Origin of the sequence: Leucobacter salsicius M1-8 (assembly GCF_000350525.1) — a bacterium.
Classification (GTDB): domain Bacteria; phylum Actinomycetota; class Actinomycetes; order Actinomycetales; family Microbacteriaceae; genus Leucobacter; species Leucobacter salsicius.
Genome location: NZ_AOCN01000019.1, coordinates 57,672 through 115,342, shown reverse-complemented (window position 1 = coordinate 115,342; position 57,671 = coordinate 57,672). Strand labels below are relative to the sequence as shown.

The window sequence follows — 57,671 nt, the reverse complement described above, 5'->3', positions numbered from 1 at the left end:
AGATCGAGCTGCAGGTCGGGCGAGACCTGCAGTTCATTCGCATCAACGGCACGGTCGTAGGCTCACTCGCGGGGCTCGCGATTTACACGATCGCGACCCTCGCGCTCAGCCCGCTCGCCGCGGGTTAACCCTCAGCGAACGCGATCGGGATGAAGAGGTCCTGCACCCGGTCGTTCAGCGCAGTGTGGTCAGCCCGGGTCGTGATCGCACAGCGCGTGACGGTGCAGTCGAGGCCTTCCATGACCGGGTCAGGGATCGTCAGCTTCGTGGTGAAGCTACCCTGCTCGGCACCGTTGTAGCCCTGCGTCGCAAAGGCCCTCCACGCCCAGGCATCCGTAATCCAGGCGCTCGTAAGTTGATCAGTATCGGCGGTGCCCTCGCGGGCCCCCTCGGGAATGCCCCCGAGGCACGGGCCAGGCTTAACGGTCGGATCGCTGGGAATGGCACACACCGCCACATATATGCCGATTGAGGCATCAAAGCCGGCACCGCTCACCGTCAGCGACTCGCCCGGACGCACGCTCGCGGGGTCAAATGCTTTTCCGTCAGTTTCGACAGCAGACAGCGTCCGGGTACGCCCATCCGCTCCTGTCGCGGACACCTCGCTCACGTACGCGTCGGGCAACTCCTGCCCCGAACCGCCCGCGCTTTGGTGCGTCAGGATAGGAATGAGCACAGCGATGACCGCCCCGAGCACGAGGACCGCGACCGCGAGCAACGCGATCAGAATAATTCGGGTGCGCCTCGTGCGTGAACTGGTCATGTATTCATCGTATCTGGCATCCCCGCGCACGAGCCGCATGGTCGCTCATGCTAGAATCGCACCCATACGTCTATTTTAATTGGTACCTGCTTCGCGACCATTTCGCGGGGCCCGAATGTGTAAGGGGGTCACGCATGGGGCGCGGCCGTCAGAAAGCAAAGCACACAAAGGTCGCCAGGGAGCTGAAGTATTTCAGTCCCGATACGAACTACAATGCGCTTGAACGTGAACTCGCGGCTAAAAAAGCCGAGGCTCAAAGCAACGAGGACCCCTGGGCGGAGTACTCAGACAAGTACAACGTCGAGGACGAAGACGAGCACTAGCTCCGACCCTCGGACTCCTGGTTCACCAGGTATCTCAACACACAAGTAAAGGGCCCCTCTTGCGAGGGGCCCTTTACTTGTTGCCTATGTACCCTGTGGCTACTTGCCCTGGGCAGCGACCGCGGCGGCGCCGGCGGCAGCGGCCTCGGGATCTAGATATGCACCCTTGCCCGCGGGCTGGCCGTCGGCGTCAAGCTCGTAGACAAGCGGCATACCGGTGGGAATGTTCAGTCCCGCGATATCAGCGTCCGAGATGCCCTCGATGTGCTTCACAAGCGCACGCAGCGAGTTGCCGTGGGCGGTGATCAGCACTGTCTTACCCGCGCGCAGGTCGGGCAGAATCTCGTTCTCCCAGTACGGGATGAGTCGCGTAACCACGTCTTGCAGGCACTCGGTCTGCGGCTGCTCGCCATCGATACCGGCGTAGCGGGCATCGCCCGCCTGCGACCACTCGCTCGCGTCATCAAGCGCGGGCGGGGGCGTATCGTACGAACGACGCCATTCCATGAACTGCTCTTCGCCGTACTTCTGCAGCGTCTCAGCCTTGTCGAGACCCTGCAGCGCGCCGTAGTGGCGCTCATTCAGACGCCAGGAGCGCTCGACCGGGATCCACATGCGATCCGCTGCCTCGAGTGCGAGGTTGGCCGTCTGAATAGCGCGGCTCAGCACCGAGGTGTGCAGCACGTCGGGCAGCACGCCCGACTGAGCGAGCAGTTCGCCCGCACGCGCGGCTTCGCCGCGACCCTGCTCGGTGAGTCGCACGTCGACCCATCCCGTGAACAGGTTCTTCTTGTTCCATTCGCTCTGGCCATGGCGCAGCAGGATCAGCTTGTTCGTCATAGTTCCAGCTTAGTTTGCGCACTGCCCGAAGAGCGAACCCGGTCGGCGCGGTGGCGCTAGAGCCGCTTCAAACGAGGGATGTCGCGTGCCGCACCGGCGTCGGCGGGCACAATGATCTCCTGTGATGCAGCGATAACCTCGCCAGCGGTCGACTTGGGATCGGCTCCCGCGTCGCCACCACGCAGTTCCAGCTCGGCATCCTCGGGCACCGATCGCTTGAGCAGCGCCAGCGCAATGCCACCCCATTCGTAGTGCAGCGCAGCTCGGGTGACACGACCTACCGGGCGGGCATCGGGGTTCTGTGACTGGTCGGCGAGGTACACCAGCGCACCCGCTACCGGCAGTTCACCTCCGAAGCCGTCGAGGTGCAACATGGTCAGCCGCCGAGGCGGGTGGCCCAGGTTGTGCACCTTCGCGATGGTCTCTTGCCCGCGGTAGCAGCCCTTTGTAAAGTGCACCGCCGTGCGCAACCAATCAAACTCGTGGGCGATCGAGCGATCGTCAACGTCGCTGTGCTGGGCCGGACGCCACGCGCGCACCTCGAGCGCGTCAAGCGCCATGAGCCCTGCCGCGCGCACGTCGTCGCCCATTCCCGCTACGATCTCTGCGAGCCGTTCGCGAGGGAAGACACACTGGACCGCGTGCCAGTGACCACCTGCGTGATCACCCCGGGCGTACTGCACTCCACCGCGCTGCACCCCAGCCCACGGGTCAACCCATTCAACGGTCGGCCCCAGTTCGCGCAGCAACCGCAGCGCGGTGCCGTCGCCGAACGCGCAGACTGCCGCGTACTCCTCGCTGCGATCAAACACCTCGACCCGCAGCGCGAAGCGCATGCGGTTGAGATAAGCAGTCAGCCCCGCTGCGAGCCCCTCATCCACGAGGAGCCAGCACTCGGTGCCGTCATCCACCACGCGCATTGCGTACTCGATGCGCCCGTTGGGGTCGAGCAGCAGAGTCTCGGTGCTCTCGCCAGCTGGCAACCCGGTGAGTTGCTGACTGGTCATCGAGTTGAGCCAGGAGAGCCGATCGGCTCCAGCGACAACGACGATGCCGCGATGGGACAGGTCAACGACCGCGGTGCCACTCTCGAGTGCGCGCTGCTCTCGCAGCGGCTCAGCGTAGTGGGCGGCTACCCCGGTTGATTCGTCAGCGATGGCGCCGGCCACAGACAGAAATGCGCTCATCGCCTCAGGCCGTTCCTGGATCCCCAGCGCTGTTAGCGCTGGCCCTTGAAGAGCTTGTAGATAACGGTGCCCGACACCCAGGCAATCGCGAGCGATGCGAGACCCAGCAGGCCGAGGAAGAAGAGTTCGAGTGCAAGCAGCATGTCGTCAGTCTACCAACACACGGCGTCAGCTACGAAAGCGCGCCTACGATCAGCCCCACGACATCAACGAGCGCAATGATCACGACAGAACCTGCAACGCTAAATGCGACGCGGGTAATGAAACCAACGCGTTCTGCGGTGCCAAGCTGCAGCGCAAAGGTGATCAGGGTAGAGACACCTACGGCGAGCACGAGCCACGAGAAGCGTTCTGGCCCACTCACCAACACCGTCACCAGAACACCCATGACGAGAGCGGCTGCCCATGCCGCAATGAGCCGGGGAATATGCCAGGCCTGCACAGTTGGCATTTCTGGCATCTCTTGCGCGGCTGGCTCGGTTGTCTCGTTCACCCCGCCATTGTCCCACAGCCGCCGCTCAACATCCCAGATCGATCCGGCCCAGTACTATAGGGGGCGACCCACCGGCCAAAGAAGGGACGCGCTCGTGCAGCTACTCTGTCTTACCGACCGCGCCCCGGCCGATGCGCTCCCGTCAATCGATCTACTGGCACACGAGATCAGGGTGTCGCCCCTCGGGGTACGGCTTCCCCCGGCGATGCGCACCCAGTACGACTGCATTCTCGTTGACGGTTCGCACAACGTTCGGCTCGCCCGCGAGGTGTGCCAGGACCTCACCCAGTCGGAGTGCGCCCCCCGCATCGCGGTACTACCTGAGTCGGCGCTTGGTGTTGTCCAGGCCGACTGGGGCCTCAGCGACGTGCTGCTCCCCGGTGCAGGCCCCGCCGAGATTGAATTCAGGCTGCGGCTGTTGCGCGGTGCGGCCGACGGCTCAGCGGGGGGCGGTGCCACCACCGAGGTCAACTCCGCAGGTGTCGTGATCGACGAGGCGAACTTCACCGCCCGGCTTCACGGCCGCCCACTCGGACTCACCTATAAGGAGTTCGAACTGCTCTACTTCCTCGTGGGTCACCCCGGTCGAGTATTCACCCGTGAACAGCTGCTTTCTGAAGTCTGGGGTACCGACTATTTTGGCGGCACCCGCACCGTCGACGTGCACGTTCGCCGACTGCGCGCGAAGCTCGGTGAACACGACGGCCTTATTAGCACGGTGCGCGGGGTGGGCTACGGGTTTGCTCGCGGCCGCGATGCGGGCCCCTGCGAATTCGACGCTTCCACCCTCTCGTAAGGAGCCATCATGCACATGCCGCACCTCGTCACTTCAGCCCCCTCGGCCGAGCTGCTCGACCAGGCACGGGCGGTGCTGGCCGAGATTGAGCGGGCCGACGGCGCATCCCCGGTCTCGGATCAGGCGATGCTCGCGGTCGCCCAGGGCGCTCGCGCCCTCTTTCTGGTGACGCTTGGTGGCGACTCCGGCGAGCTCGGCGACGAGCTCGCCGGCGTCAGCGTGGTCGGCGAGGGCGAGGTCGACCTTGCGATCTTGCCCGCGTTCCGAACGCCAGAATTCGAGGCGGCCACCCTGCGGCTGCTCCTCGAACAGGCCCCCGGCGAACTGCGTTCCTGGGTGCACGGCGAGCGACCCAGCACGGAGTCCGCGCTCGCGGCCGAGGGTTTTGCGCCCGCACGGTCGCTCTATCGCATGGCGCTTGATCCGGATCTCCTCCCGACCGATGGGGTTCGCGCGCTCGACCTCCCCACTCCCGTGGGCCTCACGCTCCGCGCATTTGGCACCGCCCCCGGCGATGACGAGGCGTGGGTGGCAGCGAACGCCGCGGCCTTCGCGACGCACCCCGAGCAGGGACGCATCACGGTCGCCGATTTCGCGACCATGCGCGAGGAGCCCTGGTTTGACCGCGAGGACCTGATCCTGCTTGACGCCGGTCACGAGCTCGCCGGATCCACCTGGGTGAAGACGCTGCGCGAGGCGGGAACCGTGGCCTGCGAGCTGTACGCCGTTGGGGTGCGACCGACGTACGCGGGCAAGGGGCTCGGTCGGCTGCTGCTGCAAGCCACGCTTGCACGCATGGCCGAGCACGCGCCCGCGTCGGTCACGCTGTATGTCGACGGCGACAACACGGCCGCCGTGGGGCTCTACGAGAGCGCAGGGTTCACGATTGATTCACGCAGCAAGCAGTGGCTCAGGCCCGATTCGAGCAGCCCTAATGCCAGAATGGACACATGAGCGAAGAAATCACCGTCGTGCCGGGCTACGAGGCTTTGCCGGCAGACCGCTACCTCGACCGTGAGCTGAGCTGGCTCGCGTTCAATCAGCGCGTGCTCGAACTCGCTGAGGACCCGACCGTGCCGCTGCTTGAGCGCGCAAACTATCTCGCGATCTTCGCGTCAAACCTCGACGAATTCTTTATGGTGCGCGTTGCCGGACTGAAGCGCCGCATTGTGACCGGACTCGCTGTGCCGACCAACGTGGGCCGCGCACCAACCGATGTGCTGGCCGACATCAACCGGGCCGCCTACGAGCTGCAGCTTCGCCACGCGGCCTGCTTCCGCGAGCAGATCATGCCGCAGCTGGCCGAGTCTGGGATCCGCATCGTCAGCTGGGATGATCTCGACACGGCAGACCGTGAGATCTTGCAGGACTACTACGAGCACAACATCTACCCGGTACTGATGCCGCTCGCGGTTGACCCGGCGCACCCGTTCCCATACATTTCGGGCCTCGCGCTGAACCTCTCAATCCGGGTCTTTAACCCCAATACCGAGAAGACCGAGTTCGCGCGCCTTAAAGTGCCGCAGATGATCCCCCGATACGTGCGCGTGGATCGCCGCGAGACCGAAGACGACGTGCGCTACATTCCGCTCGAGGGCCTCATCGCGAACCAGCTCGACGGGCTCTTCCCCGGCATGCAGGTCATCGACCATCACGTGTTTCGCGTCACCCGCAACGAGGACGTCGAGATCGAGGAGGACGAGACCGAGAACCTCATCCAGGCCCTCGAGAAGGAGCTGCTGCGCCGCCGCTTCGGCCCGCCCATTCGGCTTGAGATCTCTGACGACATGGACGCCGCGACGCTCGAACTGCTCGTGCGCGAGTTCGACATTGACGCCGAGCAGGTCTACACGCTGCCAGCGCCGCTCGATCTGAGCGGGCTGTTCGCGCTCACGCGCATTCCACGCCCCGACCTCAGGTTTGCGCCGCACATCCCCGTCACGCACCCCAAGTTTCGGACGAGCTCGCCGAGCGAGAAGCCCGACACCTTTGCCGCGATCGCGCGCCGCGAGGTGCTCGTGCATCACCCGTACGAGTCGTTCTCGACGAGCGTGCAGGCGTTTCTTGAGCAGGCGGCGACCGACCCCGACGTGCTCGCCATCAAGCAGACGCTCTACCGCACGTCGGGCGACAGCCCCATCGTCGCCTCGCTCATCAAAGCGGCCGAGGCTGGCAAGCAGGTGCTCGCGCTCGTCGAGGTGAAAGCCCGCTTCGACGAAGAAGCCAACATCACCTGGGCGCGCAAGCTCGAGCAGGCCGGCGTGCATGTCGTCTACGGCATCGTGGGTCTCAAGACCCACTGCAAGCTCGTACAGGTGATTCGCGATGAGGGCGACCGCCTCGCCCACTATTGCCACATCGGTACGGGCAACTACAACCCCAAGACGAGCCGCATCTACGAAGATTTCGGCCTGTTTACCTCGTCCCCCGAGATCGGCCGCGACGTCACCAAGCTGTTCAACGTACTCTCGGGTTACGCGATCGAGACGGACTACGATCGACTGCTCGTGGCTCCGCTGCAGTTGCGTCAGGGGCTGCTCGACCGCATCGCGCGCGAGGCCGAGAACGCCCGCGCCGGGCGCCCCAGCGGCATCAAGCTGAAGGCCAACTCGATGGTCGACGAGGCCATTATCGATGCGCTGTATCTGGCGAGCCAGGACGGGGTGCCGATCGAGGTGTGGGTGCGTGGCATCTGCACGATCCGGGCCGGTGTGCCCGGTCTCTCCGAGACCATTCAGGTGCGCTCGATTCTGGGCCGCTATCTCGAGCACTCCCGCATCTACGCATTTGAAAATTCCGGATCGAGGGAAGTTTTCATTGGCAGCGCCGACCTCATGCACCGCAATCTCGACCGCCGCATCGAGGTGCTCGTGCAACTGTCCGATCGCGAGCACCTGGCCCGCATTGACCGCTTCTTTGGGTTCGCCTTTAGCGACGAGGTCTCGTCGTGGCGCATGCTGCCCGACGGTACCTGGCAGCGTCGCATCGTGAACGAGGAGGGCGAACCGCTCGCGGATCTGCAGGATCTCGTGATGGTTGACCGCACTGAGGCGCGAGCGCGGTCGCGGAGACCTCGATGACGCGTGAGATCCTCGCCGCCGGCACCGTGTGCTGGCGGCGCGTGTCAGATGCAGGCAGCGACACGAATCAACTCATGGTGCTGCTCATCCATCGCACCAAGCAGGGCGACGTGTCCTTTCCCAAGGGAAAACTCGACCCCGGCGAGAGCATGCCGCAGGCGGCGGTACGCGAGACTCGGGAGGAAACCGGACTCAAGGTCTCGCTCGGCGTGAACCTCGGCACGATCCAGTACAGCATTGGCGACACCGCGACAAAAACGGTGCAGTACTGGGCCGCTGAGGTAACCCCCGAGCGTGCGCTCGCGTCAACGTTTACCCCCAACGGCGAGGTACAGGCACTCGAGTGGGTGGCGGCCAACGAGGCCCGCGCCCGGCTGAGCTACAAAGCCGACCGCAAGCTGTTTGACGTCTTCCTGCGCCTCGCCAGCCACGACCTCCTCGACACTTTTTCGGTAACCCTGCTACGCCACGCAAAGGCCGAGCCGCGCAGTCCCCTCTCGCCCGCCGACCACTTGCGGCCGCTCACCACCCTCGGTGACGAGCAGGCCGAAATGTTGGTGCCAACGCTTGCCGCATTCGGCCCGCGTCGACTGCATACCTCGACCGCGCTGCGCTGCGTGGAAACCATCACCCCGCTCGCGGAGCATCTGGGGCGCCGCGTGCGCGAGCACACCGCGCTGAGCCAGGATCATTGGGACGAAGGCGATCTCGCCGATATGCGCAGGCTCATCGGCAAGGTCGTCAAGCGGGGCAAGAGCACCATTCTGTGCAGCCATCGACCGGTGCTCCCCGATCTCGCCCGCGAGCTGGTACTCGCCACCGGCAGCGTACCCGGCCCGTACCTCGAGGAGGCGACCTCGCTGCCGCCCGCAGGGTTTTCAGTGTTTCACCTGTCGCGTTCGCGGCCCGGCGCCGGGATCCTCGGCGTCGAGACCTACCCGATCAAGCATTGAGCGCCAAGCAAGCCACCACACGCCCCTTCGCGCTTGTGGTGAATCCCAGCTCTGCCCTCGGCCGCGGCGCCAGAGTCGCAGTGCGTGTGAAGCGCGCGCTGCGCAAGGCCGGCGTCGCGTCGGTGATCATCTCTTCTCCCTCAGTTGCCCGCTGCCAGGTCGAAGTCGCGCAGGCCGCCGCCGAAGGCGTGCGTGGGCTCATTCTGGTAGGCGGCGACGGCCTGATCAGCACCGTGCTGCAGGTCAGTGCTGCGCGCGGGCTTCCAATGGCGCTCGTCCCCGCGGGCAGCGGCAACGACTTCGCCCGCCAGTTTGACCTCCCCCGCAACCCGGGGCGGGCGGTGCATGCACTGTTGCATGCCGCGCCGCGCCGCGTCGACCTGGGGGTCGTGCACTACCGAGGCCCCAGCGGCGACCCACGTGAAAAATGGTTCGCCGGCGGCCTCTCGCTCGGCTTCGATGCGGCCATCAACCGCCGCGCGAACGCGCTGCGTCTGCCCATCGGCCCGCTGCGCTATGTCGCGGGGCTGTTCGCTGAAATCATGGCCCTGCAGATGCGGGAGTTCTCGGTGTCGCGGGCAGGCGAGACCAGCCACCATCACTACACGGGGCTGCTGGCGACCGTGATGAACATTCGCACGCTCGGCGGCGGCATTCCGATCTCACCGCGATCACGCCCCGACGATGGGCTCCTCGAACTGGTCGAGGTGGCTCACGTGGGCAAGTTCAGGCTCCTGAGCGTGCTGGGGTTACTCGCGCGTGGACGACACGAAGCACTGCCCGAGGTGACCATCACGTCGGTGCAGTCCGTGTCGATCGAGGCGGGCACCGAGATCGCGTTTGCCGACGGAGACGAAGTGGGCGCGGGCCCGTTTGAGGTGCGCGTCGCACCTGGTGCGCTCACCCTGCTCGGGTAGGGCGCGCGGCTTCGTCATGGATGACGGCGGCGAGCTCGCGAGGCGTGCTCCACATGGGCCAGTGACCTGTCGGCAGGTCGACGATGTCGAGGTGTTCGAGGTGCGCGACCTCGGCGAACATGGGGTGGCCGGCTTGGGCGAGCTCCCGCACCTGCGCGCCGGGAATTGAGCAGCAGACCAGGGTGGTCGGCACGTTGCGGCGGGCATCATTGCTGAGCTCGACGGGCTGACGCAGCACGGGGGCGGGTTGCGACACCGCCCTCGTTCGAAACCGCTCGAGGGTCTCTGCGCTCAGGCCCTCGAGGCTCGCCTGCTGTGCGAGGAATTCAAACGGCGGCAGAGGAAGCTCGTGTACGTCCCTCGGAAGATCCGGCGCGAAGACGGTTCCCGCCGCCACCGGGCCGGAGTCGACCCACACGACCCGGAGAACCAGCTCGGGGTGCCGGTCGATCACGAGGCTAACGGGCGCGTTGGCCCCGCTGTGAGCGACGAGCACCGCGGGCTCGTTGCCGTGCTCGGCGATGACGCTCAGGATCGCTTCCGCCTGGTCGTCCAGGGTCCGTGTCGTACGCTCGGCGTCCTGCGCCTCAAGCCCGGGGAGCGTCATCGCGACGGCACGATCGGGGCCGACGTTCAAGTGTTCGAGAACTTCGTCCCAGGCCCAGGCCCCCAGCCAGTGGCCCGCGATGAGCATGATGGTCGGATTGCCCGTTTGATTCGTCATGTCCCCAGTCTCGCAGGCTCCCCGGACAACGGTATGTCACTATTTATGTCATGAATTGGGTTGGGGGTACGCGGTGAAACGAGCGGAACGGCTCCATGCACTGTCCGAGGTGTTGCGCCGCAGCGGCGCACGGGGTGTTTCGGCCGAACGACTGGCGGGCGAGTTCGAGGTATCGGTGCGCACCATCAAGCGGGATCTCGATGCCCTCGAGAACAGCGGTGCGCCGCTCTGGTCGCGCCCGGGGCCGGGCGGTGGCTACGGCCTGCTCTCCGGCGCATCCTTGCCGCCCATCAGCCTGTCTCCGGCGCAGGCGGTGGCGCTCATGGCCGCGGTGTCCGCAGCTCCCGATGCGCCCTACGCTGACTTGGCGACTGCCGGGGTCAAGAAGATTCTCGACGTTCTCGACCCAAGAACCCGGGCGCGAGCCGACGAGCTCGCTCACCGCATCTGGGTAAACAAAGCCCAGTCGTCGTCTCGCGCCATTCGATCGGCGCTCGAAGAGGCGATGGCCGAGCAGCGTGTGGTGCGCATTCGCTACACCTCAAAAACCGGGGCGACGACCACCCGCAGCGTCGAACCCGTACTCTTCGCTTCGAACAACGGCATCTGGTATTTCATTGGGTGGTGCCAGATGCGTGACGCAATACGATGGTTTATCGCGTCACGCATCGAGCAGGCGACCGTAACGACGACGGCCTGCAGCGGCCACACCGTGCAAGAGGTCGGCGAACCCCCAGCGAACGCCAGACCGGTGCACGGTCAGGCTGGTTAGCCGTCGGCCAGCAGCCACTGGTGGGCGCCAGCCTCTGCGGCACCCATCGCGTCGACCGTCGCGCGCGTGCGTTCGAGCACGCCTGCGTCAAACTCGGGTGACTGACACACGCCCTGAGGCTGATCCGGCATCACCGAGCACCACTTGTAGCCGCCCGCCTGCGTGTTCGTCGCGGCGTTCCATGCGACATCGTTCGTCACCCAGCTGCCGTCGGGCTGTTTCGCGAACTGCACGCGGGTCATGAGGAACTCGTTGTTTACCTGCTGCGCCGGCGGCGCCGACTCGCTGATCGTGTTGCCGGTGCCGTAGAGGATCCACTTGCCGTTGTAGTTCTCGAGCGGCTGCACTGCATGAGCGTGGTGCTGGTAGACGAAGTCGAATTCTCCGCTGTCGTGCAGTTGCATCGCGAGCTCGCGCTGGCCCGGCGTCGGCTCAGACCAGTACTCTTCGCCAATGTGCTGCACGCCGATGACGAGATCGGCGCCCATCTCGCGTGCCTTCTTCGCCTTTGCGATCATGCGCTCCGGGTCGACGCGGGGCTCCTCCATACGAAAGTCGACCTGCCAGTCGTGCTCGGCGTTCAGCCCGTTCAGCGAGAACGTCGAGGTCATGACCGCGACCTTGGCACCGTTGGCCTCAACAATGAGGGGCACGTCACGGTCGCCCTCGGCGCGGTACGAACCGGTATGCGCGATGCCTGCGGCGTCGAGTCCGTCGAGCGTGCGCAGCAGCCCCTCAGTGCCCTGGTCGACCGTATGGTTCGATGCGGTCGTGCAGACGTCGTAACCCACCGCCTTGGCGGCTGCCGCGACCTCGGGCGGCGTGCTGAACGCGGGGTAGCCCGCATACGGCCCACCCGCCGGGGCGAGGGGCGTCTCCATCTGACAGATCGCGAGGTCGGTCTGATCGAGGTACGCCTTCTGCCCCTCAAGCAGTGGCAGGAAATCAAAGTTCTGGCCGGCGTCATTCGTCGGAATCGCGAACGGACTCCATAGCCCCTCGTGGAACAGCAGGTCGCCACTCATGGCGACGCTCACACAGTGATCGGTCGGGCACGCGGGCCCAGCTCCCGGCTGCGGCTCGGGCTCGGGTGCAGGCTCAGGAGCCTTGGCGGGCTCGCTCGCCGGCGCCTTCTCCTTCGGAGCGGCCTCGGGTTCGGGAGCACAGCCCACAGAACCCAATACGAGCAGCGTTGCCGCCGTAGCCAGCGCATACTTCTTGATCCTGTTCATCTGATCCATGCTAGTCGTCGAAAGTAACGGCCCTGTTATCAGTACCCCCGTTCACCAAGTTCACCCGCTGTTCACCCTCTGGCGAGGCCTCGGACACCCAAGCTTTCTAGTGTTATTGCTGTGGCACCGGCCACGATCATCCGCTCTCAAGATTGGATCACCCCGAAGTGAAGCTCTCAGTTCTGACCAAGGCCGCGGCCATTGGTGGCCTCGCAGCACTCACCCTGACTTCCTGTGCAGCCAATGAAGCTGCCCCCGCTACCGGAGGCAGCGAGGGCGCCACTTCATCGCTCTCGGGCGAGCTCATCGGCGCGGGTGCCTCGTCGCAGGACGCCGCACAGAACGCCTGGGTGGCTGGCTTCCAGACCATCAACTCGGGCGTCACCGTGAACTACGACCCGACCGGTTCGGGCGCAGGCCGCGAGACCTTCCAGCAGGGCGCAAGCGCGTTCGCTGGCTCGGACCGCGCATTCAAGCTCGATGAGATCTCGGCCGGCCCCTTTGAGGCCTGCGCTGCAGACAGCGGCATTGTCGAGTTCCCCGCCTACATTTCACCCATCGCGTTGATCTTCAACGTTGAGGGAGTGGATAACCTCAAGCTTGACGCCCCCACCGTCGCTCAGATCTTCGAGGGCAAGATCGCCAAGTGGAATGACCCCGCGATCGCCGCACAGAATGAGGGCGCCAACCTCCCCGACCTCGCGATCACCGCAGTGCACCGCTCGGATGAGTCGGGCACCACCGGCAACTTCACCGACTACCTCGCAGCGGCTGCCCCCGCTGACTGGACCGCTGGTTCGATCGAGTCGTGGCCCGCAGAGTTCGGCGGCGAGGGCGCACAGGGCACCTCGGGTGTCGTTGCAGCAGTCACCTCGGGTGTCGGCACTATCGGCTACGCCGACGCGTCACAGGCCGGCGAGCTCGGCACCGTCGAGATCAAGGTGGGCGACGAATACGTCGCGTACTCGCCCGAGGCCGCAGCGGCAATCGTCGACGCCTCGCCCATCGAGGAAGGCCGCGGTGCAAATGACCTCGCGATCACCCTTGACCGCAGCTCGACCGAAAAGGGTGTCTACCCGATCGTGCTCGTCAGTTACCTCATCGGCTGCGAGGCGTACGCTGACCCGGCCAACGCCGAGCTCGTCAAGGCGTACTTCGGCTACATCGCCAGCGAAGAGGGCCAGCAGGCCGCAGCTGAGGCTGCAGGCAGCGCCCCCATCTCGGCCTCGCTGCGCGAGAAGATCACCCCCGCGATCGACGCAATCAGCTAGCCAGTGGCGGGTCGCAGGGATTACCGTTTGAGTAGTCCCTGCGGCCCGCACTTGCCGTTGAGCCAGTTCCCACACAGGAGCCCCGAGTGACCTACTCCCCCGCTGCGCCCACAGGCGCTACGCCCCCGAACGCCCCGCTTCCCGCGGCCAAGCGTTCGAAGCCGGTGCTCAGCATTGGCGACCGCGTGTTCTCACGCGCCGCAGTGTTCGCCGGCAGCATGATTCTTGTCACGCTCGGAGCAGTGGCAGTCTTCCTGATCGTGCGCAGCATCCCGGCGTTTAGCGCGACCAGCGAGTCCGCGTCCCTGCTCACCGGCAACTTCTGGCAGTACGTTGGCCCGCTCGTCTTCGGCACGGTCTGGGCCGCGGCGCTTGCGCTGGCTTTTGCGCTGCCGCTCTCGATCGGCATCGCGCTCTTCATCTCGCACTACGCCCCCCGCCGCCTCGCGCAGGCGCTCGGCTACGTCGTCGACCTGCTCGCGGCTGTGCCCAGCGTCGTCTTCGGCCTCTGGGGCATCGGTGTGCTCGCCCCCGCGGTGCGCCCGATCTACGTGTGGCTCAACGAAAACCTCGGCTGGATCCCGTTCTTCGGTGGAGTCACCTCGGGGACCGGCCGCACGATCCTCACCGCGGCCATTGTGCTCGCGGTGATGATCCTGCCGATCATGACCGCCATCTGCCGCGAGGTGTTTCTCCAGGCGCCCAAGCTCCAGGAGGAGGCCGCGCTTGCACTTGGTGCGACGCGTTGGGAAATGATCAAGATGGCAGTGCTGCCCTTCGGCCGCCCCGGCATCGTCTCGGCCGCCATGCTCGGCCTCGGCCGTGCACTCGGCGAAACCATGGCCGTCGCCATGGTGCTGTCGGCCACCGGCCTGATGAGCTTCAAGCTGCTCACCTCCGAAAACCCCTCGACGATCGCCGCAAACATTGCGCTCTCGTTCCCCGAGGCCTACGGCGAGAACATCAACATTCTCATCGCAACCGGCCTCATCCTCTTCATCGTGACGTTCCTCGTGAACGCCCTCGCACGCTGGATCGTAAGCCGCCGCGCTGAATTCCGGGAGTCAAACTGATGAGTCAGAACACCCATATCGCTCCGGATCGGGCCACCCGTGCCCCGATCACTGTGCGCCCCGTTCAGGCCGGGTCGAGCCTGGCCGGTAACCGGCTCTCGCGCCGTACCCCCTGGATCCTGCTGGGCTCGAGCCTCGCAGCCTCCTTCGCACTGTTCGCACTCCTCGCGGCGGCCCAAGACAGCGAGTTCTCGCTCGTTGGTGCCGTGCTGGTGGGCACCCTCGGCTACCTCGCGATCATTACGATCATGGCGGGCCTCATCGAGGGCCGCCGCCAGGCCGTCGACCGGCTCATCACCGGCCTCGTGACCTGCGCCTTCGCGCTCGCGATGGTGCCGCTCATCTCGGTGGGCATCACGGTGGTGTCGAACGGCATGGCTCGCTTCGACGCCGAGTTCTTCAACTCCTCGATGCGCAACGTCACGGGCGAGGGCGGCGGCGCGCTGCACGCCATGATCGGCACGCTGCTCATCACGCTCGCCGCGACCATCATCGCAGTGCCCATGGGTCTCCTCACCTCAATCTACCTCGTCGAGTACGGCCGCGGCCGCCTCGCGAAGACCATTACGTTCCTCATCGATGTGATGACCGGCATCCCGTCGATCGTCGCGGGCCTGTTTGCCTTCGCGGTGTTCGCCGTGTTCCTCGGCCCGGGCGTGCGCATGGGCATCGTCGGCGCGGTCTCGCTCGCCGTGCTCATGATCCCGGTAGTCGTGCGGTCGAGCGAGGAGATGCTGCGGCTCGTGCCCAACGAACTGCGCGAGGCGGCCTATGCCCTCGGCGTTCCCAAGTGGCGCACGATCTTGAAGGTGGTCTTGCCCACCTCGATCGCCGGCATCACCACCGGCATCATGCTCGCGATCGCGCGCGTCATCGGCGAGACCGCACCGCTGCTCATCACGGCGGGCTTCACCGCCTCGATGAACTACAACCTGTTCTCGGACCGCATGCAGTCGCTGCCCGTGTACGTGTACACGCAATTCGCCAACCAGGGTAACCCCGCGTTCGCGTTCATCGAGCGCTCCTGGGCCGCCGCACTGCTGCTGATCCTGATCGTCATGGCCCTGAACCTGCTGGCGCGTCTCGTCGCCAAGTGGTTCTCGCCCAAGTTCGGCCGCTAAGCCGCGCTCCCCACAACTTCCTTCCGAAAGAAAGCACCCAGCATGTCGAAGCGCATCGAAGTCTCTGACCTCAACGTCTACTACTCCAAGTTCCTCGCGGTGGAGGGCGTCACGATGAACATCGAGCCGCGCACCGTGACCGCTTTCATTGGTCCCTCGGGTTGCGGCAAGTCGACCTTCCTGCGCACGCTCAACCGCATGCACGAGGCGATCCCCGGCGCACGTGTCGAGGGCGAGGTGCTGCTCGACGGCGAAGATCTCTACGGCGCCGGCGTCGACCCCGTGCTCGTGCGCCGCCAGGTGGGTATGGTGTTCCAGCGCCCCAACCCGTTCCCCACGATGTCGATCCGGGAGAACGTGCTCGCCGGGGTGCGCCTCAACAGCCGCCGCATGTCGAAGGGCGATGCCGACGACCTCGTCGAGCGCTCACTCACCGGCGCCAACCTGTGGAACGAGGTCAAGGACCGCCTCGACAAGCCCGGATCGGGCCTCTCGGGCGGCCAGCAGCAGCGTCTGTGCATCGCCCGCGCCATTGCGGTCTCCCCCGAGGTGCTGCTGATGGATGAGCCCTGCTCGGCCCTCGACCCGATCTCGACGCTCGCCATCGAGGATCTGATTGCGGAGCTCAAGTTGCAGTACACGATTGTGATCGTGACCCACAACATGCAGCAGGCCTCACGCGTCTCCGACCGCACTGCATTCTTCAACATTGCGGGCACCGGCAAGCCCGGCAAGCTCATCGAGTACGACGACACCTCGACGATGTTCTCGACCCCGTCGGTGCAGGCCACCGAAGACTACGTCAGCGGCCGCTTCGGCTAACCCCTCTGGCGGCGGGCGATCCGGAACCCAGTTCCAGACCCCACTCATACCGCTTGGCCCCCTGCTCTTCGGAGCAGGGGGCCAACGTCGTTTCTGGGTGAGCGGTCGGGCGTCCCAGTACTGGGACTGGCGCGCCCGCGCACTGTGGAGTACTGTTGCGCCGTGAACCAAAACGCGGCGCATTCGTCGCTTGAAATGGAACCGAGTGAGCCGAAGCGCCGCTCAGGCAGCGCCGCTCTGAGAGCTTGGCTCGTGGCCGAAACCGCCGAGTCCCCGGGCCAGCATTCCGGCCCGCACGGCCGCCCCAAGCCCGAGCGCCGCGCGCACTGGTTTCGGGTCATGTGCCTCACGGGCCTCGACTACTTTTCGACCCTGGGATATCAGCCCGCGATCGCGGCGCTCGCAGCGGGCGCGGTCGCCCCGATCGCGACCATCGTGCTCGTGGCGGTGACGCTCGCCGGGGCGCTGCCCGTCTACCGCAAGGTTGCAGAAGTGAGCCCCCACGGCACTGGTTCCATCGCAATGCTCGCGAATTTGCTGCCGCGCTGGGGCGGCAAACTCGTCGTGCTCGCCCTGCTCGGTTTCGCCGCCACCGACTTCATGATCACCATCACGCTGTCGGCCGCCGACGCGACCGCGCACCTCGTCGAGAACCCGTTTGCCCCGACCGCACTGAAGGGGCAGGAGGTCGTGATCACGCTCGCGCTCGTCGCGGGGCTGGGCGTCGTATTTTTGCGCGGATTCCGCGAGGCCATCAGCATCGCCACCGTGCTCGTGGGGGTCTTTCTCGCGGCCAACCTCGTGGTGATCTCGGTCTCGATCGTAGAGCTCGTGCGGCGCCCGGTGGTGCTAGGCGACTGGTGGAGCGTACTCACCACTCAGCACGGCAACCCCTTGTTTGTGATTGCGATCGCCCTGGTTGTATTTCCAAAGCTCGCTCTGGGCCTGTCGGGCTTCGAGACGGGCGTCGCAGTGATGCCCCAGATTCGTGGTGACGCGACCGACACCGAAGAACGCCCGACAGGGCGCATTCGCGGAGCGAAGCGACTGCTCACCACCTCAGCCCTCATCATGAGTGCCTTTCTCGTCACCTCATCCATCACGACAGTCGCGCTGATTCCGGCGGCCGAGTTTCAAGAGGGTGGCGCCGCAAACGGGCGCGCGCTCGCCTACCTTGCACACAAGTATCTCGGTGAGGGGTTTGGCACTGGCTACGACCTCATCACTATTGCGATCCTGTGGTTCGCGGGCGCATCTGCAATGGCGGGCTTGCTGAACCTCGTGCCGCGATACCTGCCGCGTTTCGGCATGGCCCCTGAATGGGCGCGCGCGACCCGGCCGCTTGTGCTGGTGTTCACCGCGATCGCTTTTCTCGTCACCATAGTGTTTCAGGCCAGCGTCGACGCCCAGGGTGCCGCGTACGCTACCGGAGTGCTCGTGCTCATCACATCGGCGGCCGTCGCAGTCACGCTGCACGTGCGCAGACAGCACAAGCGCGGTGCCACCATCGGCTTTGGCATCATTTCGGTCGTCTTCATCTACACGACGGTCGCGAACGTCTTCGAGCGGCCCGACGGTATTCGAATCGCGGGGCTCTTTATCCTTGGCATCCTCGTCGTGAGCTTTGTATCGCGTATTGCCCGGTCCACCGAGTTGCGCGCCACTTCTGTGACGCTCGATCCCACCGCGTACGCGATGGTGGAGACGTTGGGCGGGGGTGGTGCACCGCTGCGGCTCATCGCGCACGAACCCACTGACGTCAGCGCTGATCGTTACGCGGCCAAGCTGCGTCACGCCCGCGCCGCCCACGGGCTCCCCGACGCCAACGTGTTCTTCATCGAAATCGAGATTGTGGACAGCTCGGACTTTGCCGATGAGCTAGTCGTCTGCGGGGTGCAACGGTACGGTTACTCGGTGTTGACGGTACGGAGCTCGAGTGTGTCCAATGCGCTGGCCGCGGTCGCGATACACCTGCGGGCATCGTTCGATGTCACTCCGCATCTCTACTTCAGGTGGACCGAGGGAAGCCCCGTCGTGAACCTCTTGAAGTTCTTGCTGTTTGGTGAGGGTGAGATCGCGCCCATGACCCGCGAGGTGCTGCGCGAGGCCGAGCCCAGCGTGCAGCTGCGCCCTTGGGTGCACGTGGGATAGTCGCCCGGGCGCCAACCAAAGAAAGAGCCGAACCGCAGAAACGCCTCTCGGCGGAAGGCCGCTCGAAGCGGCAAAAATTGGAGCCCGGGGTTACTGCGGCCCAGCGATCTCCAGTGTAGTCGAGGCTGATCCGGATCGCACGGACCAGGTTGCCCGGGAGCGCCCGAGGCGCGATCGGGGTCGTCTAGCTGAGAGTTCCGTCGCGCCAGCGCCGAGCTCCACCGTGCAGCTCGTGCGCCATCGTCGAGTACCGTAGCGCCCGTGAGGTGAGGTGGGCCGCGTGCGCCTCGTCGTGGGCATCGCGGGCATCGGCGAGATCGGCGGAGCCCAGTGCCATGACGCGGCAATAGCTCGCCGCCCGCTCGAGGGCGATGTCGAGCTCGCCCAGGAATGCGCCGCGCAGGATGGTGTCGCACAGCGTGGCGATGGATTCGGGGGTGACGGGCTCGGCGACGCCGGCCACGACGGGGTCGATCGTCACCGCGGCGGCAAGGCCGCGGCGAAACAGGTCTGCGGCTCCGGCGTCGTCCGCGGCGACGGCTCGACGCAGCAGGTACAGCCGCCACAGCACGCCCGCAAGCGAGTGTTCTCCTTCGGTAGACCAGAGCTCGGCGATGTCGTCGATGCCCTCGCCTGCCGCGAGGCTCACCACTCGGTCAACGATCTCGGGATCCGCAACGCCCCGCACACGATCGAGCAGCGCCCACGAGGTCTCTTGCGCGAGGCGCGAGGCTGCACCGGGCTCGTCGGATCCGACAAGCCAGTCGAAGCGTGTGCTGGGCTGCAGCACGGGGCGCATGTGTTCACGAGACAAAGTATTCACTCCAACCGCGACCGAGGGGCGACCGGTCGACCTCGCGAGTCTACGCCGCGAAGCCTCGAATCGTGCCCAGCTGAAATGAGTACGCTTAGGGAATACACCACGCAATATTTGACTCGCGCTCGTGGCGCCTCCGTTGCGCTCCTCTGGGTGTTCGTTGAGACGCTTCAGACTGAGCTAGCGAGTCTGCAAGAATTCGATCCCCAGCTGTCGAAATTGTCGGGCGCCGGGGGTGTTGAAGTGGTGCCGCTTGTCGATCTCGACGAAGGTTCCATTCGGCAGCAGAGAGGCGACCTTCCGAGACTCCTCGAGCACCCCATCTAGGCTGCCCGTCGCTACGAGCACCGGCTGCGAGGGCGGATCTCCAAGATCCGTGTTTTCTTCACCCAGCCTCATGCCGCCCGCGAGCGCGACGAGTGCGCGAAGGTCATTCTCGGGCACTCGTTCGGCGAGACGCACGTAGTTCTGAGTTGCCGCGTCAGTCACGGGCACGCCCCGTTCAATAAAGGCGTTGGCCTGTGCCAGATCGAGCCGACCGAGCGGGCGCCCATCGGGGATGCCGCCAAGCACTGCGCGTTCGACACGGCCCTCAAACTGCGAACACACGTGCCAGCCGACGCGGGCGCCGAGCGAATAGCCGAGATAGAGCACGGGGTCCACCATCCAGGTATCGAGGATCGTTTCGATGTCGCCCACGAGCTTCGGAATCGTGTACTCCTCAGCGCGAGCAGGCTTCTCGCTCTTACCATGACCGCGTTGATCGACCCCGAGCACCCTGAAGCCAGCCTGAAGCAGGCTCCCGATCCAGCCTGTTTCCAACCAGGTATCCCGGCAACTCGACGCGAAGCCATGCACCGCAATGACCGTGGGCGCATCCTCTTCACCCCACATGTAGGTTGCGAGCCGAAACCCTTCATCCGACATGATGTACTGCGGTTCTGGCATTTCGGGGATACGTGGGACTGACATAGTCCTATTCTTTCTCAGACTCGCTGAGCCCCTACTGACGCGGCTTCGGCTACAGCTGCCATCACCACTATGCCCGGCGCTAGTGGACTCAGAAACCAGCGGTTAACAAGCTTTCTAGCAAGTCGCCCCTTCAGATTTGGCACCCGAAAAGCACTACAAACTTGTATCTAGTGAATTTTCGCCTGCCCCCTCGACACCGTATCTCACCGGCAGGTCGAGCCCACGGTCTTTTATGAGGTGTGACTCGATAAATCGTTCGGCGGTTGATCTCGAATCCTCAGAGGACAGCCCGACGTAGAGCCCACCGGAATGGACATCAGGGCCGAGGGCTGTAATGCCTACTTCAGGGCCGAGCTGGCTCATGAGATCAGTTGATATGTCGATCAGGAGCGAAAGCGGGGCAGGGACTTCATCGACGATCACACGCACTTCAGGGGATTCCTGGCGAACGCGCTCGATGCTCTCCAGCAGTACGGTCTCCTGCGCCGCCACAAAGATGACCACACCCTCGAAGGCTGAACAGTAGGCGACTCCCGTTGCCAGATCGGGATGGGAATCGACGATGCTCTGGAGTGCGTCCCCGACTGCAGTCAACTCACCTGAAGCTTGCCCCGTCCAAATCGGCTCACCGAGGTCGTCGCGAACGATACATTCCTCGCTGCTTTCAACCCCGTTCGGGTTCACCTGCCGCGGTGCAGAAACAGCGGGGGATGGATCCGGCGCAGGCAGTTCATTGTCTTTCGACGGACCAGCACAACCCGCAGTCTGAACGATGAGCACAGCTGCCATCAAACCGGCGGCAATTGTCCTCTTCATACTCACCCCTCACTCGCATTGACTTCTTTCAGACGCTATGAATGTAACCCAATCCCGAAAATTCCGGTACCGATACTTGGACAGCGTTTCGAAAGATTCGATTGAGGCAGGCTGACGAGTTGACAGATCCGCACCACTTTTTCTGGGGCGTTCCGTACAGAACGACGAGTGCCTCAAGCTCAGCCCTGTGCTCGTCAACAAATACTTGCTCGAGTTCGTGCGTAATTCGTTCAAGCTCCGCCTCGTAGTTGACGGATTTGCTACACGATAGATCAGCTGATGCCACATCAACTTCGAGTGCCTGGAATCTATCCATTTCAGCCTTGCTCACGGCTTGATTGAGATTGCTAGCTTCGGTCTCCATCTGCTCGTACTCCAGGCCAAGCGTGTTGTGAGCGTTGAGCGGGGACGCATAGACGGAGTGTCCGAGCTTCGTCATGCATTGATTCCACAGAGCATTGAGGGCGATCACGTCTTCGTTGGTGGGGGCCTCGGCGTTGAGCGGCTCATACAGTTGGTTTTCCGCTTCGAAAAGGTCTTGAAACGCTGGGTCCTCGCGAGCGTGCAACGCAGTTTTTTGCTCACTTCTGGCCTTGTCCAGGGATTCGCCAGCGCACCCGGTCCCCTTCAGGAACGTTTGAGGTCCTTCTTCGAGTTCCGCTCGTATCTCTTCTTCGCTCATAGGGGGGCCATTCAACACCTCGCGGTAGGCCTCCTGCTCAGATTCAGTCAGCGAGTTGACGTAGTCGCCATTGACGTCCACAAATTCTAGGATCTGTTCTTCTGAGCCTTTAGGCGCCGCGTCGAAACGCGGGTCTTCGACAATCCCGTACCCGTAGGCGTTGGCAAAGCTCTCGGCTTCTGCATCGGTCTCGCTACTCACGCCTCCCCCGGTGAGGCCTCCAGAAATAGTCCCGCCAGCAAAGGGCCAAGGCTTGTAGTCAAAGCCCTCTTTGTTCATGCAAACTGCGGTGAGTTGCTGCGCCCGATCGTGCTCAATTCTGGCGGCCTCCTCTGCGGCTTCCTCGCTCATGCGCAACTCTGACATGTACTCGTCGAGCGGCCCCTTGCTGTGTACCGCTGGAGATTGGGACGCACCACTACAGCCCGCGAGCATGAACGGCGATACTAGGACTCCTGTCGTGAGCAGGAGTGCAGCTGTTCTGGAACGCCAGACAACTTTGTCGGAAAGCATGATTTCGATTCTATTCAGATCACGAGATCAAGAGCTGATTGCCTAATGGCGGGCGATACTTCTTCGGTTCCACCGAGTTATTTACAGTCGTCGCCGAAGCAATTGACCTCGAATCCCGCCTTGACCTAGCTGCCGCAACGTTTGGCAACAAGATCGAGGACGTCGCCGCTCAACGCAAAAACCCCCGCCGAAGCGAGGGTTTCTGGTGACTACGACAGTGCCCCCAGCAGGGATCGAACCTGCGACCTGCGGATTAAAAGTCCGTAGCTCTACCGCTGAGCTATAGGGGCCCAAGAAGTTAGCCTAGCGGATCCCCGGGCACTCAGGCGACTCGCGACACGAACGAATGATCCGGATCAATTGAGCACCAGCATGACCGCGGCAATCAGCACGAACAGCGTGCCAAAGATCCGGTTCGCAATGACCTGACCCCGGGGGGAACCGGTGAAGCGACGGAACTGCTCGGCAGCGGCCGCAAACACGAAGGTCATGATGGTCATGTCGATCACGGTCATCGTGATCGCGATGATCAGGTACTGCGGCATGGCCGGCAGGTCGGCCGAGATGAACTGCGGCATGATCGCGAGGAAGAAGACAACTGCCTTGGGGTTCAGGATATTGACCCAGAAGCCGCGGCGCATGAGCTTGCTTGCGCTCGGGCCCGCCTCGACCGGGACGGGCGCGCTAAGCTGAATCGGCACCTCTGTCGTGCGTGCGGGTGCGTGCGTCAGCACCTGCAGCGAGCCCGTCGACATGGCGCTGACGGAGCCTGCAGCATAGTCGGCAGACAGGGCCACGGCCGGTTCGGCCTGCACGGCAACCTCGACAACGCTCGGCCGCGCAAAGAATTGCTTCAGCCCAATAAAGATGAGATAGCCGGCTCCCACATAGCGCACGGCGGCAAACGCGACGGGGCTGCTGGTGATGAGCACGCCGATCCCGGCTGCGGCGACCGCGATGTGGGCCAAGATGCCGAACTGTTGCCCGGCGACACCCCAGAAAGCGCGTCGCCATCCGACCGCGAGCGCGTTCGACATCGTGTTGATTGCGCCGGCCCCGGGGGTGAGGCTGACGACCAGGCTAACGCCGACGAGAGAGATCCAAAGTGCGAGTACCACTACGACAGTGTAGGCGGGACATCGCGGGGTTAGCTGGGTATGTCAAAGGGACCGCGGGAAGCACGTACAAAAAAACTCAGGGGCCGTGAGGCCGCTGAGTTTCATGTAATTCTGGTGGATCCTGGGAGAATCGAACTCCCGACATCCTGCTTGCAAAGCAGGCACTCTACCAACTGAGTTAAGGACCCTGACAGGTGAAAACTCTAGCAGGCAATAAAGCGCGAGTCGAAATCGGACACGCTGAAAATCAAAAATTCTCGCGTCTCGCGATCGGCCAGCCTACCAAACGACCAGACCTCAAACGTTAGCCGCTACGGCGGCGACGCAGCACGTCATCAAGGTTGAGCGCGCCATCGCTCGTGTCGCCCACAACGCCCATCTGGCGCAAGCGCTCACGTGCAGCCTCCTGTTGAGGCGTGTTGCGCGGCGGGGCCGAGCGCGGGCGCGGATGCTCGGACGCGTGCGGCGAAGCAACGTGCGCCTGGCCAGCACGCTCCTCCGCGGCGGGGGCCTGTGCGGCAGGAGTTTGCGCGGCAGGGACCGCAGCCTCAGCAGCGCCAGCCTCGCGCAACAGCATTGAGTCTGCCTGGTTCTCGCGCGGGGCCGGCTTCTCTGCACGAGCACGGGCGAGCGCGCGGGCCCGTTCGATGCGCGCCGCAGCTGTTCGCTGTGCGCGCTGGTGGGCCTCGGCCTGGGCCACAGTGTCCACCTCTTCAACCTCGGCGATCTGGGCGGGCAGCTGCGCAGCCTCGTCACAGACCTCGATCTCGACGGGCAGCACCTTCGCCCCACCACGCCCCGGAGCCAGCAGCACGAGCGCACCCAGTGAGGTGGCGGTGACGAGCACCGACCACACGAGCGTGGCGGACCCAACACCGGCGATTGCCACGCCGATTCCCACGAGCATCCCGATGAGACCGATAAAGGCTCCCAGCGCCGCCGTCGCACGGACACGCCGTGCAATAGGGCGCCGCAACCGCGAAGAGCGCACCGCAGCGCGCTCCTTTCGTTTCATCTGCTGCGCGCGAATCTCGGCGCGCACCTGTTCGGCCTTCGCATCGGCGAGGTCGGCCGCGCGTTCGGCATCGAGCTGTTTCCGCGCGCTCCGCAGAATCTTCTCGTGCGCGAGGGCCTCTTTCGCGGTGGCCTCGATGCGCATTTCATTGGGCATCTCGGTCGTTTCAGCGAGTACCCGCAGCGTGCGCTGCAGCCGCAGGGCGTTGCGTTCGGCCGCACGAAACTCCCGCCGGCGCATCCACGCGGGCACGAGCACGGCGCCCCACAGAAGCGCAGCGACCACAAAGATCACTCCGCCTCCGAACACGCCGCCAGTCATGAGTCTCACTGTACGTCGTTCGCCCCAAAGGCGCTTCCCGGCGCGCCGCCGAATTTTCTGCGATCGCGAGAAGCAATCCGAGATCCGGCACTAGATCTTCTGCTCACCCGCAATCGCCTGGCGCAGAAACTCCGTGAGCTGCGGTGGTAGGTTTCCGCGCACGACCACGAAGCAGTCGTGGTCGCGCCAGCCACCATCGATATGAATGTAGGCGGCACGGCGTCCCTCGTACTCCAAGCCCAACTTCTCGACGACCCGCAGCGAGGCGTAGTTTTCGGGCCTAATGCAGATCTCGATCCGGTGCAAACCCAGCTCGTTAAAGATGTAGTCAATCGCGAGCGCGACCGCGGTGGGCGCGATCCCGCGCCCCGCCGCGTGCTGAGAAACCCAGTACCCGATCTGCGATGACTGCAGCGCCCCACCGCTCAGCTCGGCGATACTCAGCTGGCCCACCAGCTCGCCGTCATAGGTAATAACGAACGGCACACCCGTTCCGGCGCGCAATTGCTTGCGCATGATCGAAATCACGGGCCGCATCGATCCGGATCCGGGCACCGGGCCGCGGCCCGACGGATGCGTCGCTTCCCACCTCGTCAGCCACGAACGATTGTGCGTGAGCAGTTGGGCGAGTGGTGCCGCATCGCGCGGCCGAATGAGCCGGATCCCCACCCGTCCCGCGAGGCGCGGAGCGGGCTTGTCAATCTCGCGCCCGAGCGGCACTCGCGGTTAGCCTTCCGAGCGCTTGGCGCGGAGCTGGTCGGCGAACTCGATCACCCAATCCTGGATCTCGGCGCCCAGCTCGTGGTGGTCCACCCCCAGCAGTACGTTTGCCTTGATCCAGTCGGCGCGGTCGCCCGTGTCGTACCGGCGGCCGCGGAACACGACACCAAACACCGGAGCCTCGCCCTTACCTTCAGCAAGCACGTGAAGCGCGTCGGTGAGCTGGATCTCGCCACCGCGACCGGGCGGCAGCTCGTCGAGCAGGTCAAAGATCTCGGGGCGCAGCACGTAGCGACCGATCACGGCGAGGTTCGACGGTGCCTCCTCGCGAGACGGCTTTTCCACGAGCCCGGTAATGCGCACCACGTCGGGGTCGTCGGTCGCCTCGACCGCGGCGCAGCCGTACAGGTGGATCGATTCCTCGGGAACCTCCATCAGCGCGATGACGGTGGCGCCGCGGGCGTCGTGCTCAGCAATCATGCGGTCCAGCAGCGGGTCGCGGGCATCGATCAGGTCGTCCCCCAGCAGCACCGCGAACGACTCGTTGCCCACGTGGCAGCGGGCCCGGCCCACTGCGTGGCCGAGCCCGTTGGGCTGGCCCTGGCGTAGGAAGTGGACCTCGGCGAGCTCGCTCGACTGGTGCACCTTGTCGAGCTTGCCCTCGTCGCCCTTGCGCTCGAGCGTGTACTCGAGCTCGGGGACGCTGTCGAAGTGGTTGAGGAGGTTGTCCTTGTTGCGGCCCGTAATGATGAGGACGTCGCCGAGGCCGGCCTGTGCGGCCTCCTCCACAACGTACTGAATCGCGGGTTTGTCCACGATCGGCAGCATTTCCTTCGGCATGGCCTTGGTCGCTGGCAGGAACCGGGTCCCGAGACCCGCGGCCGGAATGACCGCCTTGGTAACCGTCTGGCGAGGCTTGTGTGCTTCAGTCATACCGGCCAGCTTAGCGTGGGATCCGCACAAAAGCGCCGATCCCCTCCGCGTTCTCGCGCCCTGACCGCGGCGCTCGTATGCTGGGGGCATGCGTGAGGACCCGGATCTTAAGAGCAAGGCCGCGATCCGGCGCAGCGTGCGCGCCCGCCGCGGGGCGATGCCGCAGGCGGTTCGCGAGGACGCTACTGCGCAGCTCACCGCGCGCCTGATCGCGCTCACTGAGGCGCTCGGCGCGCGTTCGGTGGCGGCTTACAGCGCCGTACCCTCCGAGCCAGACACCGGCCCGTTTCTGGAGTGGGCGCTCACCCAGGGCATCGACGTCATCCTGCCGATGTCACTCGCGGATTCACGGCTCGATTGGGTGCGCTACACGGGAGTCGACAGCCTGGCGGCGGGGCGACACGGCATCACCGAACCGGTGGGCCCACGACTCGGCGGCGATGCTGCCGCGGGCGTCGACCTGATGCTGGTACCCGCGTGCGCCGTCGACGAAGCGGGCACACGGCTGGGCTGGGGCATGGGCTACTACGATCGCTGCCTCGCGCAGCTGCCCGCGAGCATCCCCGTGTACGCGGTCGTGTTCGACGACGATCGCTTCGCGACACTCCCCCATGACCCGCACGATGTCGCGATCACGGGCGCAGTGTCCCCCGGCTCAGTGACCCGGGTTCTCAGCGTCACCGACTAGCATTGACCCCTGTGCCTACATACGCTTATCGCTGCGCTGACTGCGGTCACGCCTTTGACATCTACCAGTCGTTCTCTGACGACGCGCTGACCACGTGCCCCGAGTGCGATGGCACCCTGCGCAAGGTGTTTGGATCGCTCGGCGTAACCTTCAACGGTTCTGGCTTCTACCGCACCGATTCGCGCGCGGAGAGCTCGTCGGCCAAGTCCTCGAGCTCTTCAAGCTCTTCAAGCTCTTCAAGCTCTTCGGGATCAGGTTCTTCCGGTGCTTCGAGCTCCGGATCAGCAGCCTCGGCCAGCTAAGCGTTCGTTTCACCCGCTGCGCGCAGGACGCTAGCCCCAGTGCGGTGGGCGGTCGCGCCGCAGCGCCTCGTCGTGGGCGCTCACCTGCTTGCGCGCCGACGCGTCGCCCCATCCCTCGGGCCGATCCTCTGATGCCTTCGCGTTCAACAGGTGCTCCGACGGTCTCGGGTCGACACCGGCGGGAGCCGGGCGAGACGCGCGGCGACTAGGTCGCCGCGCACCGCCCCGACCAGCGCCGTCTGACGCGTTGCCGATTTCTGCGGTCACTGGGCTTTGGGGCTCACGTCGCTCGCGTTCGAGCCGTCTGCACTCGCACCGTCCTCAAAGCCGACCATGCGCGCGATGCGGCGTGCCACCTCGTCGGGGTCGGTGAACAGGTCGAAGCTCTGCACGCGGTGGTAGTGCCAGCCGAGTCGGCGCAGCACCGCCGGCCGCAGCCGCAGCGTGTCGCGCAGGCTGTCCGAGCCGTCGCCGAGATCAATGTCGATGGCAATCGCGCGTTCACCAAACGAGGCCGCGATCGGAATGACGCCGAGGTAGTCGAGCACAACGCGGATCCCGCGCTCCTCGAGCCGGTCGGCAAGCTCCCCCAGCATGGGGTCGCGCTGCGCGGGAAGCGCCGGCTCTGCCGGTTCGGGGTGCTCGTGCGCGAGCAGCTCGGCGAGGTCGACCACGCCGTGCTTGATGCGCGCCTTGTCGAGGTCCTTCGGCTTGAAGCAGCTGACGATCGTCATGGCCCGGCGGGCGCGGGTCATCGCGACCGCGAGCAACCGCTCGCCACCGGGCTTGCCGAGACCACCGAAGTTCGACAGCACCCGGCCGTGCGGCGTGCGGCCGTAACCGATGGAGAAGATCACACGGTCGCGGCTCTGCGCGGTCGCCTGCTCGAGGGTGAGCACCGCAAACGGCTCGGCGCGCTCGCCGAGCAAGAACTCGCGGTACTGCGGAAACTTCGAGAATGCCTGCAACACGGCCTGGTAGACCCGCACCGCGTGGCGCGAACTCGCCGTGATGACCATGAGTGACTCGCTGGCGCGGTCGCTCGCGTGCTCGAGCACGAGCTGCACCACCCGCTCAACCTCAGCATCGGTGCTCTCAACCGCGCCCGTGTTCTGGTCGGGAAGCCCCTGCCCGCCCGCGACGAAGTCGTAGGTGAGGCTCGAACGGCCGAGGAAGGAACCAGCCCACGGCATCGTCTGGATCGCGCCGTCGTAGAACCGGGAGTTCACGAGGTGTGTGAGATCTTCGCCGCCCGCGCGGTAGCTGCGCGTGAGCGTGAGCGTCGGGAGCACCTCCCCCAGCTGCGCGAACGCCGAGTGCTCGTGCGTCAGCTCGACGAGGCCCGCAGCCTGATCTTCGGACTCGTCGACGGGGCCCACGGCGATCTCGAACCGCGACGGGCTCTGCGTCATCGTGTCGCCGAATGCAACGACCTGGTCTGCGCGGCGAATCGCGCCCAGGTTCTCGACGAGCGTCGTCGCACCGGCGTCGACGAGCAGCACTGTGTCAAACCGCATGGAGTCGGGCAGCTGCGCCACCTCGTACGGCGACATCGCCCACACCGGGGCCAGCGTCGAAAGCAGGGTCGGCGCGTGCTGCGCGAGCAGCCCTGCCGTCACGTAGCGGCTGCGCAGCGCCTCACGCATCGCGAGCGCCTCGTGCTTGTGGTCGAGCACCGCCACCCGCCAGGCGTCGGCGAGCGAGGCCGCGAGCAGCGTGCCGTTCGCTCCGCAGTGTGCGTCGTCGACCAACCTGAAGTCGGCTTCGAGTCGATCGATCACCGAGGTGTTTGCGCTCAGCAGCGCCTCGTTGGTCTGAAGCATGCGTTCGAGCGCCGACTGCCACCATGCAAGCTCGAGCTCAGCGGCGACCCCGTCGGACGGCACATGGCGGGCCGACAGGTCGTCGAGCAGCGGCTCGAGGTGCGCCTGGCGCATGCGCTCGACGATGGTCGTGCGCTCCTGAATGTTCTGCAGCACCTCCGACTCCCGTGCGAGATCAGAGACGCGCTCGGCGAGGCCGCCCAGCGTCAGGTTCTTGAGCCGGTCACGGTCAGCATTGATCTCGAGCACGGCATCGAGCGCGTCGAGGTCTTGGTAGGCCGACTGGTAGGCCGCCACGACGTCGGCAATCCCCAGCGGCACCTCGGGGCGTGTGCCCTCAATCGTGCTGTAGCGCTGCCACAGCACGCGCTGCTGCTGAATCTGCACGAGTCGCGCATACATGTCAGAGATGTGCACGCCGGGGCGCACGTACTCGCGGGCCAGCTTGCGCAGGCGCCGCTTGTTCGACGACGTCATCTCCTCGGCCCCGCGCGGGGCGTGGGCCGCAATGACCTCGGTCAACGAACGGTCGTAGACATCGGGCGTGAACCGGTCGAGGGTGTCGCGCAGCCCCATGAGCAGCCGCAGGTAGACGCCCAGCTCGGCGATCGTCTCGTACGGGCGCATGGAGGTCTGTCCGACGACCTCGTTGGCCATGGAAATCAGGCGGGGCAGCTGCGACTCGGCGAGGTTGACCGCGAGCGAGTACGCCTTGCGCGCCTCTTCGGTCGTGCTGAAGCTGACTCCGTACCAGGGGGAATCCTCGGGACCGTACTGGAACTGCCCGAGTCGTGCGACCTCGGTGAGCGCCTCGGCCATCGCCGAGCGATCGATCGTGAGCTGCGCGAGGGCGTGATCGTCAAGCCGTACCGTGGTCGTCGGCGGCTGCTCCATCTGCGACAGCTGGGTCAGCTCGCGAAGCGCCTCAATGGGCGAGACACCATACCGGGCATCCGGATCCTTAAGCGCGGCACGGTAATCCACGAGCGCGCCACGCAACCGGGTGAGGGCGGCGTCGACGTCGCGCAGCTGCTCGCCGCGGGCGTTCTCGTTGCGACTGATCGACTCGACCAGGCCGCGGCGCAGCCGGCGGGGGCCGACTGACAGGCCGGGAAGGCCGGCGCGAGTGAGCCGGTGTGTGATGCCGTCAAGGGTGGCTCGGCGCGGCGACACAACGAGCACGCGCTTGCCCTCGCGGGCCAGGCTCCCGATCGCATTGACGACCGTCTGGGTGCCGCCCGTGCCGGGAAGCGTGTGTACGACGAGCGGGTGCCCCGCAGCAATCTGCGCGAGCACGTCGTCCTGCTCAGCATCGGCGTCGTAGAGGTAGCGATCGGTGTCGGGCGAGCGCTCGTCTGACGGCGTCGGCGTGACCGGGCGAAAGCCCTCGGCCAGCCCCTTACGCGCGGGCTCGCTGCCACAGATCGCCGAGAGCAGCTGCGAGTCGAGCCCCTTGGCGTCGGAGACCATCAGCTGCGAGACGTTATGGAACGACGAGACCACGAGCCGCGGCTGCACCACAAACTCGGGAACGCCGGCGGCCATCTGCCGCAATCGATCAATCACGGGCTGTGGCTTGAACACACCCTCGGACTGTGACAGCTCGATGAGCACACGGGCGTCGACAGCGATGCCAAACTGCTCGCGCATCACGCGAATCAGCTCGGAGTTGACGACGGGGAACTGCTTGAGCTTGAGTTCGTAGTCGCGCCCGTAGCGGCGAATTGCGACGGGACGCAGCAGCACCGGGGCACAGAACTCTTCGCCCTCAAACGTCCACTTGGCAATACCGACGCCGAGGTGAACGGTCTCGAGACCGCGCACCGTGCGCATTTCGATGGCCTTGTCGGTGACCCGACCAGCTGCATACTTGGCGTGGCGCAGTGCGAGGTCGTCGCGAATCAGCGCCGACAGCAGAATCTTGTTGCCCGTAATGAACTGGGGCAGGCCACCGGGGTGGGTCGAAGAAAGCTCGATCCGGTTGGCAGGGCGATCGTCGAAGTGCAGCAGCGGGTTGCGCCCACCAATGCGCACGAGCTCGGCGCGCCACTGCGCGTGCTCGTCTGCGTACGCGTCCACGAGCGACACGGGCGGGCCCGACAAATCGGCGGCCAGATCCGGCTCCTGAGGTTGTGGCGCGCGAGCAAGCGAGCCCTCGTTCGCGGGAATAAGCTGCTCCGTGGGCTGCTCACTCGTTGCGCTCGAGGCGCCACGATCTTCGCGACCCGGTTCTGGTCGCCGACGCCGATCTACACTCCACACACCGCCACCCTAAACGCCGCAGCCGATAATCGGCGCAACGCGCGCGGAGTTTCGTGGTGACGGTGCGTGATATTGACTAACTAGCGTCGGTTTTGGCGGTGACCACCGGATCGGCGACCTGGGGTTCGCCGCCGCGCAGCTTCTGAAGGCCGCGCATCACGTGGTACACGGCTACCGCCGCAATGGTGCCGAGCGCGATGCCGTTGAAGACGACCGTGCCCACCTGCAGGGTGAAATCGGCGATGCCCACGATCAGCGGAACGGCTGCCGCGAACTGGTTGATGGGCTTCGAGAAGTCGATCTTGTTGTCCATCCAGATCTTCACGCCGATGAGGCCGATGAGGCCGTACAGCGCGACCGTCACACCGGCGAGCACGCCCGCGGGCACGGTGAAGATCAGGGCGCCCACCTTGGGCGAGAAGCTGAGCAAGAGGGCCATGCCACCCGCGACCCAGTAGGCCGCGGTCGAGTAGACGCGAGTGGCGGCCATCACGCCGATGTTCTCGCCGTAGGTCGTGGTGCCCGAGCCGCCGCCGAAGCCGGCGAGCATGGTCGAGACGCCGTCGGCGAGCAGTGCACGGCCGGTGAGGTTGTCGATGTCGCGGTCGATCATGAGGCCGACGCTCTTGACGTGGCCAACGTTCTCGGCGACCAGCACGAGCACAACGGGCAGGAACGCGGGCAGCAGCGCCCACAGGGTCGGGTCGCTGAACGGGTTGCCGACCGCGTGGAATGTGGGCAGACCGATCCAGGCGGCATCGTTCACCGCGGTGAAGTCAATCTCACCCATGAACGCGGCGGCAATGTAACCGACGACCATGCCGAGCACGATCGAGAGCCGCCCGATGAGTCCGCGGAACAGCACCGTGATGAGCAGCACAGCCGAGATCGTGATGAGCGCGACCCAGCCGGAGAGCTCGGTGGCATCCCAGTTGTTCTTCACGGTGGGTGCGAGGTTGAAGCCGATCAGTGCCACGATCGCGCCCATGACGACGGGCGGCATGAGGGCGTTGATCCAGCCCGAGCCGAAGCGGTGCACCACGATGCCGACGATCGTCATCAGCACGCCGATGGCGAGGATGCCGAACGAGGCGCGTCCGAGATCGTCACCGCCGGCGAGCGCCGCCATGATCGGGGCGATAAACGCGAACGACGAGCCGAGATAGCTCGGCAGACGGTTGCCCGTGATGAGCAGGAACAGCAATGTGCCCAGGCCCGAGAAGAACAGCGTCGCGGTGGGGCTGAAGCCCGTAATGAGCGGCACCAGGAAAGTTGCGCCAAACATCGCCACAACGTGCTGCATGCCGAAGCCGATGGTGCGCGGCCAGCTGAGGCGTTCCTCCGGCAATACGATCGCGTCGGGTTCGACGGTTCGACCATCGCCGTGAGGGGTCCAGGGCAGCGTCATAGGGGCTCCTTTGGTGCGCTATTCAAATGTGCGTGGGGCGCCCCACGCCAATCGAATATCCTAGCGCGCCATTGCGCCCATGTGCGCGACATACCCGCGCGAATTACATCAGTTTGGGCAGCAATCTGCGCGCGAGAGTCTGCTTCGCCGCGGTATAGGGCGGCATGATCGTTGCAGCAAGCGTGTCGGGGCGAAGCGGCTTCGACAGCACCGCCTTCTCTTGGCTAAAGATGAGGAATGAGCGCTCACCGTGGTAGGCGCCTGTGCCGCTCTCCCCCACCCCACCGAACGGTAGCTCGGGGGTCGCGAGGTGCAACACCGGCACGCCAAATCCCAGCGCTCCCGAGCTCGTCTCGCGCTCCCACCGATCGCGCACCGCCGCATCGTCGCTGAAGACGTAGGCGGCGAGAGGCTTATCGCGGGCGGTGACGAACGCGAGCGCGGCATCGAGCGACTCGACCTCAACCAGGGGCAGGATCGGACCGAAGATCTCGTCTTTCATAACAGCCGAGTCGTGAGCAACGCCAGCGAGCACGGTGGGATCGATGTGCCTGAGACTCGGATCATGTCCACCCCCGGCCACGATCTCGCCATCGCCCAGGTACCCCACGAGCCGGTCGAAGTGGGCATCGTTGACGATGCGGCCGTAGTCGGGGTTGTCGGCCGCAGCGCTGCCGTAGAGGTCATGGATTGCGCGCTCGAGATGCGGTGCAAGCCTGCTCAGCGTTTCAGGTTGGCCCAGCACATAGTCGGGGGCCACGCAGGTCTGCCCCGCGTTCATGAACTTGCCCCAGACGATACGCTTCGCGGAGTCTGCCAGCGGCACCGTGTCGTCGACGTATACGGGTGATTTGCCACCGAGCTCCAGGGTAATCGGGGTCAGTTGCTCGGCCGCCGCGCGCGCAACGATGCGCCCCACGCGACCGTTGCCGGTGTAGAAGATGTGGTCGAACTTCTCCTGTAGCAGCGCGGTCGTCTCGGTCACCCCGCCCTCGACCACAGCGACTGCGCGCCGGTCGATGGCGTCGGGGAGCAGCTGCGCCAGGAGTGCGGAGGTTGCGGGGGCGAGCTCGCTCGGCTTGATAATGACAGCGTTACCTGCGGCAAGCGCACCCACGACGGGCGACAGGGCCAGCATCAGCGGGTAGTTCCATGGGGCGATGACGAGCGCGACCCCCAGCGGTTCAGGCACGATTCGTGCTGCAGCGGGCTGCAGACCCACTGGTACCCGCACGCGGCGGGGCCGCATCCATCGCCGAAGCTGTGCGAGCGCGTGATCAATTTCGGCGACCAAGAACCCGATCTCGGTGATCTGCGCTTCGGTGGCCGACTTGCCCAGGTCAACACGCAACGCGCGTTCGAAGTCGCTGCTGCGCTCCACCAGTAGTGTGCGCATGCGTTCGAGCTGCGCACGCCGCCAAGCCTCGGGGCGTGTGATGCCCAGGTCAAAGTTGTGGCGCAGCCCGGCCACAATTTCAGATACCTGATTCGCTGCGGTGGCGTTCATAGCCCCACCCTACTCGTGACCTCAGTCCTCCGCTTCTTTGCGTGGCTTACTTGTCGGTGTGAGTTGGGCGGTGTTGGCGACTCGGCGCCGACGAGACGCAACGCGCTGAAGATCCCCGCGTCAGATCACGGCCACGAACCTCGTGCCCGCGGAGTCATCAGCCGAATGCCTGCGGGCCACATCAGCACCTCCATCGAGGGCGCACGGCTGCACCTGTTCTCGGAGCATGAACTGCTGGAGATCCGGATCACGGCTGCCATTGGGAACTCAGGAACTCCCGTTCGACAGCGCGCGGATCGCTGCCTCATACAGTAAAAGGCGCCCAATCCGAGGATTGGGCGCCTTTCTACGGTCTGAGCTCTACCAGGGGTGGAGCGCCGGGACGATCAGGAACACGCCCGCGACCGCCGCAAGACCTGCGAGGCCAAAGAAAAGGTAGGCGAGGCTGGTGGCCCAGCGAGGGTGCTCGGCCTCCTCAATGTCGTCTTCTTCGTCGTCGCGCGCGGGGCCGTTGGAGGCACCCGAGCCGTCTGCCACGGGAGTCGCGAGGAATCGAATACCGAGCGAGTACAGTGCGACAACGAACACCGAGGAGCCGAGCGCGGCACCGAATACCGTAACGAATGCCATCCAGTCAATCATCGTGCGCCCCCAGCATCGTTTCCGTTGCGTTGATTCTTCTTCGCAGCGCGGGCCGCCTTCTTAGCGGCCTTTGCTTCGCGCTCGGCCGCTAGACGGGCCTCGCGCGCGGCACGGTCGTCGCGCACCGCTGATTGTTCAACAGGCGACAGCGTGGGCGACGAGCCCGTGGGCGTCTTCTGCTGGCGCTTCGCTTTGTCTGCCTTGCGAATGCGCACGGCGTAGCCTGACTCGGCGACGTCGGGTGAAGGAATCGCGTTGTCGTGGCCGACCTTGTTGCGGCTGGAGCGCCAGAAGATGAAGAGGATCACGCCGAGGCCGAGCACCGCATCGATCACGATGCCGACCGTGCCGATGTGCGCAATGAGCGCAGCGAGCGCACCGACCGCACCTGCAGCCGGCAGCGTGAACAGCCAGCCTGAGGCGATCCGGCCCACCGTACGCCAGCGCACGGTCGAGCCACGGCGACCGAGGCCCGAGCCAATGACCGAGCCCGAGGCGACCTGGGTCGTTGAGAGCGCAAAGCCGAGGTGGGTCGATGCGAGGATGGTGGCCGCCGTGCTCGTCTCAGCGGCAAAGCCCTGAGCCGGCTTGACCTGCGTGAGGCCCGCGCCCATGGTGCGAATGATGCGCCAGCCGCCCGAGTACGTACCCAGGGCAATCGCAAATGCACAGGTCGCGATGACCCAGAAGTGCGGGCCGGTGTCAGGATCCTGCAGGTTCGCCGCCACGAGGGTGAGCGTGATGACGCCCATCGTCTTCTGCGCATCGTTCGTGCCGTGCGCAAGCGCGATCAGCGACGAAGAAGCGATCTGCGCATAGCGGAAGCGGCCGCGGCCATCCTTCTTGCCGTCGTTGCGACGCGTGATCGCGTAGGCGACCTTCGTGGCGGTGAACGCCACGATGCCTGCGGTCAACGGCGCGATGAGGGCTGGGAGGAGCACCTTCGAGAGCACCCCTGCACCGTTAATGGCTTCAAACCCGGCACCCACGATGGCAGCACCAATGAGGCCACCGAATAGGGCGTGCGACGAGCTTGATGGCAGCCCGTAGAGCCAGGTGACGAGGTTCCACACGATGGCGCCAATGAGGCCGGCGAAGATCATCTCTGGTGAGATGAGCACCCCGCCTTCACCCTCATTGATGATTCCACCCGCAATGGTCTTAGCGACCTCTGTCGAGAGGAAAGCGCCCACCAGGTTCAAGACCGCGGCAAGGATCACGGCGGTCTTGGGCTTCAGCGCACCGGTCGCGATGGGCGTGGCCATCGCGTTCGCGGTGTCGTGGAAACCGTTAGTGAAGTCGAAGAACAGGGCCAGTACGATGACCAGCAGCACGATGAGAGAAAGTTCCACCGGCATCTTTCGTTTGAGATCGGATTCCTGAGGACACCTCGCGAAGTCATGTCAACTTCACCGTTTGTTCAGGCAGTCTTACGACCCGCGTGCGCCTCAACAATGGTTCCACCAGATGCAGGCCAGGTCAAGCCAGAGAATTTGTGTTTACCTGCCGTTCACCCGTGGTTCGCGTGTGGCCGTCCGATGCGCTGTTACTCGGGAACTGCAGCACCTGTGAGTTCTAGAATGGGCACACAACACAAAGGAGCAACCATTGAGCACTCTCGCTGATTTCACCCCCGAGGCCGGGTCAATCACGATGTTTTCGACCGTCTGGTGCGGCTACTGCAAGCGACTCAAGCTCATGCTCGACAAGACCGGCATTCCGTACACCATCGTCGATATCGAGGAGACACCGGGCACTGAAGAGCTCGTCAAGGCCGTCAACGGCGGCAACGCTGTCGTGCCGACCTTGGTCTACCCCGACGGCACGACGGCCACGAACCCGAGCCTCAACGATGTCAAGGCTGCGCTGGGGGTCTAATGCCGGCTTGGGCGCCTATCCGAAGTTGAGGCGAACTTCGTCGTAGCGCGCGACGGGCACCGTCTTGAGCCGTCCCGCTGCTTCGTCGAGCGGCACCATTTCGATGCGGTCGCCCTTCAGCGCGGCGAGCGTGCCCCAGTCCCCCGTGTGCGCGGCGTCAGCCGCGGCCATGCCCGTGCGGGTCGCGAGCACGCGGTCAAACGCGGTCGGCGAACCGCCGCGCTGCACGTGCCCCAGCACGGTCGCGCGGGTCTCGATGCCCGTGCGCTCCTCGATGAGGGGCGCGAGTGATTCGGCGATGCCGCCGAGGCGCTTGCGCCCCATCTCGTCGAGACCGTCACGGGTGACTGACGCGCCGCCCTGTAGCGTGAACCCCTCTGCGACGACGACGAGTGACGAACGCCCGCGATCACGCACGCTGAGCACCCACTCGCAGACCTGTTCAATGGACTCGGGGCGCTCGGGAATTAGCGTCACCTGCGCACCGCCAGCCATGCCCGCGTGCAGCGCAATCCAGCCGGCGTCGCGCCCCATCACCTCGAGCACCATGCAGCGGCGGTGGGACTCCCCCGTCGTACGCAGTCGGTCGATCGCCTCGGCGGCAATCGATACTGCCGTATCGAAGCCAAACGTGTAGTCCGTGCCCCCCAGGTCATTGTCGATGGTCTTGGGTAGGCCGATCACCGGGATCCCGCCATTGGCGAGCATGCGTGCGACGGTCTGGGTGCCGTTGCCTCCGATGAGCAAGAAGGCATCGATCCGGTACTTTTCCATGCCGGACCGGATCGCAGATAGGTCAGCCTCGGGGCCCTCGAGCAACCCGCCGGGAAACGGCGGAACCCGGCTGGTGCCCAGCACCACGCCGCCGAGGGGCGACAGCCCGCGTACGGCCGCGCGGTCCAGGGGGACGGTGTCACCCTCGTGAAACCCGCGCCAGCCGTCCATGAACCCGATCATCTCGAATCCGTGTACGTCGACGCCGCGCAGCACTGCGCCGCGAATGGCAGCATTCATGCCGGGGCTGTCGCCGCCAGAACACAGCACACCTATGCGCATGTTTCTCCTCTATCGAGTGCCTGGCCCCATGCTATCGGTGGCAGCTCTGGCCACTGTGATGACCAAAGCTGCCAACCTTCGCACGGGTCGTGCCTCACACTGGAGCGGAGCGGTGCTTATGCGCCCGCGAGTGCGCGGCGCAGCACCTCCATGAGAGCCAGCAACTGCACCGGATCAGCATTTTCTTCAACCGCGGGCGCACCATCGAGTGCGCGCGCAGCTAGCCCGGCCTTGCTGTCGATCAGCTCGGCGATCTTCGCGTCGATAGTCTGAGCAGCCACGATGCGCCATGCGGTGACCGGTTCCTCCTGGCCGATACGGTGCACGCGGTCAATGGCCTGCGTCTGCTCGGCGTCGGTCCATGACAGCTCGGCGAGCACCACGTTCGATGCCGCCTGCAGGTTCACGCCCACGCCCGCTGCGGTGAGCGAGCACACCGCGACCGAGACCTCGGGGTCGGTGTTGAACGCGTCGATCTGTTCCTGACGGAAGACGGCGGTCTGATCGCCCCGAATCGACACCGTGCGCAGGCCGGCGTCGGCGAGCTGCTTTTCAACGGTGTCCATCACGTCGACGTGCTTGGCGAAGAACACGACCTTGCCGACCGAGCGCACGAGCTGTGCCGCGTAGTCCGCCGCGAGGCTCGCCTTGGCCTGACCGATCTGGCGCACCATCGTAAACACGTTGAGGCCGTCTGCCGAGGCGTTCGACTCCTCGAGCTCCTGCGCGCACACCATGCGAATGATGGCATCGTCAGACAGCTTCGCGCCCAGCTTGCCGTTCTTGATCGTGGTGAAGCGAGCGACCAGCTTGTCCGCGAGCTTGCGCTCGGCATCGCGAATGCCGCGGCCGAGGTCGTCGTCGAGCTCGACGGGCAGGTCGACAACCCGCTTGGCGGGCAGGTCCTTCGCCACGTCGAGCTTGCGGCGGCGCACGATGCCCATTTCGATGACGCTCTGACGCGCCTCGGGGTAGAACGCCGAGTCGGCGGGGGTCCAGCCGTTGTGCTCGAGTTTAGCCATCAGCTCGGGCCCGGGCTTCTCGCCATCGGTCCAGCCGAGGAAGCGCCAGATGGCGCGGAAGTCATCAATGTCGTTGATGAGGGGCGTACCCGTCAGCGCGATCATCAGCGGCGAGGTGCCGGGCGTGCGCTCGCGAATGCGGTCGGCGATCGCGAGCACGTTGCGCGACCGCTGCGAGCTCGTGTTCTTGATCATGTGCGCCTCGTCGACGACCATGCCCTTGAACCCGAAGTCCGAAATCCAACTCAGGTGACGATCGAGGATCTCGTAGTTGATCACGAAGACGTCGGCAAACGCGTCGATGTCTGCGCCGTCGCCGTGCACGACGGTGACGCGACGGCCCGGGGTCCAACGCTCAACCTCGCGCGCCCAGTTCATCTTCACCACGTTGGGCACCACGACGAGCAACGGGTATGCCCCGGCGACCGATGCGGCGATAACCGACTGCGCGGTCTTGCCGAGTCCCGGTTCGTCGGCGAGGAGGTAGCTGCGGTGCCCCTCACGCACGCTTGCCAAGAACTTGGCCTGGTGCGGCATCAGCTCGCGCCCGGCCGGCGAGAAGCGATCCGGCACCGGAGGCTCAGGAAGCGGCATGCAAGCTGAGCCGCTGCCGCCCTGCTCAAACGACTTCAGGAGCGGAGATAGCAGCTCCCAGTTCGCGAGCCGCACCACGGGGGTGGACTGCGTGGGCGGCGCGAGGTTCGGCGCCAGGAACGGATTCGCGAGCTTGCGCGCGACGATGCCTGCGGGCACCACCTGGCGCTCGGCGAGCTCGGGCGGCACGACGGCCTTCTGCGTCGTATCGGCGGCTTCGTTTTCAGCAGCCTCGGCCTCGGGCAGTTCGATGCCGGCCTGCTCAATCATCTTGCGCTTCAGCGCACGTGTCGCCTCGGTGATGGGCGCGGTGGGCTCGAGCAGCGTGATGAGGCTCGTGTCGCGGGCCGCGGTCTTCGCGAGGATCGCCGCCACACCATCGAGGCGCTTGAGCGTCTCGGTGCGCTCGGCGTCACTGACATTCTCATCGGTCTTGACGCGGGCGCGCTCCTCGCGCATCAGCAGCGCGATGACGTGGTACTTGGTGCGGTTGGCGGGGGTCGCCTTGCCGCGCTGGGCAGACGCCTCAACCTCGCGCACCGCGCGGGCCAAGAGCGGAATGATGCCCTCGTTGTGGGTGTGCTTGCGACGTCCGTTGCTGCGCGACTTAGCGCTGCTCTTTGAACCAGACTTGCGCGTGGCAGTATTGCTTGCCAATGGAACTCCTGATCGGCGTGATGCGGTCTCGGAATGCGCCCGAGGCGCGGGCGGCTGGGCGAGCACTGGGCAGACATCGCGTGCAAGACTTCATGGCACACGGGGCTCACGACGCACTCGTCACCTGCAACCGTGTGCCCATTCTAACACCGGCCCCTGGGTGCGCAGTACCCCTCGAGGGCAGGTTGTTCGCGTTACTCCCCGGCGAGGAGCACGCGCGCACGCACCACATCGTCGTGCATCTGCTCGATCAGCGCTTCAAGCGACTCGAACGCGACGGTGCCGCGCAGGCGATGCGCGAACTGCACTTCCATCGCCTTGCCATACAGATCGCCCTCAAAATCTAGAATGAACGCTTCAACGCGTGACTGCTCGTTGGGCGTGAAAGTCGGGTTGTTCCCGACCGAAATTGCGGCCTCGCGGCGCACCCCATCGATCACGACCCAGCCCGAGTACACGCCGTCTGCCGGCACGAAGCCCTCGAGCGCTCCGCCCAGGTTGGCGGTGGGAAACCCGAGTTCGCGGCCGCGCGCGTCTCCGTGTACCACTTCACCCCGCACCACTGGTGGGCGGCCGAGCATGCGGTGGGCGGCCTCAACATCGCCCTGCCCGAGAGCTTCGCGCACGCGCGAGGACGACACTTGGTCGCCGCCGTTGTCCTCGACCCACTCCACGAGCTCAGCGTCAAAGCCGTACTCTGCGCCGAGCCGCTCGAGCAGGGCGCCGTCGCCCGAACCGCGGTAACCAAAACGGAAGTCCGCGCCCATCACCACGTGCCGCGCGCGCAGCTTGTTGACCAGCACGTCGGCCACGAACTCCTCGGCGGGAATGCGCGCGAACGCCTCGTCAAACTCGACCATCACGCAGACGTCGACGCCCGCCGCTTCGAATGCCTCCAGCCGCTGAGCACGGCTCATGAGCGGGTGCGGGCAGTGATTCGGGTTGAGGTAGCTCAGTGGGTTGTTGGCAAAGGTGAAGACGACGGTGCGACTGCGCACGCCCTCCCCCGTCGACTGCTCGGCAGCACGGTCCAGCTGGCTCAGGATCGCCTGGTGCCCCCGGTGCAGCCCATCAAACTTGCCAACGGCCACGCAACTGCCCGCCGCAAAGTCGGCGGGATCGAGCTCGCTGAGCGATTCAAAGACCTGCATCGTCACCTTCCGGGGTTGAACGAAGAGAGTGTTCGCGGGCCTCGCCACGCAGCCACAGCAGCCCCAGCACCGGCAGCACGAGTGGAATAAACACGTATCCCTGCCCAAAGTTTGACCACACCGATGGGTGCGCAAACAGCTGCGGCGCAATCAGACTGAGCGTGCCGACGATGAGCACGCCACACAGCTCAAACGTGAGCGCGGCCCAGGCGATGATGCGCCAGACCCCGCGGCGCTTGATCAGCGCGATTGTGGCGAGCACGTACACGAGCGCGGCAACGGCCGACAGCACATACGCAAGCGGTGCCTCGTCGAACTTCGTGATGATCTGATAGATCGACCGAAACGTTGCTGCCATGGCCAACACGATGTACACCGCGATGAGCACGCGACCGAGCCCACCGAGGCGACCGGGCTGGGCTGACTCACCGATGGGGCGTACGGCGCGATGATGTTTCAGGTGTGACACGAGGTTCAGCTTACCCGCGGCACCTGCAGGTCGATGCCACCCACCGTCGCGAGAAACATCTCACCGTGACCGGTGATCTCGATGGATTCACCGGCAGACACGTAGAGCGACTGACCTCGGCGCGCAGAGGCAACCTCGGCCAGCGGCGCCGGCGCGCTCGTGTCCGACGCGTCAGCGCCGGCGCCCTCGACCCGCTCGATACGCACGCGCCCCCGCGTCACGACGATGACGGCCGGCCTCGGCACTCGGATCGCCACCCGCCGCGACGCGCGTTCGTGGCACTCCGGCATTCCGGCGTCATCGTCGGGGTCGCACACGCGCGCCCGCAGCAGCTGAAAGTCGTCAATGTCTGGCTGCCAGGCGTCGAGCCCGGGTGCGAGCCGTTCGGGGGCTAGACGCGGGTCACCCAGCTCCTCGGGATCGAGCACGCGGGTGAGCTCCTCAATATCCACGTGTTTCTCGGTGAGGCCCGCGCGCAGCACGTTGTCTGAGGCCGCCATCACCTCAACCGCGATCCCACCCAGGTACGCGTGCAGTTGCCGCGCTCCTAGGTAGATGGACTCGCCCGGCTGCAGCCTGACGTGATGCAGCAGTAGTGAGACGAGCACACCAGGGTCGCCCGAGTGCGTGTCGATCAGTGCGCGCATCGCGAGGTCACGGTCACCCGAGGGCGAGACGCCCGGGTCCCCGGGAACTACCGCCGCGGCAAGCCCGGTCAGCGCCTCGAGTGCTCGCGCGACCCGGTGGTCACCGCTAAACACCCAGCTCAGAAAGAAGCTTCGCAGCTCGGCGTCAGTGGTCGATACTTCGTCGGGGCAGAGCTTCTCGGCCACGGCCTGGAGTGCCGCGGCGCCCTCCGGATCCGGAACCCCCGCCGCCGCTCGCGCGTACCGCTCGAGGTCATCGCGGGCAGCCACCAGCGGCCGAAAGCCAGACAGCGCGCTCACCTCACTAAGCGCAACGAGCAGCTCCGGTTTGTGGTTCGCGTCGCCGTAATTGCGTTCGCGCGCATCGCGCGGCACGCCCGCGGCCTCCTCGGCCGCGAATCCCGCCGCGGCCTGAGTGCGGTTGGGATGCACCTGCAGCGACAGCGGCGCCCCGATCGCGAGCACCTTCAGCAGAAATGGGAGCGGGCCGCCATCAACACCGTAGCGATCCGGATCAGCCTCGACCAGATCGATGACCGAGTGGGGGGCGGGTGTCGCCTTTGCGATCTGCGCCGGGCTCCCGGGGTGCGTCCCTAACCAGAGCTCGGCCTGAGGTAGGCCCGTGGGCGTCGTGCCGAGCATTTCGGGCAGAGCATCGGTGGAGCCCCACGCGTAGGCACGCGGGGTGTTCTCAATGAAGATCAGCACGCCACTCCTTAGGTCTGCATCACGACTCAGCACGAAGCATGCTCTACCATACCGACTATGGCCCAGAGCAAGACCCGACTTGGCGTGAGCGCATACGCGATCTGCGTTTTCGTATTCACGCTTGGAAGCAACGGCGTACGTAATCTGCTCGGCTGGCCCATCTTTTTGGCGCTCGCCGTGGTGCTCACTGTCGTGGGCGTCATCATCTTTGTGCGCGAGAAGCCGGAACGCTTTCGGTGGTATCGCCTGCCGTCACCGCTGTATTGGTTCTTGGGGCTCGCTGTGCTGTCGATCGCGTGGTCGCAGTACCGCGTTGAGAGCGTGCTGGGGGTTACCGCCCAGATTGCCACGACGATTCTCGCGGTGGTGCTCGCGTTCGTGCTGACCTGGCACGAGGTGCTGCGCACCCTCGGCACCGCGCTGCGGTACCTGCTGGGGCTCTCTCTCGCGTTCGAGCTCTTTGTGTCGCTGGTGATTCGCCAGCCGCTGTTGCCGCTAGGGATGGAACCCCCCGAGGGCAAGATCCCCAAGCTGCTCTACTGGAGCCGCGACCTACTCTTCGAGGGCGGCCCGATTCAGGGGCTCGTGGCGAGCTCCGTGCTGCTCGGGTTCATCGCACTGCTCGGTCTCATCGTGTTTGGCGTGCAGTTGCGTGCGGGCCTCGTGCGCCCATTCACGGGCTGGTTGTGGCTCGGCATCGCTTTTGTCACGGTGCTGCTCACTCGAGGTGCGACGGTGTGGGTCGCGCTCGTGGCCGTCGCGGCCGGGCTCGGCCTAGCCCTGTGGGCGCGGCGCATGCGCCCCGAGAAGCGCGCACCGCTCTACATTACGGCGATCACCCTCATCACCGCCGCGGCAGCCGCAACGCTGTTCGCGCGCGATTTCGTGTTTGGGTTGCTCGGCAAGAGTGGCGATCTGACCGGTCGCGTCGAGACCTGGAACAAGGTCATCGAGCTCGCCGAACAGCGGCCGTGGTTTGGCTGGGGCTGGGTGAGCTACTGGGCCCCCTGGGCCGAGCCTTTCAAATCGCTCGACACGAAGGCCGGCCTGCAGGTCATGAGCGCGCACAACGCGTGGCTCGACGTGTGGTTGCAGCTCGGCATCGTGGGAGTGCTCGCGTTTCTGCCGCTCGTGGCGCTCACCATCTGGCGCGTCTGGTTTCGCGCGGTTGACGCGCCCCGCGTAGGCTTTGGCCCGGCGCTCCCCTACGCGACGAGCGCGCTGTGGCCGTACCTCGTGATGATCGCGCTCGTTGTCCAGTCACTCACTGAGAGCCGGCTACTCATTGAGGGCAACTGGGTGCTGCTCGTGCTGCTCGCCGTGAAGTCTCGCGTCGACTTTCAAGTTCCGTCGCAAGACGCGGAGCCCACCAAACTGCCTTGGCGCCGGGTTCCCATTCCCCGCGACACCGGCACAATCGACATCAAGAGGTAAACAACCATGGCTGATCCGAGCGAGCGACTGCACCGGCTGCGCGCCGATGCCCGACTCGAACGCGAGACTGCGATGGAGTCTCGGGTACGCGGCGGGCAAGACCCGGCGACGGCCTCTGAAGAGGTGCCCGGGATCGACGAGCTGGTCGTGTTTGCGCTGCGCGAGGAGCGCCTCGAGGACCGCGGGCAGCTCGCCGAGTACGCGCTCGCCCGGCTCGCAGCGCGAGCGGGCGGGCCTGACGCCGCCGAGCACACCCGCAACGCCGACCGGGTCGAGTTCGAGATCCTGCGCGATATTGCAGACGAGTTTCCCGAGCTCACCGTGGCAGTCTGGCGCGCGGGCGACCGGCTCGACCTCGCCTAACTGCCGCCGCTCGCCGCTGGGACCCGGGGAAACTGATCCGGATCAGGCCGTACTCGGCAGCCCGCCGGTAGACTCATAGAGTTATTGCCCTGTTTGCCGCTAGAGAGGCGCGCGCTACATGCCGACCACCCTGCAGAATGTTGTTTTTCCCGTCGCCAAGGATCCCGATGTACTGCCGCTATATGCGGACGCCGAGATCTGGTCAAAGGTCGGCGGCAAGCAGGTGCGGCTCAGCCAGAACGCCCACATCGACAATGTGATCTCACGCTCGAGCATGCGCGTGAACGCGGGCAAGCGCGTCTCGTTCGCGAGCTACTTCAACGCGTTTCCCGCCGCCTACTGGCAGCGTTGGACGGTCGTGAGCAGTGTGCGTCTCACTCTGCGCACCGAGGGCCCCGGCACCGTCATCGTCTACCGCTCGAACGCGGGCGGCGTGCAGCAGCGCGTGGACTCCCGCGAGGTGTCGGGAAGCGTGGAGAACACCTTCGACCTGCCGCTCACCATGTTTAGCGACGGCGGCTGGTACTGGTTTGATCTCATCGCCAGCACCGACGATCTCATCCTCGCGGCCGGCGCCTGGAGCACCGACGCGGAGCCCGTGCAGACGGGCAAGCTCAGCCTCGGCATGACAACCTACAACAAGCCTGACTACTGCGTCACGACGCTCGAGAACGTGGCGGACGACCCCGCGCTGCTCGAGGGCATCGACCGGATCTTCCTGGTTGACCAGGGTACGCAGAAGGTGCGCGATCAGGCCGGCTTCGATGAGGTCGCGGCGCTGCTCGGCGAGAAGCTGCAGCTGATCGAACAGGGCAACCTGGGCGGTTCGGGCGGGTTCTCACGGTCGATGGCCGAGACGCTTGAGCGCGAAGACTCCGATTTCTTGATGCTGCTCGATGACGACGTCGAGTTCGAGACCGAAAGCGCGCTGCGCGGGCTGCAGTTTGGCCGGTTCAACAGCGAGCCCGTCATCGTGGGCGGCCACATGTTCGACCTGCTCGACAAGCCCGTCGTGCACGCGTGGGCCGAGGTCGTACGCCCGGACCAGTTCATATGGGGTCCCTCGTTTGAGCAGCAGCACCGCCACGACTTCCGCAAGCAGAACCTGCGCCAGACGAAGTGGATGCACGCCCGCCTCGACGCCGACTATAACGGCTGGTGGATGTGCATGATCCCGAAGCAGATCATCGCCGAGATCGGGCTGTCGTTGCCCGTGTTCATTAAGTGGGATGACGCCGAGTACGGCCTGCGTGCCCGCGCCGCCGGCTACCGCACGGTGTCGATGCCCGGTGTCGCACTGTGGCACGTGTCGTGGCTCGACAAGGATGATTCGCAGGACTGGCAGGCGTTCTTCCACACGCGCAACCGCATCGTTGCCGGGCTGCTGCACTCTGACCGTCCCGGCAGCGGGAAGCTGCTGCAGGACGCGCACCGCCAAGACATCAAGAAGATGCTCAACATGCAGTACTACGCGGTGCAGCTTGCGATCGACGGCATGCAGTCGGTGCTGCGTGGCCCGCAGTCCCTCCACAAGACGATTTCGACGGACATGCCGGCCGCCCGCAAGCGCGCCGCCCAGTTCCCCGAGACCCACGTCTACAAGCCGGGCGACACCGACACACCTGTCGCAGTGGGCGGTCGAGCGTTGCCGCTGCTCGACGACCCCACTTCGCCGCGGGGCATCAAGCTGGCCCTGTTTACGCTGCGTATGATCCCCGAGCACTGGCGCCGGTCGAGCACCGAGAACGACTTGCGTGCGCCCGAGCTCGAGTACGCGAAGCGCGACGCCAAGTGGTGGCAGATTCCCCACCACTCCAGCGTGATCGTGGGCGCCGCCGACGGCAGCGGCAAGATGTGGTACCGCCACGACCGCGCCAAGTTCCGTCGTCTGCTGCGCGAATCGCGAGCGCTGAGCCGTCGCATCGAGAAGAACTGGGATCGCCTCGCGGCCGAGTACCGCACAGCCCTCCCCCAGATCACCTCGGTGGAGGAGTGGAAGAAGACGTTCGAGGGCCGCTAGGCCCCGCCGCTTCACAGCACGCTAGATACACGAAAGAGGCGCCCCTTCCAATGGAAGGGGCGCCTCTTTCGTACTGTCTATTGCCTTGCTAGTGCTTCAGGCGGTACAAGAACGCAGCCATTGCTTGACGCGACACCGCAGACTTCGGGTTGTAGTACAGCTTCCCGTTTTTCCGGGTGCCTTCCGTGATGCCCTTGCTCTCCATCCAGGTGATCTGCTTGTAGAACATGTGATTCTTGGGGACGTCGACGAAAGGAGACTTCGGTGCCCCCTTGTAGGTCGCCTTATCTACTCGGTACAAGAACGCAGACATCGCTTGACGCGACACCGCAGACTTCGGATCGTAATAACGCTTACCGTTCCTAATCGTGCCCTTGGAGATGCCTTCCTTGTACATCCAGGCAATCTCCCGAAAGTAAGGATCGCTCTTCTTCACATCGACGAACGGTGACTTCTTTGGAAGAGGGTAGTTCGCCTTCTCCATGCGGTAGATAAATGCAGCCATGGCCGCACGGGTCACGGGAGCCTTGGGCTCGTACTTTCGCAAACCGCTGCCAGCGCTATAGCCTGTCGAGATCTTGGATGAGCTCATCCAGTCAATCTCCTTCGCGAATTGCTGGTCGTACGTGACGTCGGTGAAAGGAGCGAACTCAACGCGCACGTTAGCCTTACCACCGGCAATGTTTGTGACACGCACCCGCGCGACGCTCGAGATCGGGGTGGAGACGCCGCCCTTCGCCATCGCAAGGTGCTTCATGTTGGCGTACGAGCCTGACGTCTTGTAATACGTCAGGGCCGTGCTGCGCTTAGCTGCGTAGGGAACCCAAGTTCCACCGCGATTGAATTTTGCGGTCGGGTAGCTCTTCGAAACCACGACACCGTTGGTCACAGCGGTGACGCGATCTGCAGAATACACTAAGTTGGCATTGGGACCGGACGAGTCCTGTCCCACGTTATTGCGGTACTCGACGTAGAACGACTCACCACGAGGGTTCGAGACCTTCAAGCCGCGAAGCCCTGAGTTGTTACCCATAGGGTTGAGCGTGAAGTTCTGAACCCGACCACCGCTGGCCTGGACCGTGCGTATGCTACCAGACGGGTTTACTCCCAGCGCGGTACGCTGAGCCAGGCCCAAGGCGACCGGCTTAGGACCAGCACTGTTGGTGTGACCCATCAGGTCCCAGGTGTTGCCATACTCAACGTCTTGGCAAGTCGAGCCAGAAGGCTTCAGGACTTTGAGGATCCCTCGGTTCTGGTCGTCATCCTTCCACGTAGTACGAGCGTCAATCGTGCGGCCAGAGCAAACGCGCGACTGCGAGTGGCCAAGGCTCAAGTTGTGCCCGACCTCGTGGGCGAGCGTCGACAACGACTTATTGACCGTGCCCTGCGATGCGGGGTCTGAAGAGTTGCTCCATCCTGCAAGGTCTACCCAGATTTCACCGCCAGCGTGAATATTGGTGCCGATACCTGCGAGACCTGCACCCCCGCCACAGCGGTACTTCGAATCAGCGACCACAATGAGGTGGTGACCATTCGTGTATGTGTTTGATTTCGCCTTGAAGTACTGAGCCGCGGCGCTCCACAGAGTCGCGGGAACGCAAGCACCGGTGGTCCGGGGAAGCGCCTTGTACTTGCTCACGGCAAGACCATCGACAGCACCATTGCTCTGTGATTTCCAGTAAGTACTCGTTTGACCCACGAGACTTCTAATCTGGGTCTCGTTGAAGTTACGCGAGCTCGAGGACCCACCAAAATAGACTACGTCGGCCGTGTGCTTCTTCTTGGAGGGGGCAGCCCCAAGTGGGGAGCCAGAGAGCGCTTCAACTGGCGTCGTGACGGTGCCAGTGGCTTGAAGCTCTTCTTCCTGTTCAATAACAGCCTGGTTGACGGTGTCGAGCATCTGCACCTCAGTCAATGCGCCTTCGGCCTTGAGCTGAGCAGCCACGGCCGCGCGGGCCGATTCTGGCAGAACGGCGGACCCGGTGAACTCGCTGTCCCCCGAGATCGGCTCGCTGATGGCCGACGTGTCGACGGGCACAAACGCTCCGCTGTCTGTCGCGAGCAGCACTCCTGAAAATAGCCCTGCGTCCGCCGCAACTTCACCCTCGGCCGCAGTCGGGTTGGGTTCGTTGGGCAGAAGCACCAGGCGACCGGACAATCCGATCGTATCGGGCACCTCGGTCACCGTTTTCGATGCGTCTGCCTTTACAGCTACTGCATCGTCAGCGGGAGCCTCTTCAGCGGGAATTTCCTCAGCGGGACCTTCTTCGGCTGCACCGGTCTCATCTGACTCAGGTGCATCCTGGGGTACGTCCGCGGGGGCCTGGTTGCCCTCCTCCGTGTCCTCGTCTTCGATGATGACGGGCGGATCGGTGACCGGAGTCTCCTGTTCTGTCCCGACTACGGGATCCTGAGGCCCAAATGCTTGAGCGGGCGACGCGCTCAATACGAGCAGGGCCGCGAGCACACCCCCCACGAGTGTCTTGGATGTATTACGCAACGAGTACCTCCGCCGGGGACTGACAATGATCAGACATCAGTGTAAGCGAAGCTGAGAAAATTCTGAACACGAACTCCGCAATACGCATGCGGTAAGCACAAACTCCCTCGACTACGCACACGCTCAGTAAAAAATACCTAGTTGAGGCATTTACCGGATTGCCTGAAACTGTGCTGCTTAGAGCGTGCCTTCGAGCTTGTTGTTATACATCGAGAGCGCCGAACCGATCGCCATGTGCATGTCGAGGTACTGGTAGGTGCCGAGTCGGCCACCAAAGTAGACCCCGCTCTCGCCTTCGGTGCGCTCGCGATACTTGAGCAGGCGTTCCCGATCCTCGGGAGTATTGACCGGGTAGTAGGGCTCGTCCTCGCGCGTCGCGAAGCGCGAAAACTCACGCATGATCACGGTCTTATCTGCGGGGTAGTCGCGCTCGGGGTGGAAGTGGCGGAACTCGTGGATGCGCGTGTAGGGAACGTCGGATCCCGCATAGTTCATCACGCTGGTGCCTTGGAAGTCCCCGGTCCGCAGCACCTCTTGCTCAAAGTCGAGGGTGCGCCAGCTCAACTCCCCCTCGGCGTAGTCGAAGTATCGATCGACGGGGCCGGTATAGACGACTGGCACCTTGCCAACGGTGTCCTTCTTGTTGAGCGGCTGCGATTCGTCAAAAAAATCGGTGTTCAGGCGCACCTCAATATTGGGGTGGTCTGCCATCTTCTCAAGCCACGCGGTGTAACCGTCGGTCGGCAGCCCCTCATACTTGTCGCTGAAGTATCGGTTGTCATAGTTGTAGCGCACCGGCAGGCGGCTGATGATCTCAGCGGGCAGCTCAGTCGTGGGGGTCTGCCACTGCTTCGAGGTGTAATCGCGAATGAAGGCTTCGTAGAGGGGGCGTCCGATCAGCGATATGCCCTTCTCCTCGAGGTTCTTCGCTTCCTTCGTGTCGAACTCTTCCGCCTGCTTCGCGATCAGGGCCCGGGCCTCGTCGGGTCCGTGTGCTGCGCGGAAGAACTGGTTGATCGTACCCAAGTTGATGGGCAGCGGATACACCTCACCCTCGAAGTTCGAATAGACCTTGTGCTGGTAATTCGTGAACGACGTAAACCGGTTGACGTACTCCCACACTGTCTCGTTCGAGGTATGAAAGAGGTGGGCACCGTACGTGTGCACCTCGATACCCGTCTCGGGGTCGGCGTGTGAATAGGCGTTACCGCCAATGTGCGGACGACGGTCAATGACAACCACTTTCTTGCCTGCGGCGGCTGCGCGCTCGGCAATAGTGAGTCCAAAGAAACCTGATCCGACTACGAGAAGATCCATGCCCTCCAGCTTAGTTGCTTGCAGTCGCACAACGACCGAGGCGAAGTCAGCGATAGACTTGCTGCGCACAACAAAGGCCAAATTATTATGCATATTACCGTCTCCAGCACCACGCTCACGCTTCCTGCGCTTCCCCCGGACACTTCTTCTGTGGATGTACTTTTTGATGACGCACGCGTGTGGTCTATCGACGTGCGCGCGAACTGGGCGGGAGGGACGTTCGATTGGCCCAATGCGCTCCTCCCTTTTCTCACCGGATCCACCTGCGTCTTAGTCCAGGATTCCGCGACGGGCGTTCAGATCGCGAGTCTCGATGTGCGTTTTACTGAGGCGCCGCATCGCACCAGTGTGGTCGACGACGCGGGCATCGCACTTGCCGTCAACAAGTGGGGACGAATGGGCATAGCTCTAGAACACATGGGTGCCGATGTCCAGGCACTTATCGTGCAGCGCGCGGCTGAAATCGTCGCATTCTTAGATTCACTTGGCTTGCGCCCATTCGTGGTGGGCGGCACGCTCCTCGGAGCGTGCCGTTCACAGTCGCTCCTGCCGCATGATGACGATGCCGACATCGCTTACCTGTCGAACCACACGCACCCTGCCGACGTCGCAATTGAAGCGTTCCAAGTAGGACACGCGCTCACGCAGGCCGGATACGCTATCAAACGCCACAGTGCCGCCCATATGCAGCTGTTGTTTCAAGCGAACGAGCACACCGCCCACCCCGTGGATTACTACATCGACGTGTTCACCGCGTTCTTTACGCCCGACGGCCACGTGAATCAGCCATTCCATGTGCGTGGCATCATGCGCGAAGATCAGATGCTTCCGTTCGTTCCCGTGCGCATCGGCGACACCGAGTTTCCGGGCCCTTCCGATACCGACCGTTGGCTCACCATCAACTATGACGCCAACTGGCGCACTCCAATCCCCGGATACCAAATCAAGACGCCACCCGCTACGCGGGAGCGCTTCGATGACTGGTTTGGCTGGTTCAACTTACACCGCGAGTTCTGGGATGAAGAGTTCGCTGCCGCTGTACCCATTCCAACACTTACTGTGGGCGATGCTGACTGGGCCGCGGGCCGAGATTGGCTCGCTCAGGGCGATGCGCGATCCTGCACCCTCATCGACTTGGGGTGCGGCACCGGTGAGCTCACCAGACAGCTCGCCTCACAGCTGCCCTCGCGCCGCGTAATAGGTGCCGATTTCTCAGATATCGCGTTGACCCGAGCAGCGCTCAATTCGCTGCCTCCGGATCACGCTGGAACCCCCGAGTGGGCACACGTCAATCTGTATCGCGCGACTACGCTCGGGCTAGCGTACGACCTCGGCGTGACCGGACCGTTCGATGTCGTCGCAAACCACGTGTTCGAACAGATTGGCCACCGAGGTCGCGAGTGGGGTTGGCGTCTCCTGCGTATGGCTCTACGATCTGGCGGAACCGCACGCCTGACGTTTCACGAGAAACCTTCGGCTAGTGTGCGGTTTGAAGTCCCGACAGGCTGGCACCTCACACGCACTCAGGTAGCCGAAGAAGCCAAGTCGCTCGGGCTTTGTGTCACTTTCGAGGCGCTGGGCGGCGCACGCAAAGTCACCGGAGCCACAATTACACTCAACCGATCTCAGCAAGTGTTGACGCCGCAGGGAGGCATCTAATGACCGAACCCGACCAGAAAAACCTTAGGTCCCGACTCGTTCGCGCTCTGATTCCACGCAAGAATCAGCATAATTCCGATCGTGAGCGAATAGCGAGGCTCGAAGCGGCCGTACTTGAATTGCGCAGGGACAGCCTTCGGATTGCCGAACTCACAGACCTTGTCGAAACACGACTTACACCCACCTCCGAGGGGCCCAGCACGACTCAATAGAAGAACAACCACGGTTCGACTTAGACTCAAACCCGTACACTCATCGATACGACCGCTTTCTTCGAGCTCAGGGAGTCGCCCAATGTCTAATCTAAAATTTGCCGTCGGTGTTGTGATCGCGGGGGCGCTTGCGTTTGGCGCGAACTTCGCGGGAATGGCCATCACCGCACCGATGCTGCACGGCATCCCAACGGGCTCAAGTTCAGGACAAGGTGAGCCAACAGATCTGGCGCCAGGGGGAGACCAGGACTACGAATCGCTGCTCATCGGCCGCTGGCAAGCCCCCGAGCCCGCAAATCAAGAAGCCTTCGTCGAATTCAGCGACCACGGGATTTGGAGCGCTTCTGATGGCTGCAATGGTGCCCAGGGTGATTGGAGTGTCGAGGACGATGGCACCTTTGATGGCGGCGTTGGCGGTGCGATGACGCTCATCGCATGCGACAACGTCGCGATTCCTTTCGCTGTGTGGGACGCCACCCGCGTCCAGATCACCGCAGACGATGAGCTCATACTTACGAGCGAGAACGGCGAGGAGCTACTGTTGGTCCGTACAGGAGATGAAGCTTTCACCATCATCGGCAGCTGGATGCACGAGGGCGGCTCGGCTGATGAGATCAGCATGGTTGAGTTCGCCACTGACGGCACCTGGGTAGGAGGTGTCGGATGTGCAGAGTTCACCGGCACTTGGACCCTCGGGGTTGACGATAAGGCCGTCACCGAAGGCGAGGACGCGGAGCCAGCGCCTCCGGTGGTCCTGTCAGGGCCTCGCAACCTCTTCATCGGCCCCAAGCCCGCTGACGCTCCCAAGCCCTGCGCGGATGGCCCCAAGGAATTCGTGCTGAACTACGACACCGCGTACGTGTTCTACACCAACGAGGATGGCTCGTTCGAGCTCGGCAGCACCGAACCGGGCGAGCTGGCCGATCAGCCGACCCTGCTGTTCGAACGCGGCTAGCGCGCATACCCAAAGAAATGGCCGGTGCCCCGCGGGGCACCGGCCATTTCTGTATGCGAGACAGACTACTGCTGCTCGAGCGCCGAAGCAATGATGCGGTGCGCGGGCAGGATGCTCCGGCGCTCCTCATCCATGTCGATCTTGCCGGCGACGAGGTCGGCGAAGTGCTCGAACTGGGCTGCGAGCGGCTCGGGGCCAGACACCTCGGGCACCTCCATCTCGGTCATCTGACGGAAGCCTGCGCTGCCGTCAGTAACCTCGATGTTGGAATGCTTGTACTTGGTGACGCTGCGCAGCAGCAGGTCGACCTCGACCATGGCGCCGAGCGACTGCACCGTCAGGCGGCGCACCTTGCGCTGGCCGATGCGGCTGGCCGACGCCGAGGCGATGCCACCGCCGGGAAAGCGCAGGGTCATATCAATGACGTCCTCGGCACCCTCCACCGACTCGGGGTGGAAGAAGCCCAGCTCGGCGCTCACCTTTTCGGGCGTCTGTGCACCAAACAGGTTCGAGATCAGGTCGGCGTCATGCACGAGCATGTCCCACGAGACGCCCGTCTTGATGCGCGACCAGAAGGGCGAGTGCCGCTCGGCGCGCACGTACACCGGGTCCTCGATGAGCTGCCTGGCGGCCACGACGCCCGCGTTGTAGCGCTCGAGAAAGCCACACTGCACGGGCACGCCGCGCTTTTCAGCCATGCCGAGGATTTCTTCGGTCTGCTCGAGTGAGGGGCAGATCGGCTTCTCGATGAGCACGGGCACGCCCGCATCGAGAATCTCGCGGGCGATGTCGTAGTGGTACTCGGTCGAAGCGGCGACCACCACTGCGTCGGCCTTCTTCAGCGCCTCTTCAGCAGCCGGAAACCAATCGCCACCGAACTGGTCTGTAGCGGCACGGCCGTTCTTCTCAAACGGGTCGACGATGCCAACGAGGTTCGCGCGCGGCGACGACGAGATGATGCGGGCGTGATTGCGGCCCATGGTTCCGGCGCCAAACAGCACCACATTCATTTCTGCCATAAGGTTTCTCCCTATGCTCCGAGGCCGATGACGATGCGGGGTACGCCGCTCCAGCGCGCCGGATCGGTGGCGTTACGTCCGTCGGCAAACAGTTTAATGCCGGGGAAGTCCGCGGGGCTGACTTCGAGGTACTCGCGGTGGTCGGCCTGCAGGATCGCGACGTCAACGGCGTCGCCCATCGTGTGCGCGGCGAACCCGAAGGCTGCGAGCTCGGCATCGCTGAACAGTGGATCGTGCACGGTCACCACTGCGCCGCGCTTCGTGAGCTCCTCGACCGTGGGGAAGACACCTGACACGGCCGTCTCCTTCACCCCACCGCGGTAGGCGGCGCCGAGCACGACGACGCGCTGATCGGTGAGGTCGCCCATCATCTGTTCCACGCGGTCGACCACGTAGGCGGGCATTGTCGAGTTGTAGTTGCGCGCGGTGCGCACGATGTCTGCGTCGGGGTCCGTTGACAGGTAGAGCCGCGGGTAAACCGGGATGCAGTGGCCGCCGACGGCGATACCGGGGCGGTGAATGTGGCTGAACGGCTGAGAGTTGCACGCCTCGATGACGCGGTACACGTCAATGCCAGCCTCATCGGCGTAGCGGGCGTACTGGTTCGCGAGGCCAATGTTCACGTCACGGTAGGTCGTCTCAGCGAGCTTTGCCATCTCGGATGCCTCTGCCGTGCCCATGTCCCACACACCGTTAGGGCGGGGCAGATCGGGGCGCTCGTCGAACTCGAGCACCGCCTCGTAAAACTCGATGGCCTTGCGCGTGCCCGCCTCATTAAGCGCACCCACGAGCTTGGGGTACTTGCGCAGGTCCTCGTAGACGCGACCCGTGAGCACGCGCTCGGGCGAGAACACGAGGTGGAAGTCTTCGCCCTCGGTAAGACTCGAGACCTCTTCGATCATCGGCTTCCAACGATTACGCGTGGTGCCCACCGGGAGCGTCGTCTCATACGAAACGAGCGTGCCGGGGGTCAGATGCTCGGCGAGCGAGCGCGTCGCCGCGTCCATCCACTTGAAGTCGGGCTGCCAGGTCTCTTCGTCGACCAGCAGCGGCACGACGATTACGACTGCGTCGGCGCCGGGAATCGCGTCGGCGTAGTCGGTCGTGGCGCGCAGCTTGCCCGCGGGCACCTGCTCGGCCAGCTTCTCAGCGAGACCCGTCTCGCCGGGAAATGGCTCGACTCCCTGGTTGATGAGGTCGACGAGCGTGGCGTTTACGTCCACTCCGACAACCTCGTGCCCCATTGACGCGTACTGCGTGGCGAGGGGGAGGCCAATTTTTCCGGTGGCGACTACTGCAATCTTCACGTGGTTCAGTCTAAGGGGTGCGACTCGGGCGCCCGCCGATTCCCAGGAAATCGGCCATCGCTGCGGCAGTGAGGTCTCCCCCGTGCACAGCCCGCACGAAGGCGGCGCCGCGCGATCCGGCCTCGCTTCGTGCCGCTGCTGCACCCGCGAGCTCAGCAAGCACCCGGCCCAGCGTGTGCGGCGTCGCCTGCACGATCGGCAGCTCGCGCCCCGTGGCCGCGAGCACCGCGGCCCGCACCTGGTCAGAGACGTTGCCAACGACGGTACGGCCCGCGGCCATCGCCTCGCAGGCCGCGACCCCGTAACTGCCCAGTAGCAGCTGGTCAACGACGATATCGGCGCGCGCGATGGTCTCGGGCATCTGAGGGGCCGCGATGCCCGAGAGCCGCTCGTACCGGATCACCCCGCGCTCGGCGAGCTCTGCCGCCGCACGGTCGACGTGCGCTGACCCTTTGATGCTCGCGTTGCTGGGAATGTGCATGACGGTGGGAAGGCCGCTCGGTTCGCCTGGCTCGCCGTCGAGCCGCTTCGCCGCGCCAGCCCACGCATCGACGTCCACGACGACAGGCAACAGGGTCGCTTCAGGCACGTCAATCAGCAGGTCGGGGGTCGACACGAACACCGGGCCATCGAAGGCGTCGAGCACCATGCGGTTCTCGTCGGCACCGCGCTGCAGCCGCTTCACGGTGGGTCCCCACTCTGACAGCAGCAGGTCTGGCGTGCGTGCCGCATGCGCGCGGGGCGAGCGGATATCGCTGCCGTGGCACAGCAACGCCACCTGCACCCCGCGTGCGCGCAGGGCCTCGATTTCGTGCAGCACTACGCGCCCTGTGCCCTTACCGACCAGCGAACCGAACGACTCGATCACCACGTGCGAGTATGCGGCGAGCGCCTCACGCTGGCTCGCCTGCCACGCTTCTGACCCAATGAAGACACCGCTCGGCACGATCTGATCCACTGCAAACCCAAACCCGCCGGCGCTCGTGGCGAAGCAGCGCGCGGAAATGCTCGGCGCAGCGCCCTCGGGCTCGGCACGCTCCAGGCTGCGCGCCCAGTGGTGCGCCTGCCCGGCATAGTTGAACGGCCCGAACAGCACCCGCACGGGGGCAGCCGCATCGGGCAGCAGGGGATCCGGCACCGCTCGCCCCCGAGCGAGCAGCGACCGCAGCTTGCGCAGCGGCCAGGCGTCGCTCGCCAAGCCCGCGCTGATGGTGCGGTCAATCCACGCGGGCCCCTCGTTGCGCGCTCGAATCACGAGCCCCGCTATGCCTTTGGCCACGTGCGCCCCAGCCTCCCCGATCCCAGCACGCGCGAGCCGCGTGCACGTCTTCGGCTCCCGCTCGCGGAAGCACTCGACTAACAACAGTAGGCTAGTTGCCATGAAGATCATGAGTGTCGTGGGCGCCCGGCCACAGTTCGTCAAACTTGCACCGATCGCTGCGGCGGCCACCGAGGCCGGCCACGAGCACATTATTGTGCACACCGGCCAGCACTACGACCCCATGCTTTCTGACGTATTCTTTCGCGACCTCGGCATCCCCGAGCCCGACGCGCACCTCGGCGTGGGTTCGGGTTCGCACGGCGTGCAGACCGGCGCCATCCTCGCGCAGATGGACGAGGTGCTCGAGCGGTTCACGCCCGACTGC

53 protein-coding genes and 2 tRNA genes (2 of these 55 cut by a window edge) are annotated in these 57,671 nt (G+C 64.7%); 23 read left to right on the top strand and 32 right to left on the bottom strand.

The window, feature by feature from the left end; translation table 11 throughout:
* Nucleotides 1-128 carry the final stretch of a DUF445 domain-containing protein gene (locus tag C795_RS0108235; protein WP_051053779.1) on the top strand. It extends 1,171 nt beyond the left edge of the window, so the window shows 128 of its 1,299 coding nt (coding positions 1,172-1,299); the start codon falls outside the window, past its left edge; the stop codon is at nt 126-128.
* Here C795_RS0108235 and C795_RS0108230 read toward each other — a convergent pair.
* Nucleotides 125-763 carry a hypothetical protein gene (locus C795_RS0108230; RefSeq protein WP_026139545.1) on the bottom strand — a complete coding sequence of 213 codons (639 nt, stop codon included), beginning with the start codon at nt 761-763 and terminating at the stop codon, nt 125-127. The two genes, C795_RS0108235 and C795_RS0108230, sit on opposite strands and share 4 nt — an antisense overlap.
* Nucleotides 764-897: 134 nt before the next feature.
* Between C795_RS0108230 and C795_RS0108225 the strand changes: the two genes are divergently transcribed.
* Nucleotides 898-1,086, top strand: a complete 189-nt coding sequence (locus C795_RS0108225) for a DUF3073 domain-containing protein (RefSeq protein ID WP_017793279.1) — start codon at nt 898-900, stop codon at nt 1,084-1,086.
* A gap of 99 nt (nt 1,087-1,185) precedes the next feature.
* Here C795_RS0108225 and C795_RS0108220 read toward each other — a convergent pair whose 3' ends face one another.
* The 3 genes from C795_RS0108220 to C795_RS0108205 form a co-directional block, all read right to left on the bottom strand.
* Nucleotides 1,186-1,926, bottom strand: a complete 741-nt coding sequence (locus C795_RS0108220; protein ID WP_017793278.1) for a phosphoglyceromutase — start codon at nt 1,924-1,926, stop codon at nt 1,186-1,188.
* Between the two features lie 56 nt (nt 1,927-1,982).
* Entirely contained in the window at nt 1,983-3,113 is a 1,131-nt protein-coding gene (gene ygfZ, locus C795_RS0108215; RefSeq protein ID WP_017793277.1) for a CAF17-like 4Fe-4S cluster assembly/insertion protein YgfZ, read from the bottom strand.
* A gap of 172 nt (nt 3,114-3,285) precedes the next feature.
* Nucleotides 3,286-3,606: a hypothetical protein gene (locus tag C795_RS0108205; protein ID WP_232225459.1), complete on the bottom strand. Its 321-nt coding sequence runs from the start codon at nt 3,604-3,606 to the stop codon at nt 3,286-3,288.
* Between the two features lie 94 nt (nt 3,607-3,700).
* On the opposite strand from C795_RS0108205, the gene C795_RS0108200 reads away from it, so the two are divergent.
* From C795_RS0108200 to C795_RS15590, 5 genes are read left to right on the top strand one after another with little or no spacing between them, the layout of a single operon-like run.
* A complete protein-coding gene (locus tag C795_RS0108200; RefSeq protein WP_017793274.1) occupies nt 3,701-4,402 on the top strand; it encodes a winged helix-turn-helix transcriptional regulator in 702 nt (233 codons plus the stop codon).
* Nucleotides 4,403-4,411: 9 nt separating this feature from the next.
* On the top strand, nt 4,412-5,356 hold the full coding sequence (gene mshD / locus C795_RS0108195; RefSeq protein WP_017793273.1) for a mycothiol synthase: 945 nt from the start codon (nt 4,412-4,414) through the stop codon (nt 5,354-5,356).
* Nucleotides 5,353-7,482, top strand: coding sequence for an RNA degradosome polyphosphate kinase (locus C795_RS0108190; protein WP_017793272.1), 2,130 nt, complete (start codon nt 5,353-5,355; stop codon nt 7,480-7,482). Before mshD ends, C795_RS0108190 begins: the two co-directional genes overlap by 4 nt.
* The gene (locus tag C795_RS0108185) at nt 7,479-8,435 is read left to right on the top strand and encodes an NUDIX hydrolase (RefSeq protein ID WP_017793271.1); all 957 of its coding nucleotides are present in this window, start codon (nt 7,479-7,481) and stop codon (nt 8,433-8,435) included. The genes C795_RS0108190 and C795_RS0108185 overlap by 4 nt, the downstream gene beginning before the upstream one ends.
* Entirely contained in the window at nt 8,432-9,352 is a 921-nt protein-coding gene (locus C795_RS15590) for a diacylglycerol/lipid kinase family protein (RefSeq protein ID WP_083879183.1), read from the top strand. Before C795_RS0108185 ends, C795_RS15590 begins: the two co-directional genes overlap by 4 nt.
* Here the strand turns inward: C795_RS15590 and C795_RS0108175 are convergent.
* Nucleotides 9,336-10,076, bottom strand: a complete 741-nt coding sequence (locus tag C795_RS0108175) for an alpha/beta fold hydrolase (protein ID WP_017793269.1) — start codon at nt 10,074-10,076, stop codon at nt 9,336-9,338. The genes C795_RS15590 and C795_RS0108175 overlap by 17 nt on opposite strands.
* Before the next feature lie 73 nt (nt 10,077-10,149).
* On the opposite strand from C795_RS0108175, the gene C795_RS0108170 reads away from it, so the two are divergent.
* Entirely contained in the window at nt 10,150-10,848 is a 699-nt protein-coding gene (locus C795_RS0108170) for a helix-turn-helix transcriptional regulator (RefSeq protein WP_026139543.1), read from the top strand.
* Here the strand turns inward: C795_RS0108170 and C795_RS0108165 are convergent.
* Entirely contained in the window at nt 10,845-12,080 is a 1,236-nt protein-coding gene (locus C795_RS0108165) for a CapA family protein (protein WP_017793267.1), read from the bottom strand. The genes C795_RS0108170 and C795_RS0108165 overlap by 4 nt on opposite strands.
* Before the next feature lie 167 nt (nt 12,081-12,247).
* Here C795_RS0108165 and C795_RS0108160 point away from each other — a divergent pair, with 167 nt between their 5' ends.
* The 5 genes from C795_RS0108160 (at nt 12,248) to C795_RS0108140 (ending at nt 18,518) form a co-directional block, all read left to right on the top strand.
* Nucleotides 12,248-13,351: a phosphate ABC transporter substrate-binding protein PstS gene (locus C795_RS0108160; protein WP_017793266.1), complete on the top strand. Its 1,104-nt coding sequence runs from the start codon at nt 12,248-12,250 to the stop codon at nt 13,349-13,351.
* 86 nt (nt 13,352-13,437) lie between these two features.
* Nucleotides 13,438-14,424, top strand: coding sequence for a phosphate ABC transporter permease subunit PstC (gene pstC, locus C795_RS0108155; protein WP_017793265.1), 987 nt, complete (start codon nt 13,438-13,440; stop codon nt 14,422-14,424).
* Nucleotides 14,424-15,545: a phosphate ABC transporter permease PstA gene (gene pstA / locus C795_RS0108150; protein WP_017793264.1), complete on the top strand. Its 1,122-nt coding sequence runs from the start codon at nt 14,424-14,426 to the stop codon at nt 15,543-15,545. Before pstC ends, pstA begins: the two co-directional genes overlap by 1 nt.
* 42 nt (nt 15,546-15,587) lie before the next feature.
* Nucleotides 15,588-16,367 (top strand): phosphate ABC transporter ATP-binding protein PstB, encoded by a 780-nt coding sequence (gene pstB / locus C795_RS0108145; RefSeq protein WP_017793263.1) that lies wholly within the window; start codon nt 15,588-15,590, stop codon nt 16,365-16,367.
* A gap of 195 nt (nt 16,368-16,562) precedes the next feature.
* Nucleotides 16,563-18,518: an APC family permease gene (locus tag C795_RS0108140; protein WP_017793262.1), complete on the top strand. Its 1,956-nt coding sequence runs from the start codon at nt 16,563-16,565 to the stop codon at nt 18,516-18,518.
* A 184-nt stretch (nt 18,519-18,702) separates the two neighbouring features.
* Here C795_RS0108140 and C795_RS0108135 read toward each other — a convergent pair whose 3' ends face one another.
* The 10 genes from C795_RS0108135 to galU form a co-directional block, all read right to left on the bottom strand.
* Nucleotides 18,703-19,341 (bottom strand): hypothetical protein, encoded by a 639-nt coding sequence (locus tag C795_RS0108135; protein ID WP_232225458.1) that lies wholly within the window; start codon nt 19,339-19,341, stop codon nt 18,703-18,705.
* Nucleotides 19,342-19,515: 174 nt separating this feature from the next.
* On the bottom strand, nt 19,516-20,307 hold the full coding sequence (locus C795_RS0108130) for an alpha/beta fold hydrolase (protein ID WP_026139540.1): 792 nt from the start codon (nt 20,305-20,307) through the stop codon (nt 19,516-19,518).
* 153 nt (nt 20,308-20,460) lie between these two features.
* Complete coding sequence (locus C795_RS0108125) at nt 20,461-21,123, bottom strand: hypothetical protein (RefSeq protein WP_157487036.1); 663 nt, start codon at nt 21,121-21,123, stop codon at nt 20,461-20,463.
* A gap of 28 nt (nt 21,124-21,151) precedes the next feature.
* On the bottom strand, nt 21,152-22,318 hold the full coding sequence (locus C795_RS0108120) for a hypothetical protein (RefSeq protein ID WP_157487035.1): 1,167 nt from the start codon (nt 22,316-22,318) through the stop codon (nt 21,152-21,154).
* Between the two features lie 218 nt (nt 22,319-22,536).
* Nucleotides 22,537-22,608: transfer RNA gene (locus C795_RS0108115), tRNA-Lys, on the bottom strand.
* Between the two features lie 66 nt (nt 22,609-22,674).
* Nucleotides 22,675-23,436 (bottom strand): LysE family transporter, encoded by a 762-nt coding sequence (locus C795_RS0108110; protein ID WP_017793257.1) that lies wholly within the window; start codon nt 23,434-23,436, stop codon nt 22,675-22,677.
* A gap of 112 nt (nt 23,437-23,548) precedes the next feature.
* Nucleotides 23,549-23,624 (bottom strand) — tRNA-Ala (locus C795_RS0108105).
* A gap of 116 nt (nt 23,625-23,740) precedes the next feature.
* On the bottom strand, nt 23,741-24,772 hold the full coding sequence (locus C795_RS0108100; protein WP_026139539.1) for a hypothetical protein: 1,032 nt from the start codon (nt 24,770-24,772) through the stop codon (nt 23,741-23,743).
* A gap of 90 nt (nt 24,773-24,862) precedes the next feature.
* Nucleotides 24,863-25,492: a GNAT family N-acetyltransferase gene (locus C795_RS0108095; protein WP_017793256.1), complete on the bottom strand. Its 630-nt coding sequence runs from the start codon at nt 25,490-25,492 to the stop codon at nt 24,863-24,865.
* A 6-nt stretch (nt 25,493-25,498) separates the two neighbouring features.
* Nucleotides 25,499-26,425, bottom strand: coding sequence for a UTP--glucose-1-phosphate uridylyltransferase GalU (gene galU, locus C795_RS0108090; RefSeq protein WP_017793255.1), 927 nt, complete (start codon nt 26,423-26,425; stop codon nt 25,499-25,501).
* Nucleotides 26,426-26,513: 88 nt separating this feature from the next.
* On the opposite strand from galU, the gene C795_RS0108085 reads away from it, so the two are divergent.
* Together C795_RS0108085 and C795_RS16910 are read left to right on the top strand one after the other, a co-directional pair.
* Nucleotides 26,514-27,113: a 5-formyltetrahydrofolate cyclo-ligase gene (locus tag C795_RS0108085; protein ID WP_017793254.1), complete on the top strand. Its 600-nt coding sequence runs from the start codon at nt 26,514-26,516 to the stop codon at nt 27,111-27,113.
* Between the two features lie 11 nt (nt 27,114-27,124).
* Nucleotides 27,125-27,415, top strand: a complete 291-nt coding sequence (locus C795_RS16910) for an FmdB family zinc ribbon protein (protein WP_033349380.1) — start codon at nt 27,125-27,127, stop codon at nt 27,413-27,415.
* A 30-nt stretch (nt 27,416-27,445) separates the two neighbouring features.
* Here C795_RS16910 and C795_RS17205 read toward each other — a convergent pair whose 3' ends face one another.
* The 6 genes from C795_RS17205 to C795_RS15575 all read right to left on the bottom strand — a co-directional run bounded on the left by C795_RS17205 (nt 27,446) and on the right by C795_RS15575 (nt 36,409).
* Nucleotides 27,446-27,682: a hypothetical protein gene (locus C795_RS17205; RefSeq protein WP_157487034.1), complete on the bottom strand. Its 237-nt coding sequence runs from the start codon at nt 27,680-27,682 to the stop codon at nt 27,446-27,448.
* On the bottom strand, nt 27,679-31,500 hold the full coding sequence (locus C795_RS15580) for an AAA family ATPase (RefSeq protein ID WP_232225457.1): 3,822 nt from the start codon (nt 31,498-31,500) through the stop codon (nt 27,679-27,681). Before C795_RS15580 ends, C795_RS17205 begins: the two co-directional genes overlap by 4 nt.
* A gap of 76 nt (nt 31,501-31,576) precedes the next feature.
* The gene (locus C795_RS0108070; protein WP_017793251.1) at nt 31,577-32,908 is read right to left on the bottom strand and encodes a uracil-xanthine permease family protein; all 1,332 of its coding nucleotides are present in this window, start codon (nt 32,906-32,908) and stop codon (nt 31,577-31,579) included.
* Nucleotides 32,909-33,011: 103 nt separating this feature from the next.
* Nucleotides 33,012-34,415 carry an aldehyde dehydrogenase family protein gene (locus C795_RS0108065; protein WP_017793250.1) on the bottom strand — a complete coding sequence of 468 codons (1,404 nt, stop codon included), beginning with the start codon at nt 34,413-34,415 and terminating at the stop codon, nt 33,012-33,014.
* 360 nt (nt 34,416-34,775) lie between these two features.
* Nucleotides 34,776-35,045 carry a hypothetical protein gene (locus C795_RS0108055; RefSeq protein ID WP_332248479.1) on the bottom strand — a complete coding sequence of 90 codons (270 nt, stop codon included), beginning with the start codon at nt 35,043-35,045 and terminating at the stop codon, nt 34,776-34,778.
* 8 nt (nt 35,046-35,053) lie between these two features.
* Complete coding sequence (locus tag C795_RS15575) at nt 35,054-36,409, bottom strand: inorganic phosphate transporter (RefSeq protein ID WP_017793247.1); 1,356 nt, start codon at nt 36,407-36,409, stop codon at nt 35,054-35,056.
* A gap of 301 nt (nt 36,410-36,710) precedes the next feature.
* On the opposite strand from C795_RS15575, the gene C795_RS0108045 reads away from it, so the two are divergent.
* Complete coding sequence (locus C795_RS0108045; protein WP_033349420.1) at nt 36,711-36,935, top strand: mycoredoxin; 225 nt, start codon at nt 36,711-36,713, stop codon at nt 36,933-36,935.
* 15 nt (nt 36,936-36,950) lie between these two features.
* On the opposite strand, the gene C795_RS0108040 is transcribed toward C795_RS0108045, so the two are convergent.
* The 5 genes from C795_RS0108040 to manA all read right to left on the bottom strand — a co-directional run bounded on the left by C795_RS0108040 (nt 36,951) and on the right by manA (nt 43,239).
* The gene (locus C795_RS0108040; protein WP_017793245.1) at nt 36,951-37,991 is read right to left on the bottom strand and encodes a 6-phosphofructokinase; all 1,041 of its coding nucleotides are present in this window, start codon (nt 37,989-37,991) and stop codon (nt 36,951-36,953) included.
* A gap of 116 nt (nt 37,992-38,107) precedes the next feature.
* Nucleotides 38,108-40,264, bottom strand: coding sequence for a DEAD/DEAH box helicase (locus C795_RS0108035; protein WP_017793244.1), 2,157 nt, complete (start codon nt 40,262-40,264; stop codon nt 38,108-38,110).
* Between the two features lie 194 nt (nt 40,265-40,458).
* Nucleotides 40,459-41,415: a bifunctional riboflavin kinase/FAD synthetase gene (locus C795_RS0108030; RefSeq protein WP_017793243.1), complete on the bottom strand. Its 957-nt coding sequence runs from the start codon at nt 41,413-41,415 to the stop codon at nt 40,459-40,461.
* On the bottom strand, nt 41,402-41,884 hold the full coding sequence (locus C795_RS0108025) for a hypothetical protein (protein ID WP_017793242.1): 483 nt from the start codon (nt 41,882-41,884) through the stop codon (nt 41,402-41,404). The genes C795_RS0108030 and C795_RS0108025 overlap by 14 nt, the downstream gene beginning before the upstream one ends.
* 5 nt (nt 41,885-41,889) lie before the next feature.
* Nucleotides 41,890-43,239 (bottom strand): mannose-6-phosphate isomerase, class I, encoded by a 1,350-nt coding sequence (gene manA / locus C795_RS0108020; RefSeq protein WP_017793241.1) that lies wholly within the window; start codon nt 43,237-43,239, stop codon nt 41,890-41,892.
* Nucleotides 43,240-43,296: 57 nt separating this feature from the next.
* On the opposite strand from manA, the gene C795_RS0108015 reads away from it, so the two are divergent.
* From C795_RS0108015 to C795_RS0108005, 3 genes are all read left to right on the top strand, one after another.
* Complete coding sequence (locus tag C795_RS0108015) at nt 43,297-44,673, top strand: O-antigen ligase family protein (RefSeq protein WP_017793240.1); 1,377 nt, start codon at nt 43,297-43,299, stop codon at nt 44,671-44,673.
* A gap of 6 nt (nt 44,674-44,679) precedes the next feature.
* Nucleotides 44,680-45,036: a hypothetical protein gene (locus C795_RS0108010; RefSeq protein ID WP_017793239.1), complete on the top strand. Its 357-nt coding sequence runs from the start codon at nt 44,680-44,682 to the stop codon at nt 45,034-45,036.
* Nucleotides 45,037-45,154: 118 nt separating this feature from the next.
* Nucleotides 45,155-47,056, top strand: a complete 1,902-nt coding sequence (locus C795_RS0108005) for a glycosyltransferase (protein WP_017793238.1) — start codon at nt 45,155-45,157, stop codon at nt 47,054-47,056.
* An 88-nt stretch (nt 47,057-47,144) separates the two neighbouring features.
* On the opposite strand, the gene C795_RS16615 is transcribed toward C795_RS0108005, so the two are convergent.
* Complete coding sequence (locus C795_RS16615; RefSeq protein WP_157487033.1) at nt 47,145-49,556, bottom strand: S-layer homology domain-containing protein; 2,412 nt, start codon at nt 49,554-49,556, stop codon at nt 47,145-47,147.
* A gap of 177 nt (nt 49,557-49,733) precedes the next feature.
* Nucleotides 49,734-50,873 (bottom strand): UDP-galactopyranose mutase, encoded by a 1,140-nt coding sequence (gene glf / locus C795_RS0107995; RefSeq protein WP_026139537.1) that lies wholly within the window; start codon nt 50,871-50,873, stop codon nt 49,734-49,736.
* Between the two features lie 150 nt (nt 50,874-51,023).
* Between glf and C795_RS0107990 the strand changes: the two genes are divergently transcribed.
* The 3 genes from C795_RS0107990 to C795_RS0107985 all read left to right on the top strand — a co-directional run bounded on the left by C795_RS0107990 (nt 51,024) and on the right by C795_RS0107985 (nt 53,699).
* Nucleotides 51,024-52,532: a class I SAM-dependent methyltransferase gene (locus tag C795_RS0107990; protein WP_198008448.1), complete on the top strand. Its 1,509-nt coding sequence runs from the start codon at nt 51,024-51,026 to the stop codon at nt 52,530-52,532.
* Nucleotides 52,532-52,744, top strand: coding sequence for a DUF6752 domain-containing protein (locus C795_RS17850; protein ID WP_408605763.1), 213 nt, complete (start codon nt 52,532-52,534; stop codon nt 52,742-52,744). The genes C795_RS0107990 and C795_RS17850 overlap by 1 nt, the downstream gene beginning before the upstream one ends.
* A gap of 82 nt (nt 52,745-52,826) precedes the next feature.
* Nucleotides 52,827-53,699: a hypothetical protein gene (locus C795_RS0107985; protein ID WP_017793234.1), complete on the top strand. Its 873-nt coding sequence runs from the start codon at nt 52,827-52,829 to the stop codon at nt 53,697-53,699.
* A 65-nt stretch (nt 53,700-53,764) separates the two neighbouring features.
* Here C795_RS0107985 and C795_RS0107980 read toward each other — a convergent pair whose 3' ends face one another.
* From C795_RS0107980 to C795_RS0107970, 3 genes are read right to left on the bottom strand one after another with little or no spacing between them, the layout of a single operon-like run.
* Entirely contained in the window at nt 53,765-54,718 is a 954-nt protein-coding gene (locus C795_RS0107980; RefSeq protein ID WP_017793233.1) for a Gfo/Idh/MocA family protein, read from the bottom strand.
* A gap of 11 nt (nt 54,719-54,729) precedes the next feature.
* Complete coding sequence (locus C795_RS0107975) at nt 54,730-56,025, bottom strand: nucleotide sugar dehydrogenase (protein ID WP_017793232.1); 1,296 nt, start codon at nt 56,023-56,025, stop codon at nt 54,730-54,732.
* A 10-nt stretch (nt 56,026-56,035) separates the two neighbouring features.
* Nucleotides 56,036-57,406, bottom strand: coding sequence for a hypothetical protein (locus C795_RS0107970; RefSeq protein ID WP_157487032.1), 1,371 nt, complete (start codon nt 57,404-57,406; stop codon nt 56,036-56,038).
* On the opposite strand from C795_RS0107970, the gene wecB reads away from it, so the two are divergent.
* On the top strand, nt 57,405-57,671 hold the start of the coding sequence (gene wecB / locus C795_RS0107965) for a non-hydrolyzing UDP-N-acetylglucosamine 2-epimerase (protein ID WP_017793230.1). Its footprint extends 810 nt past the window's final position; the window shows 267 of its 1,077 coding nt (coding positions 1-267); it begins with the start codon at nt 57,405-57,407; the stop codon falls past the right edge of the window. The two genes, C795_RS0107970 and wecB, sit on opposite strands and share 2 nt — an antisense overlap.

Excerpts from the sequence above, each read along its gene's own strand:
- C795_RS0108130 (WP_026139540.1), bottom strand. The coding sequence starts at position 20,307 with ATGTCAGTCCCACGTATCCCCGAAATGCCAGAACCGCAGTACATCATG.
- ygfZ (WP_017793277.1), bottom strand. The coding sequence starts at position 3,113 with ATGAGCGCATTTCTGTCTGTGGCCGGCGCCATCGCTGACGAATCAACC.
- C795_RS0108220 (WP_017793278.1), bottom strand. The coding sequence starts at position 1,926 with ATGACGAACAAGCTGATCCTGCTGCGCCATGGCCAGAGCGAATGGAAC.
- C795_RS0107985 (WP_017793234.1), top strand. The coding sequence starts at position 52,827 with ATGTCTAATCTAAAATTTGCCGTCGGTGTTGTGATCGCGGGGGCGCTT.
- C795_RS0108040 (WP_017793245.1), bottom strand. The coding sequence starts at position 37,991 with ATGCGCATAGGTGTGCTGTGTTCTGGCGGCGACAGCCCCGGCATGAAT.
- C795_RS0108185 (WP_017793271.1), top strand. The coding sequence starts at position 7,479 with ATGACGCGTGAGATCCTCGCCGCCGGCACCGTGTGCTGGCGGCGCGTG.
- C795_RS0108175 (WP_017793269.1), bottom strand. The coding sequence starts at position 10,076 with ATGACGAATCAAACGGGCAATCCGACCATCATGCTCATCGCGGGCCAC.
- C795_RS0108190 (WP_017793272.1), top strand. The coding sequence starts at position 5,353 with ATGAGCGAAGAAATCACCGTCGTGCCGGGCTACGAGGCTTTGCCGGCA.
- C795_RS0108225 (WP_017793279.1), top strand. The coding sequence starts at position 898 with ATGGGGCGCGGCCGTCAGAAAGCAAAGCACACAAAGGTCGCCAGGGAG.
- C795_RS0108070 (WP_017793251.1), bottom strand. The coding sequence starts at position 32,908 with ATGACGCTGCCCTGGACCCCTCACGGCGATGGTCGAACCGTCGAACCC.
- C795_RS0108165 (WP_017793267.1), bottom strand. The coding sequence starts at position 12,080 with ATGAACAGGATCAAGAAGTATGCGCTGGCTACGGCGGCAACGCTGCTC.
- C795_RS0108120 (WP_157487035.1), bottom strand. The coding sequence starts at position 22,318 with ATGCTTTCCGACAAAGTTGTCTGGCGTTCCAGAACAGCTGCACTCCTG.
- galU (WP_017793255.1), bottom strand. The coding sequence starts at position 26,425 with ATGACTGAAGCACACAAGCCTCGCCAGACGGTTACCAAGGCGGTCATT.
- C795_RS0108045 (WP_033349420.1), top strand. The coding sequence starts at position 36,711 with ATGTTTTCGACCGTCTGGTGCGGCTACTGCAAGCGACTCAAGCTCATG.
- C795_RS0108125 (WP_157487036.1), bottom strand. The coding sequence starts at position 21,123 with ATGAAGAGGACAATTGCCGCCGGTTTGATGGCAGCTGTGCTCATCGTT.
- mshD (WP_017793273.1), top strand. The coding sequence starts at position 4,412 with ATGCACATGCCGCACCTCGTCACTTCAGCCCCCTCGGCCGAGCTGCTC.
- C795_RS0108055 (WP_332248479.1), bottom strand. The coding sequence starts at position 35,045 with ATGGCATTCGTTACGGTATTCGGTGCCGCGCTCGGCTCCTCGGTGTTC.
- C795_RS0107970 (WP_157487032.1), bottom strand. The coding sequence starts at position 57,406 with ATGGCAACTAGCCTACTGTTGTTAGTCGAGTGCTTCCGCGAGCGGGAG.
- C795_RS0108005 (WP_017793238.1), top strand. The coding sequence starts at position 45,155 with ATGCCGACCACCCTGCAGAATGTTGTTTTTCCCGTCGCCAAGGATCCC.
- C795_RS0108065 (WP_017793250.1), bottom strand. The coding sequence starts at position 34,415 with ATGAACGCCACCGCAGCGAATCAGGTATCTGAAATTGTGGCCGGGCTG.
- C795_RS17850 (WP_408605763.1), top strand. The coding sequence starts at position 52,532 with ATGACCGAACCCGACCAGAAAAACCTTAGGTCCCGACTCGTTCGCGCT.
- pstB (WP_017793263.1), top strand. The coding sequence starts at position 15,588 with ATGTCGAAGCGCATCGAAGTCTCTGACCTCAACGTCTACTACTCCAAG.
- pstA (WP_017793264.1), top strand. The coding sequence starts at position 14,424 with ATGAGTCAGAACACCCATATCGCTCCGGATCGGGCCACCCGTGCCCCG.
- C795_RS0107980 (WP_017793233.1), bottom strand. The coding sequence starts at position 54,718 with ATGGCAGAAATGAATGTGGTGCTGTTTGGCGCCGGAACCATGGGCCGC.
- C795_RS0108100 (WP_026139539.1), bottom strand. The coding sequence starts at position 24,772 with ATGACTGGCGGCGTGTTCGGAGGCGGAGTGATCTTTGTGGTCGCTGCG.
- C795_RS0108030 (WP_017793243.1), bottom strand. The coding sequence starts at position 41,415 with ATGCAGGTCTTTGAATCGCTCAGCGAGCTCGATCCCGCCGACTTTGCG.
- C795_RS0108140 (WP_017793262.1), top strand. The coding sequence starts at position 16,563 with ATGGAACCGAGTGAGCCGAAGCGCCGCTCAGGCAGCGCCGCTCTGAGA.
- glf (WP_026139537.1), bottom strand. The coding sequence starts at position 50,873 with ATGGATCTTCTCGTAGTCGGATCAGGTTTCTTTGGACTCACTATTGCC.
- C795_RS0108230 (WP_026139545.1), bottom strand. The coding sequence starts at position 763 with ATGACCAGTTCACGCACGAGGCGCACCCGAATTATTCTGATCGCGTTG.
- C795_RS0108010 (WP_017793239.1), top strand. The coding sequence starts at position 44,680 with ATGGCTGATCCGAGCGAGCGACTGCACCGGCTGCGCGCCGATGCCCGA.
- C795_RS0108085 (WP_017793254.1), top strand. The coding sequence starts at position 26,514 with ATGCGTGAGGACCCGGATCTTAAGAGCAAGGCCGCGATCCGGCGCAGC.
- C795_RS0108015 (WP_017793240.1), top strand. The coding sequence starts at position 43,297 with ATGGCCCAGAGCAAGACCCGACTTGGCGTGAGCGCATACGCGATCTGC.